The organism is Actinokineospora sp. (assembly GCF_052390155.1).
Taxonomy (GTDB): domain Bacteria; phylum Actinomycetota; class Actinomycetes; order Mycobacteriales; family Pseudonocardiaceae; genus Actinokineospora.
On sequence record NZ_JBQTHF010000060.1, the window covers coordinates 57672 to 112974 of the forward strand.

A 55303-nucleotide genomic window follows, 5' to 3' on the forward strand; every position below is an offset into this window, starting at 1 on the left:
GTTCACGCCGCCGCCACCGATGCCGACAACCTTTATCACGGCGAGGTAGTTGTGCGGGGGCGTCATCGAGCCGCCTTCCTGATCGTGGTCCTGCGTGGTGCTGTCCAGGGCCGGGAAACCCTCAGCTTCAACCAGAGAGTGAGAGTTATGTCAACCCCGGACTATGAAAGGAAGGTAGGCATAGCGCGACCCGCGATCCAGCCGCCACGCCGTGCGCGCTCGCGGATGTTCGTCACGGGAGGTGAGGAGACTCCCGCGGTCACTCGCCAGTCACTCGCCGGTGGTGCCGTCGAGCAGCTCCCGGATGACGTCGAGGTGCCCGGCGTGCCGCCCGGTCTCCTCGATCATGTGGATGAGCACCCACCGCAGGTTCACCCGGCGGTCGCCGCGGAAGTCCACGTCGTCGTCGAGACCCATGCCGCCCGCGATCTCGCGGCTGGTGGCACATTGCGCGGAGTAGTCGGCCAGGAGTTGGTCGAGCTTCAGCTCGGCGGCGATCCGAAACTCGCCGTCGGGGTCCTCCTTGCTGTACGGCGCGCGGTCCGGCCTGCCGTTCAGCACGCTCTCGAACCAGTACGCCTCGACCCAGCGCAGGTGCGACAGCAGCCCGGCGACGGTCATCAGCTCGGAGGGCAGCAGCGCCCGGTGGGCGTCCTCTTCGGACAGACCGGTCGCCTTGAGCTCGATAGTGCCGCGCAGGTAGTCCAGGAATCCAGAGAGCTGGTCGAGTTCGCCGCCCGCCATCGGCGGGTCGACTCGGGTGATCGCATCAGTCATGCGCGGCAGTCTGGCCCACCCCACCGACACTCCGCACCCCGGTTTCGCCGTCCTCTGTGGACAACGTCTGGGGACAACGTCTGGGGACAACTTCCGCGAGACAACGTCAGGAGACGGTGGGGAACTCCGGCGCGGCGACGTCGTAGACCTTGCCGGGGCGGGTCAGCAGCGGCCCGAGCACCAGCGCCTTGCGCTCGGACTGCTCCGCGCCGCCCCACTTGACCAGCCGCCCGTCGGCGAGGGTGAGCCGGACGTTGCCCGGTGTCTCCGCGGACACCGACGCCACCTGGGGCCGCAGCGGCTCCGGCACCGCGGCCAACACCGTCACCGCCGCCCTGGTCGCCGGATCGTCGGCCGCCGCACGCGCCACCACGAGCCGCGGCAGCCCCGGCGGCGCGGCGACCACCCGGAAGTCGACCCCCGTCCCGTCGATCAGGTGTACGCCGTCCCCCGCGGTCACCACGGCCACGGGCGTCCGCTCGGTGACGGTGATCTCCACCGTGCCGGGGAAGGAGCGGCGGACGTCGACCGAGCCGACACTGGGCAGCAGCGCCACCCGCGCGGCGATCTCGTCGGTGTCCAACCGCACCAGCGGGCTGCCGGGCTCGACCGCGGCGGCCTGCCGCACGTCGTCCGCGCTGAGCTTCTCGACCCCGAGCACAGCCACCGCGCGCACCCCGAACACCGAGGTGAACAGCACCAGGTAGACCAGCGCCGGTACCGCGACCACCGAGCCGAGCACCGTCCACCGGCGGACGAGGAACCGGCGCCGGGTGGGGCGCCTGCGGACCTCGCGCTCGGACGACCGCGGCGGCCTGCGCCGCGGCCGGTCCGCCACCCGCTCGGCGGCGGCGCCGGTCATTCCCCGGCCGCCCGGCGGTCGAGTTCGGCGATCAGCTCCGGGCCGAGCATCGTGACGTCGCCCGCGCCCATGGTCAGCACCAGGTCGCCCGGCCGGACGAGGTCGGCGACCAGCGACGGCACCTTGTCGAACGCGGGCTCGTAGTGCACGGCGTCGAGCGGCACGGCGTCGGCGATGAGCGCGCCCGTGACCCCGGGCTCGGGTTCCTCGCGCGCGCCGAACACGTCGAGCACCACGACCTCGTCGGCCAGGCCGAGCGCCGCGGCGAACTCGGCGGCGAAGGTCTTGGTGCGCGAGTACATGTGCGGCTGGAAGATCACCACGACCCGGCCGCCCTCGGCGGCGGGCCGCACCGCGCGAAGCTGCGCGGCCACCTCGGTCGGGTGGTGGGCGTAGTCGTCGTAGACCCGGACCCCGCCCGCGGCGCCCTTGTACTCGAAGCGCCTGCGGACCCCGCCGAACGCCGCGATGCCCTCGCCCAGTTCGGCCAGCGGCGCGCCCAGCTCCAGTCCGGCCAGCAGCGCGGCGAGCGCGTTATCCGCCATGTGCTCGCCCGGCATGGCCACGCCGAGCTGGATCTCCTGGCCGTCGAGGGAGATCCGGGCGACACCGCCGCCGTCCGCGGGCCGGTAGTCGAGCAGGGTGGCGTCGGACGCGGCCGTGGCCGCGCGGCCGTACCGGCGGACCCGGATGCCCCGCGCCTCGGCACGGGCGGCCAACGCCGCCGACCCGGGGTCATCCGCGCACGCGACAAGCACGCCGCCGGGGGTGATCCGGTCGACGAAGGCGTCGAACACGGCTGTGTACGCCTCGACAGTGCCGTGGTGGTCCAGGTGATCGGCCTCGACGTTGGTCACCACGGCGACCGACGGCGCGAACACCAGGAACGACCCGTCGCTCTCGTCGGCCTCCGCGACGAAGACGCCGCCGCTGCCGTGGTGGGCGTTGGCGCCGGAGTCGTTGAGGTCGCCGCCGATGGCGAACGACGGGTCGAGCCGACAGTGCTGCAGCGCCACGGTGAGCATCGAGGTGGTCGAGGTCTTGCCGTGCGTACCCGCGATGCACGCCACCCGGTGGCCCGCCATCAGCTCGGCCAGCGCCTGCGACCGGTGCAGCACCGTGATCCCGCGCCGCCGCGCCTCGACCAGCTCCGGGTTGGACTCCTTGATCGCGGTGGACACCACGACCGCTGTCGGTCCGTCGGGCAGCAGATCGAGGTTCTCCGCCGCCTGCCCGACCGCGATCCGCGCACCCTGGGCCCGCAGAGTCAGGAACGTGCGGGCCTCCTTGGCGTCCGACCCGGACACCGTCTTGCCGCGGGCCAGCAGGATGCGCGCGATGCCGCTCATCCCCGCCCCGCCGATGCCGATCAGGTGCGCCCGCTCCAGTAACCGGTCGGCCGTGGTCATGACCGGCTCTTGTCGACGGTGTCGAGCACCATGCGGGCCAGCACGTCCGCGGCCTCGCGGTGGCCGCTGCCCTGCGCGGCCGCGCTCATCGTCGCCAGCCTGGCCGGGTCGGTGAGCATCGGCACGACCAGGTCGGCGACCTTCCGCGGGGTCAGTTCCTCGTCGGACACCAGCAGCGCACCGCCGCCGTCGACCACGGGCCGGGCGTTGAGCGCCTGCTCGCCATTGCCGATCGGCAGCGGGATGTACACCGCGGGCAGCCCCACCGCGGACACCTCGGCGACGGTCATCGCGCCGCACCGGCACAGCGCGGCGTCCGCGGCGGCGTAGGCCAGGTCCATCCGCTCCAGGTAGGGCACCGAGACGTAGGCGGGCGCGCCCGGAACCTCCTGCACCGCGAGGGTGTTCTTCGGGCCGTGCGCGTGCAGCACGCCGATGCCCGCGTCGGCCAGGGCGCGGGCGGCGCCGGACACCGCGGTGTTGATCGACCGCGCGCCCTGTGAGCCGCCGAACACCAGCAGCGTCGGCGCGTCGGGGTCGAGCCCGAAGAACTCGCGGGCCTGCGCCCGCAGCGCGGCCCGGTCCAGGTTGATGATCGACTCGCGCAGCGGGATACCGATGACCTCGGCGCCCGGCAGCCCGGAGTCCGGCACGGCCACCGCGACGCGGGCGGCGAAACGGGCGCCGACCTTGTTGGCCAGGCCGACCTTGGCGTTGGAGTCGTGCACCACGATCGGCACCCTGCCGCGGGCGGCGAGGTAGGCGGGCAGCGCGACGTAGCCGCCGAAGCCGACCACGACGTCGGCGCCGACCCGGTCGAGCACCTCACGGGTGGCCTTCACCGCCGCGCGCACCTTGAGCGGCAGCTTGAGCAGGTCGACGGTGGGCTTACGCGGCAGCGGGACCGGCGGGATCATCTCCAGCGGATACCCCCGGGCGGGCACGATGGTCTTCTCCAGGCCGCGCTCAGTGCCCAGCGCGACCACGCGGGCGTCCGGGCGCAGCCGCATCACCGCGTCGGCCAGCGCCAGCGCGGGCTCGATGTGCCCCGCCGTGCCGCCCCCCGCGATCACGACGCACGGACCCTTGCGAGCGGCCTGACTCCCACCGGTGGGACCAACGGTCAACGACGTCCTCCTTTAGCGGACCGCGGATTCCCGCGGCTTGCCTTCTGCCGGGCCGCGGACGCACCGCCCCCGGCCCTGCCGTACCCGTGCCGCTCGGGCACCGCACGCCTGCGGTGCTCGCTCTGCGGCACGCCGCGCCGACCCGTGAGCCCCGTCGGCCGGTCCGCGCCGCGCGGCGGTGCCGACGGCCGCGCGGGCTTGCGTTTCTTCGGCGGCTTGTACGGGTCGGGCGCGGGCAGCCGCATGAGCTTGCCGAATCGGCCCGGCCCCTGTGAGCGTAGTGCCGACACGGCCTCGGGCTCGTGCCGCGCGCAGTTCGCGAGGATGCCGAACACCAGCATGGTGACCACGACCGAGGTGCCGCCGGAGGAGATGAGCGGCAGCGTGATGCCGGTGACCGGCAGCAACCCGACCACGTAGCCGATGTTGATGGCCGCCTGCGCGACCAGCCAGACAGTCAGCGTGGCGGCGACCATCCTGATCCACGGGTCGATGTTGCGCGTGGCTATCCGCATGCCGACAACCGCGAGCATCGCGAACAGGCCCAACACCAGCGCACAGCCGAGCAGGCCCAACTCGTCGCCGATGAGCGCGAAGATGAAGTCGTTGTGCACGTTGGGCAGGAAGTTCCACTTCGACGGGCCCTGGCCCAGCCCCCGGCCGAACAGGCCGCCGTCGGCCAGCGCGAGCTGCGCCTGCAGCGCCTGGTAGCTCTTGCCGCTGACGTCGTCCTCGGGGCTGAGGAAGCTGAGCACCCGGTCGAGCCGGTACTGCGTGCCGACCGCGAGCAGCGCGACCCCGGCGAGACCGCCGAGCGCGAGCGCCCCGAACAGCCGCAGCGGCGCCCCCGCGAACCACAGCAGGGCGATCAGCACCACCCCGAGGGTGACCGTGCCGCCGAGGTCGGGCTGCAGCATGACCAGCGCGAACATCAGCAGCGCGGCGGGCAGCACCGGGACCAGCAGGTGGCGGTACCGGTGCAGCACCGCCCGCTTGACCACCAGCACGTGCGCGCCCCACAGCGCGAGCGCGAGCTTGGCCACCTCGACCGGCTGGAAGGAGACCGCGCCGAACCGGAACCAGCTCTGCGTGCCGTTGACCTGGGCGCCGAGCGGAGTCAGCACCACCACGAGCATGACCACGCTGACCACCAGCGCCGCCGGGCTCAGCGCCCGGATGCGGGCAAGCGGGACGCGCAGGCCGAGCCAGAACAGGACCGCGCCGACCAGCACGTAGAGCAACTGCTTCTTGAACACCGTGTAGAGCCCGGAGCCCGGGGTGTTGAACGAGACCACCGACGACGCCGACAGCACCATGACCAGGCCGAGCACAGTGAGCAGGCTGAACACCGCGAGTACGAGGTGGAACGAGGCCAACGGCCTGCCCAGCCACGCGGTGAGGGCGGTGCGGAACGCCACGAGCTTGCCCGTCGCGCGCACCTTGCGCCGGGGCCGCTCGTCGACCTCGGTGGCGGCCATCAGCGCACTCCGGTGTCGCCGCGGTCCTCCTGGCCAAGCACGGCGTCGACGAACGCGTCGCCGCGCTGGGCGTAGTCGCGGTACATGTCGAGGGAGGCCGCCGCGGGCGCGAGCAGCACGACGTCACCCGGACGGGCCATGGCCCCCGCTGCGCGGACCGCTGCGATCATGGCGTCATGATCTCCCGGACCCACCCGCTCGACGGGGACATCCGGCGCGTGTCGCGCGAGGGACGCGGAGATCACCTCGGCGTCGGCGCCCAGCAGCACCACGCCGCGTAACCGGTCCGCCACCTCGACTACCAGGCCATCGACGGAGGCGCCCTTGAGCAGGCCGCCCGCGATCCACACCACCGACTCGAACGCGCGCAGCGACCCGGCCGCGGCGTGCGGGTTGGTGGCCTTGGAGTCGTTGACGTAGCGCACTCCGGCCACCTCGGCTACCGGCACCGCGCGGTGCGCGCCGGGCTCGAACGCGCGTAGGCCTGCGCCGACAGCCTCAGGGCTGACGCCATAGGCCCGGGCCAGCGCGGCGGCGGCGAGCGCGTTGGCCACGTTGTGCGCGCCGACCGGCCGCACATCGGCCAGCGTGGCGAGTTCGACGGCGGTGGTCGCCGGGTCGTCGACGAACGCGCGATCGATCAGCAGGTCCTCGACCACGCCCAGCTCCCCCGGCCGCGGGGTGTCCAGACCGAAGCCGATCCGGGTGCCACCATGCTCGGCCGCGAGACGCGCCGACCAGTCGTCGGCGGTGTTGTGCACGACGACCTTCGCGCCTGCGAAGACAGTGCCCTTGGCGCGGGCGTACTCGGCCATCGAGCCGTGCCAGTCGAGGTGGTCCTCGGCGACGTTGAGCACGGCTGCCGCGCGCACCCGCAGGCTCGACTGCCAGTGGAGCTGGAAGCTCGACAGCTCGACGGCCAGCACCCCGTGTCCCGCCAGCACCGCGTCGAGCACCGGCAGTCCGACGTTTCCGCAGGCCACGGCGTCGGCGCCGTGCGCGCGCAGGATCGACTCCAGCATGCGCACCGTCGTGGTCTTGCCGTTGGTGCCCGTGACGGCGAGCCACACCGGCGGCCGCGCCTGCCGCTCGGAGATCCGCCAGGCCAGCTCGACGTCGCCGATCACCTCGACCTCGGCGGCGACCAGCAGCGGGCTGTCCGGCCGCCAGCCAGGGCTGGTGACCACCAGGTCGGTGCCCGGCGGCGGCTCGACCAGGCCCGCGACCAACTCGGCGCCCGTGTCGGCCAGAGCGGCCAGCCGCTCCGCGCTGGCGTCGGTCACGGTGACCCTGGCGCCCATGGATCTCAGGGCGACCGCGACCGACCGCCCGGTGACGCCCGCCCCGGCGACCAGCACCGAGCGGTCGGCGAACTCGGTCACACGCCGCCGCCGAGACCCAGCCAGTCCGCGTAGAACAGGCCGAGGCCGAACATCGCGCACACGCCCGCGAGCAGCCAGAACCGGATGATGACCGTGGTTTCCGCCCACCCGGCGAGCTCGAAGTGATGATGGAACGGCGCCATCCGAAACAGCCTGCGCCGGGTGGTGCGGAAGATCGCGATCTGCAGCACGACCGACATCATCTCGACCACGAACAGGCCGCCGATCACGATCATCAGCAGCTCCGTGCGGGTGGCCATGGACAGTCCGGCCACCAGCCCGCCCAGCGCGAGCGAGCCGGTGTCGCCCATGAAGATCTTCGCGGGCGCGGCGTTCCACCAGAGGAAGCCGATGCACGCGCCCATCGCCGCGGACGCCACCACCGCCAGGTCCAGCGGGTCGCGCACGTCGAAGCAGGCGGCCTCGCGCACCCGCGAGCAGTCGTGGCTGAACTGCCAGAACGAGATGACCACATAGGTGCCGAGCACCATCGCCGACGACCCGCCCGCGAGCCCGTCCAGGCCGTCGGTGAAGTTCACCGCGTTCGACCACGCCGAGACCGCGAGGTAGCAGAACACGATGAAGCCGATGCCGCCGAAGGACACGATCGCGATGTCGCGCACGAACGACAGGTGGTCCGAGGCGGGCGTCAGGTTGCGCTCGTCTGGGAAGCGCAGCGCCAGGATCGCGAACGCGATGCCCACCACGAGCTGGCCGACCAGCTTCGCGGTCTTGTTCAGCCCGAGGTTGCGCTGCTTGCGGATCTTGATGAAGTCGTCCAGGAAGCCGACCACGCCGAGCCCGGTGCCCAGCATCAGCACCAGCAGACCGGACGCGGTGGGCGACTCGCCCTGCGGAGTCGACATGGCGTTGACGATGTGCGAGGTGCCGTAGCCCGCCCACATCGCCACGATGATCGCGACACCGCCCATGGTCGGGGTGCCGCGCTTGCTCTTGTGCCCCTCGGGGCCTTCCTCGCGGATCTCCTGGCCGAAGCCCTGCCGGGAGAACACCCGGATCAGGTACGGGGTGAGCAGGATGGACACGACCATGGCTACCGCGGCCGCGATGAGGATGCTCTTCACTGGGCGACCTCCGACAGCAGCGCGTCCGCGACCCGCCAGAGGGCGGCCACCTTGGACGCCTTCACCAGGACCACGTCACCGGGTGCCAGTTCGGCGCGCAACAGCGCGACCGCGGCATCGACGTCCGGCACGAGCACCGACTCCTCTCCCCACGAGCCCTCCAGGCTCGCCCCCTGGTGCATGGCGCGGGCCTGCTCGCCCACCACCACCAGGCGGTTGATGTCCAGTCGAACGGCGAGCCTGCCGATCTCGTCATGCGCCTCGGTCGTGTTCTCGCCCAGCTCGCCCATCACCCCGAGGACGGCCCAGGACCGGCGCCGGTTGCCTGTGCGCGCCATGGTCGCCAGCGTTGTGAGCGCGGCGCGCACCGACTCGGGGTTGGCGTTGTAGGAGTCGTTGACCACCGTCACCCCGTCCGGGCGGGTGATCACCTCCATGCGGCGCGCGGAGACGCGCCGAGCCGCCGACAGCCGCTCGGCCACCTCCTGCGGGGTGGCACCCAGTTCCAGGGCCACCGCCGCGGCGGCGAGCGCGTTGCCCACGTGGTGAGCGCCGTGCAGCGCCAGCGTCACCCGGGCCTCGCCCGCGGGGGTGACCAGCCGGAAGCTGGCCCTGGCCTGGTCGTCCAGTTCGACGTCGGTGGCCCGGACCTGCGCGTGCTCGGCCGCACCGACCAGCACGACCCGCGCCGCCGTGCGCTCGGCCATGGCGGCGACCAACGGGTCGTCGGCGTTGAGCACCGCCACCCCGTCGGCTGGCAGCTTCTCGACCAGCTCGCCCTTGGTGCGGGCGATGTCCGCGCGGGAGCCGAATTCGCCCAGGTGGGCCGTGCCGACGTTGACCACGACGCCGATGCGCGGCGGCGCCGTGTCGCACAGCGCCGCGATGTGGCCCGGTCCGCGCGCGGACAGCTCCAGCACGAGGTGCCTGGTGTCGGCGTCGGCGCGCAGCGCGGTCCACGGGTGGCCCAGTTCGTTGTTGAACGAGCCGGGCGGGGCGATCGTCGGACCCATCGGCGCGAGGAGTTGGGCGACGAGGTCCTTGGTGGAGGTCTTGCCGGACGATCCGGTGATGCCGATGACGGTCAGCCCGCCCGGGGTCAGCCGGTCGACAACCGCCCTGGCCAGTGCGGCTAGGCCGGCCAGGACAGCAGCGCCGGAGCCATCCGTGTCGCCGGTGAGGGCGACGGAACCGGTGTGCGCGTCGGTTACCGGCGCCACGATGACCGCCGGGGCGTCGACCTCGCGCGCGGCCAGCACGCCGACCGCGCCCGCCGCGACGGCCCCGGCCGCGAAGTCGTGCCCGTCGACCCGCTCACCCGGCATGGCGACGAACAACCCGCCGGGCACCAGCTCACGGGAGTCGAACTCGACGCCGCCGGTGACGGTCTCGGTGCCGTCGGCACGGTGCAATCTGCCGCCGACGGCGTCGGCGACCTCCCGCAGGGTCAGCGGGATCATCGGGTCACCGGACCCAGTCGCTCGCGGATGGCGGCCTCCAGTTCGTCGCGGTCGGAGAACGGGTGCACCACACCGGCGACGTCCTGGCCGGTCTCGTGTCCTTTGCCCGCGATGACGACGACGTCGCCCGCGGCCGCGCGGGACACCGCGGTCGCGATCGCCTGCCTGCGGTCACCGATGTCGACCACCTCGCCTCGCTCGGCCGCCGGGACGGCCCGCACCCCGGCCAGCATCGCGGCCCGGATCGCGGCCGGGTCCTCGCTGCGGGGATTGTCGTCGGTGACGACGAGCAGATCGCTGCGCCGCGCCGCCGCCGCGCCCATCAACGGGCGCTTGGCCGTGTCGCGGTCGCCGCCGCAGCCGAGCACGACGATCACCCTGCCGTCGGTGCGCGCGCGCATGGCGTCCAGCGCCAGGGCGACCGCCTCCGGCTTGTGCGAGTAGTCGACAACGGCGGTGAAGTCCTGTCCGATGGCCACCCGCTCCATCCGGCCGGGAACCTGCGCGGCGGCCAGTCCGCGCACGATCGCGTCGGTCGCGACCCCGACCACGGTCAGGCACGCGGCCGCGACCAGGGCGTTCGCGACGTTGAACGTGCCAGGCATGGGCAGGGTGGCGGGCAGCCGCGCGCCGTCCGGGGTGTGGATCACGAAGGACTGCTCACCGGACAACGAGGTGCGCAGGTCGGTGGCGGTCCACTGGGCCTCTCCCGTGATGGCGACCGTGACCGTCTGCGGCGTGACCAGGCGCCGACCCCATTCGCCGTCCACGCAGACCACCTCGGCGGCGGAGCGGCCGTCGAACAGCAGCGCCTTGGCCCGGAAGTAGTCGTCCATGTCAGGGTGGAAGTCCAGGTGGTCCTGGGACAGGTTGGTGAACGCGCCGACCGCGAACCGGGTGCCCGCGACCCGACCCAACTCCAGGGCGTGGCTGGAGACCTCCATCGGCACGTGCGTGACGCCGCGCTCGGCCATCACGGCCAGCAGCGCCTGCAGGTCGGGGGCCTCGGGCGTGGTGAACGCGCTGGCCAGCCGCTCGCCCGCGATCCGGGTCTCCACCGTCCCGATGAGACCGGTGGTGTGGCCCGCGGCGGCCAGGCCGGACTCGATCATGTGGCTGGTGGTCGTCTTGCCGGAGGTGCCGGTGACGCCCAGGACGGCGAGCTTGGTCGACGGCTCGCCGTAGATCCACGCGGCCACCGGCCCGAGCGCGGCGCGCGGGTCGGGGTGGACGATCACCGGGAGGTTCGCGGCGCGCACGGCTGGCCGGGCCGCGCCCGCCTCGTCGGTCAGCACCGCGACCGCGCCCGCGGCGACGGCCTGGGCGGCGAAGTCGGCACCGTGCGTGCGGGCGCCGGGCAGCGCGGCGAACAGGTCCCCCTGTCGGACCTGCTGGGCGCGCAGCGTCGCGCCCGTGACGGCCACTTCGGACACGGGGTCACGGACGTCACTGCCCTCGCCCGCGATCAGCCGCGCGTCGGCGCGAGCGACCAGCGTGGCGAGTGGGACAGGGTGGATCCGGGAGGGGCGAGGCGGCGCTGTGACAGCCTTGCCGTCGAGCTTGGCGGGCACGTCGGGGAAGGCTACCTGCGCACGGAGGGCAACCGTGCGGACCCTCACCCTCGACCCCGCAACGGATGAGGTAGGCGTGCCCAGAGTGACGGACCCTCCTCGATCGAGTTAGTCGGTGACACGATCGGGTCGATTCCGTTTTTGCAGCTCACCCCGCCCGTCCGGCCGGTAGTATCGAACACATGAGCGAATCTTTGGCCACCGTCCCCACCCGCCCGCACGTCGTCCGACCGCGATTCGGCCTGGCGTGTCCCGAAGCCGGCCTGTCACCCCGTCACCGACCACGAGGCCGCGCAGATCCACCGACTGTCCAGATTGTCCCGACCATGAGGACAGTCCCCACCGTCTTGTCTGCCGTGACTGTCCCGATTGGACTGGGCGACGAATCGAGCCGGGCGTCAGGGCTTGATGAGCGGGACGATCGGGGTGGGCTCGGCCGACAGCGGAAGGTTGTAGCGCTGGGCGAGGAACGAGGCGATGTCGTGGAAGAACGGCGCCGCCGAGTGACCGTCCGGTGTGGAGTAGACCGGCGTGTCGTAGACCATGCCCACAACGAACCGCGGGTTGTCCGCGGGGAGGATGCCCGCGAACGTGATCCAGTACTTGGAGTCGCTGTAGCGGCCCGCGGTCTGGTCGAACTGCTGCGCCGTCCCGGTCTTGCCCGAGATCTGGTAGCCGGTCAGCGCCGCGGCGGGCGCCGTGCCGCTGTTCTGGTTGGGTGCCTTCTGCGTCACGGCGCGCAGCATGTCGCGCGTGGTGCGGGCCGTCTCCGGCGACACCACCCGCACGCCGTCGGGCCGCGGTTCCTCGACCCGGCCACCGTCCGGCGCCACGGTGGCCTTCACGATCCGCGGCGGCACGCGCACCCCGTCGTTGGCGAGCGTCTGGTACATGCCCGCCATCTGCAGCACGGTCATCGACAGCCCCTGCCCGATCGGCAGGTTGCCGAAGGTGCTGCCCGACCACTGGCTCTGCGGCAGCAGCCTGCCGGGGCTCTCGCCGGGCAGGCCGACCCCGGTGCGCTTGCCGATGCCGAGCTTGGCCAGCATGTCCGCGTACCGCTCAGGCCGGACCTCGTTGGCCAGCATCAGGGTGCCCACGTTCGACGACTTGGCGAACACGCCGGTGGTGGTCATGTTCAGCCTGCCGTGGTCCCACGCGTCGCTGACCACCCGGTCGGCGATCTTGATCGAGCCCGGCACCGACAACACCTCGTCCGGGGTGGTGACGCCGTACTCCAGCGCGGCCATCGCGGTGACGACCTTGTTCACCGAGCCAGGCTCGAACGGCGTGGTCACCGCCGGGTTGACGATGTCCTCGGTGTTCAGTCCGCCGGGGGCGCCGGGGTCGAACGTCCGGTCGTTGGCGAGCGCGTAGACCTCCCCGGTCTTGGCGTCGAGCACGACGACGCTGGCACTCTTCGACCCGCTGCGCCTGGCGTACTCGGCGGTCTTCTGCTGCACGAAGAACTGCAGGTCGGCGTCGATGGTCAACTCGATGTCCGAGCCGTCGACCGCGGGCTCCAGGTCGCGCTCGGTGCCGGGAATGACGACGTTGGTGCCGCCCTCGGTCTCCACCCGCTGGCTGCCCTGCCTGCCCGCGAGTTCGTTGTCGCGCAGCAGTTCCAGGCCGACCCGGCCGTGCAGGTTGTGCTTCTCCTGCACGGGATCGTCCATCCGCCAGGTGGCCACCCCGACGACGTTGGAGGCCAACGTGCCGCCCGGATACTCGCGCAGCGCCCGATACTCGATGTTGAGCTGCGGAAAGGTCTCCTTGAGCGTGCGGGCGGCCGCGGGCTCGACATTGGTCGCCAGGTAGACGAACGACTTGTCCTCCCGGAGCTTGGCCAGCAGGTCCGGTTCGGACACCTGGTCGCCGAGCACCTCACGCATCTTGCGCGCGATCGCCGCGGTCTCCTCGTCGAAGCTCAGCGGGGTGGCCGGGTTGTTCTTCTTGTTGAACTCGTCGATCTGCTTGCGCTGCGCGTTCGGCCGGTAGGCCACCGCCCGCGCTTCCACACTGAACGCGAGCTCGACGCCGTTGCGGTCCAGGATCGAGCCGCGGCGGGCCGGGATCGGGATCTTCTCCAGCCGCTGCCGCTCGGCCCGCGCGGCCAGCGCCTCCGCCTCGAATCCCTGCACCTGCACGAGCTTGAGTCCCGCCGCCACCAGCGAGGCGATCAACAGGAACCGCACGACGACGACCCGCACCCGATGGTCGGTCCCCTGAGCCCGCTTGGTCACCCGCCGCAGGCGCCCCGGCGCGACCGACCGCCGCGGCGCCTGTCGGCCACGCGGCGGTGCGGGACGCCGAACCGGCGCCCGCCGGTACTGATCAGTCATCAGCCGCCACCCCACCGGACTCGGCACACCCATCCGCCGGCCGGGCCTCGGCCCACACCGCCGGATCGACGGACATCTCGGCACCCACACCCACGCGCGCGGGCGGCGAACCCGCGCCACCAGCGCCCTCGACCAGCCGCACCCCCGGACCGACAGCACCCTGGTCGACCCGCCCGCCCACCTCCGCCGCGACCGCCCGCACCACAACGTCACCTACCGACAACCCCGCGCCCGACAACCCCGCACCCACCAGCGGCGGGCCGACAACCCCATCAGCGAACATCCGCACCCCAACGCAGACAGACCAACCAACCACAGCTCGCGAAGTCCCGAACCCACCAACCACCGACAACTCGACAACCAAGCCCGCACCCTCCACCAACGGCCCCGCAACTCCACTACCGGCGAACAACCGCATCCCACCACCTGCGACAGCCCCCTGGGCGGGCCGTCCACGCACGACCCGCGGGTTCCACACGACGCGCGGGTCGGCGACCACGCCTCCCGTGACCGATCTCAGGGCGAGGTCGGCCGCGGGCGGCATCGCCTTCCGGCAGGACATCGCCTTCCGGCAGGACATCAGCCGCCACCCCCGGGCGGCTGCGCCGCACCGGCACCGGGCGGGACCGCCGGGTTCGCGGGCGGCGCGGTGTCGGCAGGCGGCACAGTGCCCGCGGGCGGCGCGGCCTGACCGCCCGCGGCGGGCGGCTGCGCGGAATCGACCGGGGCGGCTGGCTGCTGGTCGACGGGCACAGTCGGGGGTGCGGGCGCCGGAACGGGCTTGGCCTCCCCGACGACTGTCACCGAGCCATCCGGCTGCACGACCAGCCAGGCGGGGTCGCCCGCGGGCACCATGCCCAGCTCTCGGGCGCGCTGCGCCAAGGCGGACGCCGACTCCTGCCTGGTCACCTCGCGCTGGAGTTGGGCGGCCTGCTCGGAGAGTCGGGTGGCGCCGTTCTTCGCGTCCTCCAGCCGGTAGGAGTCCGCGATCGCCTGGGTGGTCAGCCACAGCGTGGCGGCCACCCCGACGACGAGCAGCGCGATGATCAGCACCACGAACGACGCGCGGCCGGAGGTGACCTCCTCGGTGGCGACGGCGGGGCGGGACGCGGTGCCGCGGCCCTCCCGGTGGGCGCGCCGGGCGTACGCCCGCTCGGCGGCAGCCGTGCGGGGGCGGCCCGCGGCGCGCGCGGGGCGGTCGGCGCGGGTGGGCTTCGCGGGTGCCTCGACGCTCGCCTCGCCCGCCGACGTGGTGGACGACTTGCGCGTGGTCTCTGCGGCGCGACCGCGGCGGGTCTGCTCGGCGGTGCGCGCCGAGGCACGGTTCGCCGCGCGGGTGCCCGTGTTGCGTGTCGGCGCGGTCATGATGCCTCCCGGATTCGTTCCGCCGCGCGCAGCCGGACCGACTGGGCGCGCGGGTTGCGTTCGATCTCGTGCTCGTCGGCCTGTTCGGCGCCGCGGGTCAGCAGGCGCACCCGCGGGCCGTGGCCGGGCAGCTCCACCGGCAGCCCCTCCGGGGTGGTCGACTTCGCGAGGTCCGCCAGCGCCCGCTTGACGATCCGGTCTTCGAGCGACTGGTAGGACTCCACGACGATCCGACCACCCACCCGCAGCGCGGCGAGCGCGGCGGGAATGGCCCGGCGCAGGACGTCGAGTTCGGCGTTGACCTCGATGCGCAGGGCCTGGAAGGTGCGTTTGGCGGGGTGGCCGCCGGTGCGCCGGGTGGCCGCGGGGACCGCCTCGTAGAGCAGTTCCACCAGCCGCCCGCTGGTGGTGAAGGGCTCGCGGTCCCGGGCGGCGACGACGGCCTTGACGATCCGGCTCGCGAACCGTTCCTCGCCGTAGTCGCGCAGGACGCGGATCAGGTCGGCGGCCGAGTAGGAGTTGAGTACGTCCGCCGCGGTGGGACCGGTCGTCGGGTCCATCCGCATGTCCAACGGCGAGTCGCGGGAGTAGGCGAATCCGCGCTCGGCCACGTCGAGCTGCATGGAGGAGACACCGAGGTCGAACAGCACACCGTCCACCCTGGACAGTCCCAGCCCGGACAGCGCGTCGGGGATCTCGTCGTAGACCGTGTGCACGAAGTGCGCCCGGTCGCCGTGGCGGGACAGGCGGTCGCGGGAGAGGTCGAGCGCGTGCGGGTCGCGGTCGAGGCCGACCAACGTCAACTCGGGGAACGCCGTGAGCAGGGCGTCGGCGTGGCCGCCGAGGCCGAGAGTGGCGTCGACGAGGACGGCGGGACGGCCGGACACGGCAGGCCCGAACAGGTCGAGAATCCGGTCCAGCAGCACCGGCACATGCCGTGGCTGTTCGGTCGGCTGTTCGGTCATCGTCACACCCCCTTTCCGACCCTTTCCGGCGCTGCGCTCCCCACACCGCCGCGGCTCGTACCACTCGCCGATCACAAGGCCGGGTGCCGCCAGGTCCCCGCCCGCTCGTCGAACCTGGCACCGGGGAAGGTGCGCCAGGGCCGAAAGCGAGCGGACCGAGGCCTCACGGCACCCGCATCCTCGTTGTCCCCCACCGTCAGAACACGCCGGGCAGCACCTCCTCGCGGGCTTGCGAGTAGCTGTCCTCGTGTTCGTCCAGGTAGGTCTGCCACGCCTGGGCGTCCCAGATCTCCAGCCTGGTGATCGCCCCGATGACGACGCAGTCCTTGGACAGCCCGGCGTAGCGCCGAAGCTCCGGCGCGACCGCGATCCGCCCTTGCCCGTCGGGACGCTGCTCGTCGGTGCCTGCGAACAGGTACCTCTGATAGGCGCGGACGGCCTCGTTCGTCAGCGGTGCGGCCGCGACCTTGCGCGCCATGTCCTCGAACTCCGCGCGCGGAAACACGTAGAGACAGTGATCCTGACCCTTCGTGATCATCAGCCCACCCGCGAGCGCTTCCCGGAACTTGGCGGGCAGTGTCAGCCGCCCCTTGTCATCGAGCTTGGGGGTGTGCGTGCCGAGAAACATTCGGACACCCACCTCCCCACCGAACCCCTCGGATCGGCCATGGAGCCCCCGATTGCCCCACTTGGCGCCACAGTACCCCACTTTTCACCACAGTCAACGCGAATCCCGGCTCGTCAAGACTCGTCCGTGCGCTGTTTTCCCAGCTAGGCGCCCGACGGTGGCGGGTGGGGCGTGGTGGGGGGCCAACCGGGCCCAGTCGCACCATCCGCCGGGCAACAACGCCCGAAAACGCCCTCACGCCCGGCACCACAGGGTTCACGGCTCGACGTGGGGCACCGTGGCGGGCCCGGCCAGCGCGGGGTGGGGAGGAGTGGGGAACAGCGGACGACCGCCGAGGCGAGCGGGGCGGATGAGGCGAGCACGCTCCGTGAGCAATCACCGGGAATCGGCTTGATCGACTCAGCTCGGCCGACCGATTCCGGCAGACTCGAAACATTGGGGTACTTCGCCCTGGTTTGACACACTCCATGGCAGGCTGTCGCGGCCACGGGACGTGGCAGGCGACGCCGGGTGCGCCGAGCCTCGCCGCCCCGGGGATCGGGTGGCGACGGTGACCCGGAGTGCCGCCGAGCAAGCATCAGGAGGTCGCGTGACGTCGAGTACCCCGCCCACCGCTCTGCCGGGACACCCCTATGCAGGGCACGGCGCCGGTCACGGGCCCGAGGGGACGATCTCCCCCTACCCGCCGCCGAGCACCGACGGGCACCGGCCGATGGGGCGGCTGGACGACTTGCACGCCACCGCGCAGCGGATCGCGGCGAACGTCGAGCGGGTGCTCGTCGGCAAGCCCGAGGTGGTCCGGCTCGCGCTGGTCACGCTACTGGCCGAGGGGCACCTGCTGGTCGAGGACGTGCCGGGGGTCGGCAAGACGTCGCTGGCCAAGGCGCTGGCCCGGTCGATCGACTGCTCGGTGAGCCGCATCCAGTTCACCCCCGACCTGCTGCCCAGCGACGTCACCGGGGTGTCCATCTTCAACCGGCAGACCAGCGAGTTCGAGTTCCGGTCCGGCCCGGTGTTCGCCAACATCGTCGTCGGCGACGAGATCAACCGCGCCTCCCCCAAGACCCAGTCCGCGCTGCTGGAGTGCATGGAGGAGCACCAGGTCACCGTCGACGGCAAGACCTACGAACTCCAGTCGCCGTTCATGGTGATCGCGACGCAGAACCCGATCGAGATGGAGGGCACCTACGCGCTGCCCGAGGCCCAGCGCGACCGGTTCACCGCGCGCGTGTCGATCGGCTACCCCGACCCGCAGGCCGAGCTGGCCATGGTGGACGAGCACGCGGGCCGCGACGTCTTCAAGACGCTGGCACCGGTGTCCGACGCCGAGCAGGTGCGCGGGCTCATCGAGACGGTCCGGTCCGTGCAGATCGCGCACGAGGTCCGCCGCTACGCCGTCGAGGTGGTATCGGCGACGCGCAGGCTCTCCGAGATCCGCATCGGCGCCTCGCCCCGGTCGACGCTGCACCTGGTGCGGGCGGCGCGGGCGCAGGCGGCGCTGTCCGGGCGCGACTTCGTGGTGCCGGACGACCTGCACGTGGTGGCCATCCCGGTGCTCGCGCACCGGCTGGTGCTCACCCCCGAGGCGCAGGCGGCGCGCCGCTCGCCCGCGGAGCTGATCCGCGGCCTCATCCAGCGCGTCCCGGTGCCGCAGGCGAGCCAGGACCCAGGGGCGCCGTGGGCCAACGCCCGCGGCCGCTAGCCGAAACGGGGAGGAACGACCATGCGCGGCGCGCTGTCCGGGTTGACCACGCGGGGCCGGTGTCTGCTGGCCGCGGGGCTGGCGGCCGCGCTGTGCTCGTTCGTGCTGAACGAGCGCGACCTGCTGCGGGTGTCGGTGTTCGTGGTGGCGCTGCCGCTGCTGGTGTGCCTGATCACCGCGATGGCGCGGGTCGGGCTGCACGCCGAGCGGCACATCGCGCCACCGCGGGTGCCGGTCGGCGGGCGCGCCGAGGTCGCGTTGACCGTGCGCAGCACCGGTCGGCTGCCCACGGGCGGCCTGCTGATCTCCGACGGCGTGCCGTACGCGCTCGGCGGCAAGCCGCGGTTCGTCATCGAGCACCTGCCGCGGCACACGGGCACCCAGTTGCGCTACGCCGTGCAGCCGATGCTGCGCGGCATCCAGCAGCTCGGCCCGCTCAAGGCCACCATCACCGACCCGTTCGGCCTGGCCGAGTTCGAGCGCGAACTGGCCCGCACGTCCCGGCTGGTGGTGGTGCCGCGGGTGGTGCGGCTCAGCGGCGTGCCCGGCGGCTCCGGCCTGGGCTCGGGTGACGACGGCTCGCACCGGCTCAACGCCGGGCAGGGCGAGGACGACGCGATCGTGCGCCCATACCGGCAGGGCGACGACCTGCGCAAGGTCCACTGGCGCTCCACGGCCAAGCGCGACGAGATGATGGTGCGGGTCGAGGAGAGTCCCTGGCGGGGCGGGACGACGGTCCTGCTCGATCATCGGGTCACGGGCCACCGCGGTGCGGGGGCGAGTTCCAGCCTGGAGTGGGCGGTGTCCTTCGCCGCGAGCGTCTGCGTCCACCTGCACCGCTACGGCCAGCAGATCCGCCTGGTCACCGAGACCGGCAGCGTCCTGGTGAGCGACACGGGCGACGGCAGCCACAGCGACAACGCCGTGCTCGACGCGCTCGCCGCGCTGCAGCCGGTGCACCAGCACGACATCGCCTGCCCGGCCGACCCCGGCCACGGTCAGGAGCTGATCGCGATCATCGGCGCGGCGCGCGCGGAGTCGCTGGGCCAGCTCATCCGGTACCGCACCAGGGGCACCCGCAGCCTGGCCGTGCTGCTGGACACCTCGGGCTGGGGATCGGTGGACGGCCAGGACGTCGACCCGCAGGGCGCGGCGGCGCTGCTCACGGGGGCGGGCTGGGGTGTGACCATCGCCCGGCCGGAGATCCCGATGACCCAGGTGTGGGGCAACATCTGCCGGTCGGGGACCAAGCGGGGCGACAACATGATCGCGGGGGTCGGGCTGTGACGGTGACCAGGCAAGCGCGGACCGAGCCGCCGAGGTCCGAGCCGATGAGCGACCAGGCGCAGTGGTCGGTGACCGTCACGCCGGTCGTCGCGGCGATGACGACGCTGTGCGCGTCGACGGCCCTGGCGGGCGTGATCGACGGCATGCGCTGGCTCGGCTATGCCGGTGTGGCCGTCGTGGTGGTGACGGCGACCGGCCTCGGCCTGCGCGCGATTCGGACGCCGACGCTGCTGGTGGGCTTGTCGCAGATGGTCGCGCTGCTGTGCCTGCTGGTGGCGCTGTTCACCAACAGCGGCATCCTCGGCCTGCTGCCCGGACCGGCCGCGATCGGCGAACTCGGCGACGTGCTGCGCAACTCGGTGGAGGCGGTGCGGCTCGGGGTGCCCCCGGTGAGCCCGACGCCGCCCGTGCTGTGTCTGGTCGTGATCGCGATCGGGCTCGTCGCGGTGCTGGTCGACACCCTCGCCGTGGCCGCGGGCACGCCCGCCGCGTGCGGCCTGGTGCTGCTCTGCGTCTACGCCGTGCCCGCGTCGCTGGCCGACGAACTGCTGCCCTGGTGGTCGTTCGTGCTGGGCGCGGGGTCGTTCGCGGTGCTGCTGGCCGTTGACGGGGCGCACCGGCACCAGCAGTGGCGCAACCGGCCCGACATGCCGGGCACCAGCGGCCAGTTCGGCTCGCCGGTGGCGATGGTCGGGTCGGCGCTGGTCCTGGGCCTGGTGGCGGGTGTGGTGGTGACCGGCGTCGGCACGGTCGGCAGTCTGCCGGGCGGCGGCGGGGGCGGCGGCGGGGGCGGCGGGCTCGCGCTCAAGCCGTTCACCGCGCTGCGCGGCATGCTCGACCAGGGCAGCAACGTGGAGCTGTTCCGGGTGCGCGGCCTGGGCAACGAGAGCCGCTACCTGCGCGCGATGACGCTGCCCCGCTACGACCGCAACGGCGGCTGGATCGCCGCGGACGCGCTGCCCGACGACGTGCCCGCGGACAGCGACCTGCCGCCCGCACCCGGCGACGACGGCGGCGGGACGGTCACCCGCATCGAGATCGAACCGATCAACTCCCAGGACCTGTGGGCGCCGATCTACGGCATCCCGCGCAAGCTGCGCGACATCCCCAAGGGCATGTTCTACGACCAGAGCGGCGGGATGGTCTACTCCCGCAACTCGCGCAAGCTGCCGACCTATGTCGAGGAAGCCGACATGAGCCAGCCCTCGGCCGACGACCTGCGGCTCACCGGCACCGACTTCGGCGAGATCGACCCGGTGTACCTGGCCGCCGACGGCATCGACGCCGACGTGGCCGCCCTGGCCGCGCAGCTCACCGAGAACCAGCCGACGATGTTCGACAAGGCGCTGGCGCTGCAGAAGTACTTCGACCCGGCCAACGGCTTCTCGTATCAGACCCAGACCGGCACCTCCAGCGACGAGGACGCGCTCAAGGAGTTCCTCTTCGGCGCCAAGGTGGGCTACTGCGAGCAGTTCGCCTCGGCGATGGGCATCCTGGCCCGCGCCGCGGGCATCCCGTCGCGGGTGGCGATCGGCTACACGGCGGGCTATCAGTCCGGCGACTACCGGTCCATCACCACCCAGGACGCGCACGCCTGGGTCGAGGTGTTCTTCCCCCGGCAGGGCTGGGTCGCGTTCGACCCGACGCCGCTGTCCGACGGCCGCGGCTACGAGCCGCCCTACATCGGCGACCAGTCGAGCACCGGCCCGTCGACCGGGGTGACCGAGGAGGAGCTGCCCAGCGGCTCCGCGTCGAACTCGCAGGCCCCGAACGCGGACAAGCTCGACAACGAGGACCCCGCCGCGAACGCGCCGATCCCGGGCCAGGCCGACGGTTCGTGGTCGTGGCCGGTGTGGGCGGGGCTCGGACTGGCTGTGCTCGCCGCCCTGCTGGCGCTCGCGGCGGCGCGGACGCGGACCCGCTGGTCCCGGCTCGCGGTGCCCGCCGCGGCGGGTGTGGGCGCGCTGGCGCTGTTCTTCCTGTTGTCGGCGATGTCGTGGTGGCTCTCGGCGCTGCTCGCCATCGCGCTGGCCGCCACGGCGCCCGTGCTGGTGCGGGTCTGGCGGCGGCGGGCCCATCGGCACGCCGTGGCCACACCGTCCGCCGACGCGGCGAGCGCGGCGTGGGCGGAACTCATGGCCGAGTCGTGGGACCGGGGTGCCGAACTCACGGAGTCCGACACCGTCCGCACGGCGGCCCGGCGGCTCGCCCGCGAACACAGCCTCGACGACGACGGCAAGCAAGCGCTGCGGACAGTGGTGAACTCGGTCGAGCGTTCCTGGTACGGCGGCCAGTCCGAGCACGACCCGGCCCTGGCAGCCGCCTTCGACGACGTCGTGCGCGGCCTCCGGCGAACCGCGCCCCTGCCGTGGAAAGCCCGCCTACTGCCCCGCTCCGTCCTCAACCCCCGCCGCACCCGCCGCCCCGACTGAGAGCGGTCCGGCTACGAGTTCGGCCGACCGGTTCGCGCACTCGCGCAACCCGGTCGGCCAAGTCGGTCGACTAACGCTCGTCGTCGAAACGCTTGCGGAAGCGCTCTTCCATCCGTTGGGAGAACGAGCTTCGGCGGTCGCGGGCGGCCGCGCCGCTCGCGGGGGCCTCGCCGGACTCCGCGGTGGCATCGCCGCCTTGGCGCAGGGCGGTCAGCGTCAGCAGCGCACCGACGAACATCACCAGGAAGCCGAGCAGGCTCACCACGGGGATACCGGCGGGCTTGAACGGCAGCATCACACCGAACACGAGAAGTGCCACGCCCAGCACGAACAGGGCGATGCCCTGCAGCCTGCGCCGTCGGGACGGCTTGCGGAGTCGGGCACCTCGGACGGTGGAGGCGAACTTGGGGTCTTCGGCATAGAGCGCGCGCTCGATCTGGTCGAGCAGTCGCTGCTCGTGCTCGGAGAGTGGCATGCGTTCCTCCTCCGGCACAGCGGTCGCGGGCGCCGGGCGATCACGGTTGCCGCCGGACCCGGCGGGCACCCCGCACTGGGGGCGTCGAACTCCAGGATACGGGGCGTTCTCCCCGGCGACTACCCGATCCTCGATCACGGTGCGACAGGTTTGCCGGAGTCCTCCTTTCGGGGCGGTGCGGCGGCCGGGTGGGCCGGTGCCGCGATCTGTCGATCATGCTCCGCGCCCAGTGCGATCGGGGCACCGACCAGTGCGTTCGGGATGGCGAACGCGTCGACCAAGGTGGCCGCGTGCGGGCGCAGATGCCCGCACAGGTCGTTGACCGCGCCGGTGACCGCCTTGGCCCGCGCGGTGGTGAGCCTGCCGTGGCCGAGGAACCAGTCGAGATCGGCTTCGACGTTCGCCAGCACGTACAGATCGCAGACCCGACCCAGCACCGCGGCGGCGCCCTCGTCGGGACACCGGTCCACGGCGGCGACGAACGCCTCCAGGACGATCCGGTCGACGTGCACCCTGGCGGCGCGCAGGACGTGGTCCTGGGCGTCGTTGAACACCGTGAACGGGTCGGCGTCGGGCTCGCCCGCGCGACGCAACCGTCGGGCCAGCGTGTCGAGGACGTGTCGCTCGCGGTCCTCGAACAGCCGCAGGTGCCAGCCGCGGTCGAGGAGGTCGGTCTCCTCGTCCTGCGGGGTGACGGCGTTCACCAGCCGCTCGATGAGCGAGCGGGCGGCGGTGCGTTCGATCACGGTCTCGACGAGCTGGTCGGCGATGAACCGGGCCATGCCGAGGCTGCCCAGCTCGTGCAGGTGCTGCTGGTAGCCGGTGAGCAGGCCCTTCGCGACAAGCTGCAGCAGCACCGTGTTGTCGCCCTCGAAGGTGGTGAACACGTCGAGGTCGGCCCTGATCTGCGGCAGCCGGTTCTCAGCCAGGTAGCCCGCGCCGCCGCACGCCTCGCGGCAGGTCTGCGCGGTGCGGACGGCGTGCCAGGTGCCGAGCGCCTTGAGGCCCGCGGCGCGGGACTCCAGCTCGCGCCTGCTCCGGTCGTCGGACTCCGCGCCCTGGCCGTCGTGCAGGGCGGTGACCAGTTCCTCCTGGGCGAAGTGCAGCGCGTAGGTGGTGGCCAGGGCGGGCAGCAGCTTGCGCTGGTGGGCGAGGTAGTCCAGCAGGACGACCTCGGCGCCGGTGTCGGGATGGTCGAACTGCCGTCGGACGGTGCCGTAGCGGACCGCGATCGTCAGCGCGTTCTTGGTGGCACTGCCCGCCGCGCCCGCGATGCTGATCCGGCCGCGGACGAGGGTGCCGAGCATGGTGAAGAACCGCTTCGCGTCGCCGTCGACCGCGCTGGTGTAGGTGCCGTCGGGCGCCACGTCGCCGAACTGGTTCAGCAGCGCTTCACGGGGGACGCGGACCTGGTCGAACCAGAGCCTGCCGTTGTCGACGCCGTTGAGACCTGCCTTGCGGCCGCAGTCCTCGATCCGCACGCCCCGCGCGGGGGCGCCTGCCTCGTCCCGGATCGGCACCAGCAGCGCGTGCACGCCGTGCCCCCGACCGCCCGCGACGAGTTGGGCGAACACGACCGCGAGCCTGCCGTCGCGGGCGGCGTTGCCGATGTAGTCCTTGCGCGCGCCCTCGTGCGGCGTGTGCACGACGAACTGCGCGGCGGTCGGGTCGTAGGTCGCCGTGGTCCCCAGGTGCTGCACGTCGGAGCCGTGCCCGGTCTCGGTCATCGCGAAGCAGCCGGGCACGTCGACGTCCATGATCGCGCGCAGGTACCGCTCGTGGTGGCGCTCGGTGCCCAGCAGCTCGACGGCGCCGCCGAACAGGCCCCACTGCACGCCCGCCTTGACCATGAGCGACAGGTCGCCGAAGCCGAGCATCTCGAAGGAGGTGATCGAGCCGCCGAGGTCGCCCTCGCCGCCGTACCGCTTGGGGAAGCCCAGCCCCGGGTAGCCCGCGGCGGCCAGCGCGCGCAGCTCGGCGAGGACGTGGGCGCGGTGCTCCTCGGTGGTCAGGTCGTGGGTGGCGGTCGAGGCCACCCTGGCGCGGGCCGCGCGCCGGACGTGGCTCCACCGGCCGTCGAGCAGATCGGTCAGCGCCGCCGCCGCGACGGGTGGGGTGGCCGGGATGTCCATCGGTCCTCCTGGTGATCGGCTCCGACGCTAGCGGTGGCGGCGGTGGGCCGCCCGCTGTGGCACCGGCAGTCGACTTGCGGTTACCTGGTGACCATGGACCCTGTCGCGGCGCTCAAGCAGATCGCGCTGTTCCTGGAGCGGGCGGGCGAGCCGACGCACAAGGTGGCGGCGTTCCGCCGGGCGGCGGCGGTGATCGCCGAGCTGCCCGCGGGCGAGCTGGACGCGCGGCTGCGGGCGGGCACGCTGACCAAGCTGCCCGGCATCGGCAAGTCCACGGCGGCGGCCATCACCGAGGCGGCGGCGGGCGGCGAGCCCGAGTACCTGACCAGGCTGCTCAGCGGTGCCGCGGAACCGGTCGCGGGCGGGTCCGCGCTGCGGGCCGCCCTGCGCGGCGACTGCCACACCCACTCCGACTGGTCCGACGGCGGCAGCCCGATCCGGGAGATGGCCGAGGCGGCGATCGCGCTGGGCCACGAGTGGATGGCGCTGACCGACCACTCCCCCCGGCTGCAGGTGGCGAACGGGCTCAGCGCGGACCGGCTGCGCAGGCAGTTGGAGGTGGTGGCCGAGCTGAACGTCACGCTGGCGCCGTTCCTGATCCTCACCGGCATCGAGTGCGACATCCTGCTCGACGGCGCGCTCGACCAGGAAGAAGACCTGCTGGCCAGGGTGGACATCGTGGTGGCGAGCGTGCATTCGAAGCTGCGGATGCCCAAGGCGGAGATGACCGAGCGGATGCTGACGGCGGTCGCCAACCCGCATGTCGACGTGCTCGGCCACTGCACCGGCAGGCTCGTCACCGGCCGCGGCAGGCCGGAGTCGGCGTTCGACGCGGAGGCTGTGTTCGCCACCTGCGCCGAGTACGGGGTCGCCGTGGAGATCAACTCCCGACCCGAGCGCCGCGACCCGCCGCGCAGACTGATGAGCCTGGCCGCCGAACTCGGCTGCGACTTCGCCATCGACAGCGACGCCCACGCCCCCGGCCAGCTCGACTGGCTGCCGTACGGCTGCGAACGCGCGGAGGTATGTGGGATCGGCCCGGAACGGGTGATCAACACCCGCACCGCCGACCAACTCCTGGCCGGGATCGCCGAGCGCGACTAGCCGGTCAGGCCCGTGTGCTCCTGGACGTCCGGCTCGGCGGCCGCGGCGAACTCGCGCAAGCCGCGCAGCAGGGCCGACCGGCCCTGGGGCGTCATCGCGCCCAGCACCTCGGCCAGGTCGGCCCGGCGGGCCGCGCGGAGCCGTTCGACCAGCCTGCGGCCGTCGCCGGTGAGGACGAGTTCCACTTCGCGACGGTCGGTGGTGGCGGCGCGCCGGTCGAGCAGGCCCGCGGCCTGCAGCCGGTCGCACAGTCTGCTGGCCGACGACGGGATGGTGCCCAGTTCCTCGGTGAGCCGGGTGAGGTTGACGGGCTCGTGCGCCTCGATGAAGTTCAGGGCACGCAACTGGGTGGCGGGTACCTTCGGGTAGACGGCGGCGCTGGAGCGGGTCAGTGCCAGCCCGAGGGCCCGCGCGGCGACCTCGGTCTCCGCCGCCTCGTCCGGCCCGAGGGACCCGGGCCCCAACCCCGCAGCCATACTCCAACTCTCGCATATCGGCGCCCGACCGGCCGGGCGTCTGCCGATTCCGCCCGTCGAAGGGAGCCATCGTGACCATCGCTGAGCGGCTCCGCGCGCTGGAGTCCGCGCTGAGATCCCAGCCCCTGCACTCGTTCGCCGAGTGTCTGCCCGCGCTGCTGGCCGAGCACGCGGACCTGGTGGACGCGTGCGTGCGGCTGGTGGACTACCCGGCCGCGAACCTGGTGGCGCTGGGCGACGACACCGACGTGGTCGCGATCACCGGCACGCTGCCCGGCGCCGCCTACCGGGAGCAGCAGCCGGTGGTCGAGGACGACGGCACCGTGCACCTGCCGCTGTGCTGCCGGGGCAACTGCCACGGTGTGCTCACCGGCCTGGTCGACGGCGACCCGGACGACGCGCGGCTGGGCGCGCTGGCCGAGGTGGCCGCCGCGGTCGCGGACGCGCTGCAGGTCGCCGACGTCGGCACCGACCAGCTCGTGCGGGCCCGGCGCAGCCGGCGGATGACGGTGGCCGCCGAGATGCAGTGGGAGCTGCTGCCCGGCCGCGGCCTGGCCTGCCCGGAGTTCACCCTCGCGGGCCAGCTCGAACCCGCCTACGCCGTGCGCGGCGACAACTTCGACTGGAGCCTCGACCCCGGCAGGCTCACCCTGGGGATCACCAACGGCATGGGCGAGGGCATGAACGCGGCCCTGCTGACCGCCATCGCGATCAGCGCCATGCGCAACGCGCGCCGGTCGGGCCACGGGATCTCGGAGGCCGCGGCGCTCGCCGACCAGGCGGTGTGGGGCCAGTACGGCGGCGAGCAGCATGTGGCCGCGCTGCTGGTCAGCCTCGACCTGGCGACCGGCGCGGTGCAGTTCGTCGACGCGGGCTCACCGCAGGTCTGGCTGCTGCGCGACGAGCGGGTCGAGCTGATCGAACTGGAGGCGCAGGTGCCGCTCGGGTCGCTGGAGGAGACCCAGTACCGGGTCCAGCACGAGAGCCTGCGCGCGGGCGACCGCCTGGTGATGGTCAGCGACGGCGTGTACGCCGCCACCCACGGCGAGCGCCGCTACTGCGACGTCGCCCTCCCCCGCGTCGCCCGCACGACGCGCGGGCTGCCGCCCACCCAGGTGGTCCGCGCGGTGCTGTCCGAGCTGGCCGTGTTCCGCGAGCACAGCGACCTGGACGACGACGCCGTCGTGGTCTGCCTGGACTGGCACGGCAAGACAGGTTAGGGCAGGCCCCAGCCCAGCGGCGTGGAGTCCGCCGTGCCCAGGGGGCGGTCGAGCGCCGACAGCGGGAACTCGGCCCAGACCCACTTGCCGTCGGCGGTGGGCTGGTGGCCCCAGGCACTGCTCAGCGTGTCGACGATGCCGAGGCCGCGGCTGTTGGTGGACATCGGGGTCGGCTGCCCGCGCACGGGCTCGTCGGCCGTGTCGTCGTGCACACGGAGCAGGACCAGCCCGCGCGCGACGCTCAGGTCGACCTCGACGTCGCCCGAGCCGTGCTCGACGGCATTGGTCACCAACTCGGACGCGGCGAGCACGACGTCGAAGACCAACTGCTCCGGCACCGCCCACGAGCGCAGCGCCGAGCAGACGAAGTCGCGGGCCGCGCCCGCCGACGTGATGTCGGGCGGCAGTCGGGTGGCCGTCCGGCGCACCCGCGCGGCATTGCCTGTCTCGTCCACCTCGACCGTCACCGCCCCTCGCGCATCCGGTGCGCGAGTCCCGGTTCGCCTGCCCTTCACGGACGCATGACGCCGGTTCCCGCTGCGATCGCCCCGGCCCACGTGCGCACCGTGACCGACCGCCGTTGCCTGTGCATGGGAGGTGGGTACCCCATTCGGGGGATGGTGAATCAATTCGGCTCGGTACCGGCCCCGGCCAGGCCGAACACCTCGGACAGGCCGGTGATCTCGATGATCCGGCGCACCCGGTCGTGCGGCTCGTACAGGGTCAGCGTCCGGCCGGTGTCCTCGGCCTGCCGCAGCGCGGCCACCAGGACGCGCAGCCCGGCGGAGTCCATGAACTCGACCCGGGACAGGTCGAGGGTGACACCGGTCGCCCCCGGCGTGGCCAGCGCCTCGCCGAGCGCCTGCTCCAACCGGGGCGCGGTGGCCAGGTCCACCTCGCCCGCGATCGACATGACGACGGGGTCGGTGCCCTCGCTGTTGATCTCCACTGTCGTCCTTCCTGAGCGGGTGGATCTTCGGCACGCCGGCATCGCGGTCACAGTAGTGGCCGCCGACCGGTGATTCGCGAGCGAGAGGTCTGTTTCGCCCCGGCGAACCGGGGGTAAGTCCCGGGCGAGCCCACGTAGGTCCACGAGGAGGGAACCATCATGGCCGAGATCACTCGTCTGCCGAAGCCTGTCGCCGAGGAGTGGTCCTGGCAGCTCAGCGGCTCGTGCCGGGGTGCGGACTGCATGATGTTCTTCCACCCCGACGCCGAGCGCGGTCCGGCCAGGCACGCCCGCGAGGAGCGCGCCAAGGCGATCTGCCGGGCCTGCCCCGTGTTGGAGCAGTGCCGCGAGCACGCGCTGGCCGTGCAGGAGCCATACGGCATCTGGGGAGCCATGGGCGAGGGCGAGCGGCGCACGCTGATCGCCCGGCGCAGGCGCGAGCTGCGGGTGTCGTAGCCCATCTCACCCGGCCAGGGTGTCCTCGCCCAGCGCCGCGCGCAGCCGCTCCAGGGTCTTGGCCAGCAGCCGGGACACCTGCATCTGCGATACCCCGACTCGGCGGGCGATGTCCGCCTGGCTCATCCCGCGGAAGAACCGCAGCACGATGATCCGCTGCTCCCGCTCCGGCAGCTCCGCCAGCAGCGGACCCAGCGCTCGGCGGTTGTCCACCTCCGTCAGCCGCTCGTCCTCGTAGCCGAACCGGTCGCCCGATGGCTCGGCGAGCCGCGCGTCGAGCGACGTGCCCTGCTTGCCCGCGCTGGCCACCAGCGCCTCGTACACCTGCTCCCTGGTCAGCCCCAGGTGCGTGGCCAGTTCGCTGGGCTTGGGCGCGCGGCCGAGCCGCTGGCTCAGCTCGTTGCGCCCCGCCGCGACGGTGACGTGCAGCTCCTTGAGCTGGCGCGGCACCCGGACCGCCCAGCCGGTGTCGCGGAAGTGCCTGCGCAGCTCGCCCATGATCGTGGGGATGGCGAACGCGTAGAAGTTGCCCCGCTCCGCGTCGAACCGGTCGACCGCCTTGATCAGGCCGATGGTGGCGACCTGGATCAGGTCCTCCAACTGGTCGCCGCGCCGGTCGAACTTGCGGGCCAGGTTGCGCGCGAGATCCTGGTGGCCCTGGACCAGTTCGGCCCGCACGGCCACCCGTCGCGGGTCGTCATCGGCGAGCTCCGCGAGCAGTCGGAATCGGGCGGCGTCGCGGTCCGCGCGCTCGGCCGCGTCGGTCATCGGGACGCCGCTTCGGTCGGACGCGTCACCAGCTCGATGGACACCAGGTGGCCGCCGTCCACGGGTTCGATGTGCTCGGTCACCGACTCGGCGAGGGTGGTGAGGATCTGCCAGCCCATCGGGTCCAACGACGGCGGCATCGGATCGGCCGCGGCCACCCGCACGCGCACCCTCAGGAGCTGCTCGTCCGGCTCGAAGCTGCAGTGCAGCGAGCTGTCCGGCGCGGCCGCGCGGACCAGCAGCGAGCACGCCTCGTCCACCGCCATCCGCAGATCCTCGATGGCGTCGAGGTCGAAGTCGAGCCGCATCGCGATGTCCGCGGCGAACGACCGCACCAGCGGCACCTGCTCGGCGTCGGCGCTGACCCGCACATCCACCGCGCGGACCCCGTGCGCGCGGGCGACCGCGCTCGTCTCGACCTCAGCCACGCTGTGTTCCTCCTGCCGTCCCCATCTGGTGAGGGACCGTACCGCGAGGAGCGGAAAGTGGAGCGGGGTGGGATCCGCACTCTCGTGCCTTCGCCACCCCGCCCCACGGGTGAAAGTTCGCGGGGTGGACCCCGACTACGGAGCTACCCGGACCCCGCGGGGCCCAAACCGGCTACCGATAGGAATTTCGGGTGTAGGCGAGGCTGAACGCGCCCTCGCCCGCGAAGTACTGCGCGACCAGGTACGCGGGGTCGGTGGCGAGCATGCCGCGGGTGATGTCGCCGCCGTCGTTGCCGTCGTCCCAGCCCCACGGAGCGTTCGCCGAGTTGTCCTTGCCGTTGTCGCCGCGGAAGGTGCCGTAGCTCGCGAACGTCTGCGCGTTGTTGCGGCGCGCCCAGAGCCCGTTCGCGGCGAAGGTGTCGACCAGCGCGTAGCCGACCGAGCGGTCGTTTCCGCTGGAGGGCACCTCGGCCGTGCCGCTCGGGTAGTAGACGACGCCGTCGCCGCCGGGGAAGTTCGCGCCGTTCCACCCGTAGAGGCCGTGGCCCTTGGCCTCCTGGCGCGTGGTCGGGTGCGCGGCGCCGTTGTAGGTCTGGGTGCGCAGCGTCCCGTCGACGTTCTCCCGGCCGCTGGTGAAGGTGCTGCCCGCGGGGACGTAGGAGTAGAAGTCGCTGTGCGCGACGGTGACCATCGCCTCCAGCTTGCCGTAGGTCGAACCGTCCCGGCGGACGGTGAGCACGACGCCCTCCATGTCGTTCTCGTGGGTGAGGATGCTGAACGGGTCGGGCACGTCCTCCCAGTCGCGCGGGTGGTAGAAGGAGTAGCCGAGGAACCAGTGCGTCGAGGTCTCGACCACCGAGTAGTAGGCGGTCCCGGTCATCCGGGACAGCAGGTCGTCCTGGTGCTCCCAGTTGTTGAGGGTGTCCCACTCCGCGTCGAAGTCGATCTTCGAGAGGTAGTCGGCGTCGTAGTCGGACGAATCGGTGTCCTGGTAGTGGATCGGTGCCCATCTGGTCGCCAGTTCAAAGTCGCTCGGCGCGGCGGCGGCGACCGGTGCGGCCACCACGAGCAGGGTGCTCGTGGTGGCGAGTCCGGCGAACAGGGCGGCCAATCGGCGTAACGGTGTCATCGGGGGGCTACCTCCGTGGTCTCGACGTAGCGAGTTGATTACCGGAGAAGCGGGTCCGAGTGGTGAATTTTCCCCCAACCGGCGCAGTGCGGCGGATGACCAGCATCGCGGGCGAAGATCGAACACCTGTGCTATTTTGCTGTTGTGACCGAGGTATTGCTGCTGGTGGACGTGCAACGGAACATGCTGCTGCCGCCCGAACCGGTGCCCGACGCGGCCCCCGTCACGCGCGCCGTGTCCGACCTGCTCGCCCGGGCCCGCACGGCGGGCGCGGCAGTGGTGCACGTGCGCAACAACGGCGGCGCGGGCGAGCCGGACGAAACCGGCACCGCGGGCTGGGAACTGGTCCACGACGTCCTCGCGGACGAACCGGTGATCGACAAACACGAGGCGGACGCGTTCACGGGCACGCCGCTGGTGGACGTGCTGCCCGCCGGCACACCTGTCGTGGTGGCGGGCATGCAGAGCGAGTACTGCGTCCGCGCGACGGTCCTGGCGGCGCTGCGCCGCGGCCACCCCGTCACCCTCGCCCAGGGCGCCCACGCCACCTACGACTCGGGCTCCTCCCTCGCGGCCACCATCGCCACCGCGGTCGAACGGGAATTGGCCGAAGCGGGCGCGGCCGTGCGCGGGCACGCGAACATCACCTTCGGTCGGGCATCATCGGGCAGGTGAGTACGGAGCGGGCACGGTCGCTGATCGCGGCGGCCGAGCGGATCGTGGTGCTGTCCGGGGCGGGCATCTCCACCGATTCCGGCATCCCCGACTTCCGCGGTCCCAACGGCCTGTGGACCCGCGACCCCGGTGCCGAGCGGATGTCCGACCTGCGGGCCTACCTGCGCGACCCCGAACTGCGCGAGCGTTCCTGGCAGGCACGGCTCGCGCACCCGGCGTGGAACGCGCGTCCGAACGCCGCACACGAGGCACTGGTCGACCTGGAGCGCACCGGCAGGCTGCTCGCGATCCTCACCCAGAACATCGATCGCCTGCACCAGCGCGCGGGCTCCGCACCGGACCGGGTCGTCGAACTGCACGGTGCCATGTTCGACACCGTCTGCCTCACCTGCGCCGACCGACGCCCCATGCGCGAGGCCCTCGACCGCGTCGCCGCAGGCGAGCCGGACCCGCCGTGTCTGGTGTGCGGCGGCATCCTCAAGTCGGCGACGATCTCGTTCGGCCAGGCCCTCGACCCCGAAGTGATCACCCGAGCCCGCGCGGCGGCCCGGTCGGCCGACCTGATGCTGGCGGTGGGCAGCTCGCTGACGGTGCAGCCCGCCGCCGGGCTGGTGGGCGTGGCGGCGCGGGCGGGCGCCCAGGTGGTGGTGTGCAACGCCGCCGAGACCCCGTACGACGACCTGGCCACCGTGGTCCTGCGCGAGCCCCTGGGAACCCTGCTGCCGACCCTCACCGGATAGTCCACCCTGACCCGGAACCGGAACGGATCAGGGGGACTTGCGGTCCGGTTTGGGCTCGGTGGCGCCCGCGCGTTCCGGTCGGTTGCCCAACAGGGCCGCGGGCCGCACGGCGGCGCTGCCGAACTTGGAACGGGCCCTGTCCGCCGCCTGGTCGGCCTCCCGCCAGCCCTGCTCTGGTGCGTCGAGGGCCAACTGCTCCGAGCCGGACGCGCCCAGCTGTTCCAGCCGGACGCCGATCAGCCGGATGGCGCCCGGGGGTGTCTGGTCGTCGAGGAGTTGGCAGGCGGTGCGGTAGATCTCCTGGGTGACGTCGGTGGCCACCGGCAGGGTGCGGGACCGGGAGATCGTGGTGAAGTCCGCGTACCGCACCTTGATCGACACTGTCCGGCCGCGCAGACCGCGCGACCGCAACGTGGCCGCCGTGCGCTCGGAGAGGCGCAGCAGTTCGCGTTTGAGCAGGTCGCGGTCGAAGTGGTCGACTTCGAAGGTCTCCTCGGCGCCGATGGACTTCTCGGCGCTCTCGGGCACCACGGAACGGTCGTCGTGGCCGCTGGCGAGGGCGTGCAGGTGCTCGGCCATGGCCACGCCGAGCACGCGGCGCAGGCGGGGCAAGGGGGAGGCCGCGACGTCGGCGACCGTGTCCAGGCCGACGTTCGCGAGACGCTCGGCGGTGCGCTTTCCCACGCCCCACAGCGCGGACACCGGCAGCGGGTGCAGGAACGCGGTGATCTGGTCCCGCGGCACCACGAGCATGCCGTCGGGCTTCGCCAGACCGGAGGCGAGTTTCGCGACGAACTTCGTCGGCCCGACGCCGACCGAGCAGACGATGCCGTGCTCGGCGCGCACCCGCGCGCGGATCTGGGCGCCCACGGCCGCGGGCGTGCTGCGCAACCTGCGCAGCGCGCCGGAGACGTCGAGGAACGCCTCGTCCAGGCTCAGCGGCTCGACCAGCGGGGTGATGTCGCGGAAGATCGCCAGCACCCCGGTGGAGACCTCCTGGTAGAGCGCGAACGTCGGCGGCAGGAACACCGCGTGCGGACAGAGCCTGCGCGCCTGCCCGGTGGGCATGGCCGAGCGGACGCCGAACTCGCGGGCGATGTAGTTCGCCGAGGACACCACGCCGCGGGTGCCGACGCCGCCGACGACCACCGGCCGGTCCGCCAGCTCGGGCCGCTGGCGGATCTCGACCGACGCGTAGAAGGCGTCCATGTCGACGTGCAGCATCGGACAACCGGTGTCGTCCGGCCACTCGCCGTCGCGGGCCTTGAACTTGTCGACCAGGCCCGTCGGCAGATCACCGCTGCGCCCCATGGCGCGAGCCAACCACAGCCCACCGACAAAACCTCAGCGGCGGGCGATCGCGTGCAGCCTCGTCGCGATGTCGCGCAGCGGGGGTGTGACGGCCGCCACCAGCTCCAGCTCGGCGAGCGCGTCCGGCGCGCCCGGGTTGCTCTCCAGCACCGACCCTGGCACCAGGTCGGCCACGACGCCCTGTCCCTGCACCAGTTCGACGGTCAGGCAGGCGTCGGTGAGCAGCGCGCGCAGGCCCTCGGTGTCGAAGCGGCGCCGCAGCACCTCCCCCGGTCCCGCGAGCTGACCTGCCGAGTCGTCGAGCAGCCTGCGGGCGTCGACGAGCCGCCCGGAGATCGCGCGGTGCAGCACCGCGGCGAACCGGTTCGCGACCAGCACGGACAGCAGCCCGCCCGGCGCGAGCGCGCCCGCCATCGCGGCCACGGTCAGCTTCGGATCGTCCACGACCTCCAGCAGGCCGTGGGCGAGCACCAGATCGGCGCCTGCGGCGGGAACGAGCTGGTCGAGGGCATCGCTGTCGCCCTGGACGGCGGTGATCAGGTCCGCCACCCCGGCCTCCTGGGCACGGCGGTGCAGGGTGGCCAGCGCGTTCGGACTGGGGTCCACGACAGTGACGGCGCAACCCGCGACGGCCAGGGGCACCGCGAGCACTCCGCTGCCGCCGCCGACGTCGAGAACGCGCGGCGCCGCGCCGCCGCGGCGCACGCGGGCGGCGGTCAGCTCGGCGTCGAGCACACGGCGAACAGCATCCGGTCGCATGACCACGAACTGTAGAGAGTCCCACACAACGCCCTAAGGTCTAGGTCGTGCAAACGGTGGCAGTGCTCAGCCTCAAGGGTGGCGTCGGGAAGACCACGGTGGTGCTCGGCCTCGCGTCGGCGGCGCTGCGCCGAGGCGCCCGCACGCTGGTGGTCGACCTGGACCCGCAATGCAACGCCACCACCACACTCGACCCGGCCGACACCGCGGCGACGCTGGCCGACGTACTGGAGACCCCGCGCGCGGCGGTGCTGCGCGCGGCGATCGCACCCAGCGCGTGGAGCGACGAGGTCGACGTGATGGTCGGCTCGGAGGACCTGGAGTCGCTCAACGACCCCGACCCCGGTATGCGCAGGCTGGAGAAGTTGGGCCGCGCGCTGGCCGAGCTGCAATCGCTGCTGGCCGAGGGCGAGTTGCCCTACCAGCTCGTGCTGCTGGACTGCCCGCCGTCGCTGGGCAGGCTCACGCGGTCGGCGCTGGTCGCGGCGCAGGGGGCGCTGTTGGTGACCGAGCCGACGCTCTACGCGGTGTCCGGCGCGCAGCGCGCGTTCGAGGCGGTGGAGCAGACCCGGCGCGACCAGAACCCGAACCTGGTGCCGCTGGGCGTGGTGGTCAACAAGGTCCGCACGCACTCCTATGAGCACCAGTTCCGCATCGCGGAGCTGCGGGAGAGCTTCGGGTCGCTGGTGATGCCGGTGGCGCTGCCCGACCGGCTGGCCGTGCAGCAGGCGCAGGGCGCGTGCATGCCGATCCACCAGTGGCAGACGCCGGGGGCGCGGGAGGTGGCGCTGGCGTTCAACCTGCTGCTGGCGCGCGTGCTGCGCACGGGCGGGCGCGGCAGGCACCAGGCCATCGCCTGGCCGGACGACGACAACGACGACAACGACGCCGATGACACCGCCACCGACATGGACACCGCCGAGGACAACGACGGCGAGGCGTCCGACCAGCGGGAAGCGGCGGGCGAGTGACGAGGCCCGCCAGGTTCGGCGGGCGCTGATGCCCGAGGGCGACACCGTCTACCGCACCGCGGCCATCCTCGCCGAGGCACTGACCGGCCATGTCCTCACCCAGGGCGAACTTCGCCACCCGAGACTGTCCACCGTGGACCTCAAGGGCCGCGCCGTGCTGGGCCTGCGGACCGTGGGCAAGCACCTGTTCCTCCGGTTCGACCGCGACCTCAGCCTGCGCAGCCACCTCGGCCTCGACGGCACCTGGCACGTGTATGCCCGCGGCGCCCGCTGGCGCCGCCCCGGACACCAGGCGCGGGCGATCCTCGCCACCCCGGACCGGCAGGCGATCGGGTTCGCCCTGCACGAACTCGCCCTGGTGCCGACCGCCGAAGAGGACCGGCTCGTCAGCCACCTCGGCCCCGACCTGCTCGATCCACAGTGGAGCGACGAGCACGTCGCCGAGGCGGTCGCCCGGTTCACCGCCCAACCGGACCGGGAACTCGGCCTCGCGCTGCTCGATCAGCGGGTGGTCGCGGGCGTTGGCAACGTGTTCAAGGCTGAGATCTGCTTCCTGCTCGGCGTGTCGCCGTGGACCGCGGTGTCCGAAGTGGACGCCGAGCGGGCCGTGCGGCTGAGCCGGGATCTGGTGGACCGCAACAAGATGCGCGTCGACCGCTGCACCACGGGAGACTTCCGGCGCGATCGGCGGCTCTGGGTCTACGGCCGCACTCGGCCCGGCTGTCTGCGCTGCGGCGGACGCGTGGTGGCGGGCGCGCAGGGCGCGGACGTGCGCGAGCGGGTCGCCTACTACTGCCCTGCCTGCCAACCGGGACCGAGCGGGTCGATCACGGGCAGATGAACAGGAAACACGGCCTCGTCGTCGTGGTCGGTGGTGGCGGCGGCCGGGTGGTCGTGGTGGGCCGCGGCGTCGTGGTCGTCGGCCGGGGAGTGGTGGTCGTGGTGACGGGCGTCGTCGTCGTGGCCGACGTGGTCGACGTGTCCTCGGTGGTGGTGACCACGGTCGTCGTGACCGGCGTCGAACTGGGCGTGAGGGTCTCGGTGAGCACGACGGTCGTCGCGGGGACGACCTTGCCCAGCGGCGGGGCGGCGGGAATCGGCTCCGGCCCGGACTGCGCCGCGGCCTCCACGGCGGGCACGTCGCGGGCGCCGAGGTCCCAGGCGACACCTTCGTAGAACAGGGCCGCGCTGGCCGCGCCAATCACCGCGCCGACGGCCATCCGTCCAGGTCGGGCCAACACGTTCCGCACGTTTTCGGTCCCTTTCGTGCTGGCGACCGTGCTCCGGTAGGGCGTGTGAGTGAGTTTCACACACTCTGCGTGGCTATCCGGTGACCTTACCATCCCCCGAACGAGTGAGGGCCAGAAACCCGTTGTCCCGCGCGCGTGGGCCGAATAACGTGCCGGGTACACGAGAGAGGAGGTGGTCCAACGGTGAATTCCCATAGGACGCGTGAGGTGGCTGTCCGCTAGGACCACCCATCTATATCCGATGGTTGCCGGCTCCGCACACGGCTGACACCGGACCTCCGGTGCCGTAGGCGCGGGCGTGTGGTCGGTGAATACCAGGCAGTCACCCAGCCCTCGGGCCCCCGGGAACCAGTCCGCCCCGGGCCCATCCGCCGCCTTGTCGGATGGGAGCAGGCCCGGGGGCTGTGCCCTGTCTCAGGGCTCCGCCGGGCCCTCCACCTGCTGCAACTTCCGCCATGCCAGTCCAGCGGCCCGTTCCGCCTCCTTCGCGGCCCGCCGCGCGGTCTGCAGACCGCGGCGGGCTTCCAGTTCCGCCACCTCCGCCTTGTCCAGTTCGGTGTTCAGCTCGCGCACCCGCCGTTCGGCGACGGCGATCGCGGTCTCGGCCTGCTGACACGCGCGATCGGCCTCGGTGCGCTCGGACGCCGCGGCCTTCACCGCCGCCTTCGCCTCCGCCAGCGCCCTGCGCTCGGCGTCGCGGCGGGAGCGGGCGTCGACGGGTTTGCGCGGCGCGGGTTCCCGGGTGCGCGGCGCGGCGGGCGACACCGGCAGGCCCGGCCACCCGGACGCCGTCAGGTCACGCACAGTCGCCACCCGACCGGCCCGCAGGATCTCCCCCGCCGACTCGTCGGTGATCGCGGCGGTGAACATCTCCTCCAGCTCCCGCGTGACGGCCTCGCTCAGCGGCTCGCCCTGGCCGGCGCGGCGCACCAGGTCACGGAGCACTTCGGTGCGCCGCTGGGTGAGTTCGCGCAGCCGCGGCCCGGCACCGGCGCCGTGCGCCTCCCGCAGGTCGTCGCCCAGGGCGGTCAGGTCGTCGACGGCGTCGGGCTGGTCGCGGGCGAGCCGGTTGACCAGCCAGGCCGCCGTGGTCGGCTTGGCCAGCTTCTCGATGGCGGCCGCCGCGTCCTTGTCGCCCGCGGCCCGCGCCTGTCGGGCCAGCTCGCGCCGCGCGGGGATGAAGTCCTCCCGGGGCAGCGCGTACAGGTCGTCTGGGCTCACGCCGTCCATCATGGTCGAACGACCCGGATGGCACGATGTCGGCGTGGTCTACCAGCAGCTCGTCCGGCGCGCCCTGTTCTCCCTCGGCGGCGGCGACCCCGAGATCGCCCACGAGCGCACCATGGCCGCGCTGACCCGGCTCGGCCGGGTCCGGCCCGCGGTGTCGCTGCTGCGCCGCTACTTCGGCACCACCGACGAGCACACCGTCTTCGGCGTCCGCTTCCCCGGCGTCGTGGGCCTCGCCGCGGGCATGGACAAGGACGGGAGCGCGCTGCGGGCGTGGCCCGCGCTCGGCTTCGGGTTCGTGGAGGTCGGCACGGTGACCCGGCACGCCCAGCCGGGCAACCCGGCGCCCCGGCTGTTCCGGCTGCGCGACAGCGAGGCCATCGTCAACCGGATGGGCTTCAACAACGCGGGCGCCGACGCCCTGGCCGCGCGGCTGCGGGCGCTCGGGCCGATCGGGGTGCCGCTGGGCATCAGCATCGGCAAGTCCAAGGCGACCCCGGTCGAGGTCGCCGTCGAGGACTACCGGCACTCGCTGCGCGCGCTGCACCCCTACGGCGACTACTTCGCGGTCAACGTCAGCTCCCCCAACACCCCGGGGCTGCGCGGCCTACAGGACCGCGGCGCGCTCGACACCCTGGTCGGCGAGCTGCGCCGGGAGTCCGACGCGCTCGGGCGTCGCCCACTGCTGGTGAAGATCGCCCCTGACCTCACCGACCACGCCATAGCCGAGGTGCTGCAGGTGTGCGCCGACCACGACGTCGACGGGCTCATCGCCACCAACACAACGCTTGCCCGCGATGGTCTCGCCGCCGCCGATGTGCCCACGGGCGCGGAGGCGGGCGGGCTGAGCGGGCGGCCGCTGGCCGAGCGGGCGCGCGAGGTGGTGGCGTTCGTCGGCAGGCAGACGAGCGGGGCGCTGCCGGTGATCGGCGTCGGCGGGATCTTCGACGCCGAGGGCGCGCTGCGGATGCTCGACGCTGGCGCGAGCCTGGTGCAGCTCTACACCGGGTTCGTCTTCGGTGGGCCGCCGCTGGTGCGCCGGATCAACCGCGCGGTCGCCGGGCGCTGAGCTCCTCTTTCTCGCCGCGGTGGCGCAGCCAGCGCAGCAGCGGGTACGCGACGACGACGAACATCGAGCCCCAGGCGATGCCGCCGACCGTGGTGCCGCCGATGGTCAGTTCGAGGTTGCCGATGCCCGCGACGATCGCGGCGCCGACGACGAGCAGGTTGACCGGGTCGGCGAAGTCGACCTTGTTGGTCATCCAGATCCGCACGCCGAGCAGGCCGATCATGCCGTAGAGCACGAGCGTGGCGCCGCCGAGAACACCGTCGGGAACGGTGTTGACCAGCGCGCCGAACTTCGGGCTCAGCGACAGCAGCACGGCGGCGAGCGCGGCGACGGCGTAGGTGGCGGTGGAGTAGACCCGGGTCGCGGCCATGACGCCGATGTTCTCCGCGTAGGTCGTGGTGCCCGAGCCGCCGCCCGCGCCCGCGAGGGTGGTGGCGAGACCGTCGGCGATCAGGGCGTCGCCGACGCTGCCGTCGAGGTTGCGACCGGTGACCGCGGCGACCGCCTTGACGTGCCCGACGTTCTCCGCGACGAGCACGATCACCACCGGGATGACCAGCAGGATCACCGAGGGCCGCAGCAGCGGACCCTGGAACTCGGGCAGACCGAACCACCCCGCCGCACCGAGCGCGTCGACCCTTTCGGAGGCGAGTCCGCCGGTCAGGGCGGCGGCCACCCACCCGGCGAGTACGCCGGCGAGGATCGAGATCCGGGACAGCAGCCCGCGCGAGACCACCGCGCACACCAGGATGACGCCGAGGGTGAGCGCCCCGATCAGGGGCTGCTTGGCGAAGGACCCGGTGGCCACGGGCGCGAGGTTGAGTCCGATGAGCACGACGACCGCGCCGGTCACCACGGGCGGCATGACGGAGTCGAGCAGCCGCACGCCGAGCGCCTTGACCGCGACGCCGACGCCCATCAGGAGCAGTCCGGCGGTGAGCACGCCGCCGAGTTGGGCGGCCATGCCCTCCTCGCGCGCGGCCATCAGCGGGCCGATGAACGCGAACGACGAGCCGAGGTAGCTGGGCACCCGGTTGCGGGTGATCAGCAGGAAGAGCAGGGTGCCCACCCCGGAGAACAGCAGGGTGGTGGTCGCCGGGAAGCCGGTGAGCGTGGGCACGAGCACCGTCGCGCCGAACATCGCGGCGACGTGCTGCAGGCCCAGGCCCACGGTGAGCGGCCAGTTCAGCCGTTCGTTCGGGGCGACGACCTCGCCGTCACGGACACGGCGACCGTCTCCGTGCACGGACCACATCGTCAACGCCGCCCTCCACCTCGCCAGGTCCCGACTGCTCGGGCTGCATCGTGCCACAGCAGGTAGTCAACGGGTCGATACGACACCGTGACATTCACACTGATGCCCTAATGCACGCCCTATTCTCGCGCGGGGCGGCCGAATCCGGTTACTCCAGGTGACGCAATACCGGTTCGGCCGCGGACGTCAGCGCGGCAGCCAGGACAGCGCGAGCGCGTACGGGTCGACCACGTCCGCGCGGCCCGCCCCGATCCACGACACGGCCACGTCGAGCAGCCGCCGGGCCCATGCGCGGTCGACGCCCGTCCCGGCCGCGATCGCCCAGTAGCGGTCCTCGTACGCGGGCAGGTCGGCCAGGCGATCGGCGACGGACCGACGCAGGTGGGGAGCTGAGATGACGGCGTGCATGCCGGGTCCTCTCCGGGGAATCGGATGGTCGCCGGGGGGACGCGGGCTCGACACAACCGTGATGCTACTGGGCGGGAAGTGGCGCACGTGACAACCGACACACGCTGTCAACGGAGATCGTCGGGCGAGGGCGCCACGACAAGGTGGCGGTAGTCAGTTTCTCGGGAACAGCCAACAAGTGAGCGTTGCCGGCCTGACGTACCCAGGGCCACGGCGGTCAGGTTGGTCCCGCGTATCGCTGTTGGTGCCTGATCGGATCGATGTGCCACCCAGCCGCGATGTCGGACAGGTGCATGCCGAGGATCGACCCGATGCGGCCTTCGTCAGCGATAGGCGTGCTCGGCGATTCGGCCGCTCGATAGGCATACCCGTCGGCGGACACCATCGCGTACAGCGCCTTCTTCTGGCGCACACCCAGCGGCGCCAGCCGCGGCCGGACCGTCGCCGCGGCCTGGAGTAGTTCCGCTACCAACTCCCATTCGGCGACGGGCAGTTCGTGCTCCTGACGTGTCCGGTAGCCCGCTCCGCTGGGGGAGAATTCCAGCACATTCCAGGTATCCACGCAGCGAAACGCCTGGATGTGGGTGCGGATACCAGAAAGCTCCTGCACGTTCCTCCGGCTCGCGACGGAGTGCACGGTGACCGGCAGGCCGCGATAGTCCGCAACCCGCGATCAGGGCTGGGGTGAGCGTCTGGCTGTTTGTCTGAATCTCACAGATCAAGCCGAGTTCGACGGCCCGCCTGCAAAGATGTTCGAGGTCGCGGCGCAGGCTGGGATCGCCACCAGCAAAGATCAGCCGAGCGGCACCGGCATAAGCGACTGCCCCTATCAGGTCGATTGCGGCAGGCGTGTTCACCGGGTTGCGTAACGACCGATAGCAGAAGTTGCACCGCAGGTTGCATGCCGACCAGCACTCCCATCCAGCGCGATATCCACGCAGCGCGATGTTGATTTCAGCGCGAACCAGCGCCCGGAAAGCGCGCCGTACTTCGAGTACTCATAGCCGTTGACCTTGTCCACGGCATGTAGGACGCCCGCATGGGTGACGACCAGGATCGGACTCATTTCCCTGGCGCAGACGGTGTGGATAACTTCACACGCCTGCCGGAACCGGTTAGCCACGGTCAAGTCGGTTTCGCCGCCGGGCGGCCCGGCAATCGCCCCGCTAGTCCAGGCCGCGACCAGTCCGGGATGAGAAAGGTCGATCTCCGCGATGGACCGTCCCTCCCAGTCACCCAGTTCCCGCTCGCCGAGTTGCGGAACGATCTTTGGTGGGTCAAGCCGAAGCTCGGCACAGATGGTGGCAGCCGTGGCCAGAGATCGGGACAGCGCGGAACAGAACACTCGATGCCCACGCCAGCCCATCGTGACCAGCCGACCTGCTGCCGCCAGCGCCTGGCCGAAACCCTCGTCCGCGAGCGGGATGTCAGTCGCTCCCTGCCACCGCTGTTGCGCATTCCACGACGTCACGCCGTGCCGGACAGCCAGGAGTTTCACCGATCGTCCTCCCCGATCCTGCTGGCCAATGACCTCAGCCCAGCCGCGACATTGTGCCGGTATCGGATGATCGCCGTTGCGACGAGGCTGGAGCTGACGCCGAACATGTACGTCTGCGCTCCTGGGGCAGACCCGAGCAGCAGCGCGACCGTCAGGGTGACCGCACCGGAGACCGCAGGCCAGTGAAACCTAGCGCGCTTGAGCAAACGCTTCCCGTAGCCGAGCGGCAACGCGCTCGCCCATGCCTGTTCCAGGCCGTCGGTCACGAGTGAGACCAGATTCAGATCGAGTCCCGGCGGCGACACGGTCTCGATCATGACACCTTCGAGACTTCGCTGGTGTCGAGGGTCGTAGATGTCGATCCGGCATTTTACGCCGTCCACCAACAGCCAAGACGAGTAGCGCATGGTCGACGGTCGGTGGTATAGCCGAATCCCCACATTGTCGAAAGCGTCGAGTTGGCGTGCCCACTCCCGGATTCGCTCGTCAGCGAGTTGGGCCATATGCGCACCACGCACTGTCTCTACGAGCCCCGGCGCGGCCAGCAAGATCCGTATTCGGACTCCCGCCTTCGCTCGGTCGATGAGCGCGTCGATCACGTCGGCATAGGGCGGGGTGGCCAGCATTGGCAGGAATATCGTTGCCTGGGCGGCTCGCAGAATCCCGATGAACGACTGGTACACGTACGCGTCGTTCATTGGCCCAACCACCTCGACAAGCGGTTCTGTGTGAGATCGGATGCTGCGCAGTGTGTCGGCGACAGTCGGATCGCCGAGCAATTGTGCTATCAGCCCCCGGAGTTCAGGGTCTTGGTGCACCAGCGGGTCCGCGCCGTCCTACGCGGTGGAGAGCAGCCATCCCCGGTCCAACAGCCGATGCAGGGCGACCTGCAGGACCGAATCCGAGTCGAGGACCGGGAACTGGGCCAGGATCTGCAGCAGGTCACCTTTTGGGCGGGCGTAGCCACGGGTTGTCATGATCACTGCGAGGGTGGCCTCCGACTCCATCAGACCCGCCGCGGCCAGCCGGGCAATGAGCTGCTTCTCTCCGCGGTTGAGCGCCTGGATGGTCAATGCGTCTCTCCGGTGTCGGCTGGGTCAGCGAAGGTCGCGCAGGGCCAGTGCCAGGCCGGCGAGGTGGTCCGTCGCGTCCACCAGGTCGTGGCGGGGGCCCGCGGGCGAACTCGCCGCGAGCACGCGGCCAGCGGCCGCCACCAGCCCGCAATAGCCCTCGACGCCCTCATCGAGTTGGCCGCGTAATCGGCGCACTCCGTCGGCGAGGTGGCCGCGGTCGGCGGCGGGCGCGTGGTCGCGGGCCCGTTCCACCGCACCGAGCTGCGCGGCGACCTCGCGCAGGGCGCCCGCCGCGTCGGCGCCGGTTCGGCGGGAATGCTCGATCGAGTCGGACGGCACCAGGGCACCGCGGCCGAGCTGGGCGAGCAGTTCGCGCAGGGTGTCCTCGGCCTGAGCGAGCCGGGCCATCGGCTCACGGGCCGCCGACCCGCGCGCGGGCAGCGCGGCGGGGACGTGCGCGGCAGCGGGCAGCGGGACGCGGTGCAGGCGCCAGGCGCGCACCCCGGTGACTACGGTCATGACGCCCGCGACGCCTGCCGCGACGACGAGCCCCGTGACACCCGCGCCGAAGTCGGTCGAGGCCGTCTCCAGCACTACGGCACCGCCGCCGGTGGTGACACCGGCGGCGGTCCACAGCCTGGTCCTGCGCACCGCTCTGCGCCGCTGCCGCAGGGCCTTGGCCCGCGGGTCGCACCACTCGGCGAGCTTGCCGCGGACCTGGTCGGCGTAGGGGCCGCGCAGGTGCTGTCCGACCAGCTCACCGAGCCTGAGCAGCTCGTTTCTCCGCGGCCCCATCGGGTGCGCCGGTCAGGACCCGGGCTGCGGGTTGGCCTTCTGCTCCTGCGCCACCCGCTGCTGGATCTCGGCCTGGATGTTGCCGGGGGCGGGCGCCGGGGTCGCCGCGCCGCTGGTGACCTGGCCCGCGACCGAGCCGCCCGCCATGGACGCGCGGATCTGCTCCAGCCGCGACTGGCCCGCCATGTCGGTGGTGGACGCCTGGACTTCCAGCATCCGGCCCTGCACGGAGTTCTGCGCGAGTTCGGCGGACCCGAGGGCGGTGGAGTACCGCTTCTCGATCTTGTCCCTGACCTCTTCGAGCGAGGGCGTGTTGCCGGGCGCGGCCAGCTCGCTCATCTGGTTGAGCGACTTGGAGACCTGCTCCTGCATCTTGGCCTGCTCAAGCTGGCTGAGCAGCTTGGTGCGCTCGGCGAGCTTGTTCTGCAGGTTCATCGCGTTGCGCTCGACGGCCTGCTTGGCCGAACCCGCGGCCTGCAGCGCCTGGTCGTGCAGCGTCTTGAGGTCCTCGATGCCCTGCTCGGCGGTGACGAGCTGGGTGGAGAAGGACACCGCGGCGTTCTCGAACTGGACGGCCTTCTGTTCGTCACCCTTGCTGCGCGCCTCATCGGACAGCACGAGCGCCTGACGCGCGGAGGACTGCAGCTTCTCGACCTCGCCGAGCTGGCGGTTGAGCTTCATCTCCAACTGGCGCTGGTTGCCGATCACAGCCGCGGCCTGCTGCGAGAGGGCCTGGTGCTGGCGCTGCGCCTCCTCGATGGCCTGCTGGATCTGCACCTTGGGGTCGGCGTGCTCGTCGATCTTCGACGAGAACGACGCCATCAGGTACTTCCAGAACTTCACGAACGGGTTGGCCATCTCCTCCGCCTGCCTTCTTCGTACTGCCGGTTCACTCGGACTCTCCGCTGCCACGCACACCGACGAAACGGCAACGCCCCGGCACCGTTGTGGGTTCCATCGTGTCAGGTGCGCCCAGTCCATTCCACCGGACCCACGAGAATTCAGGGATCACCGGGAGGCCGACCCTGAGAAACCGGACCGGTCTCCGGGTTGATCCCGGACCGGAACCCCGGTCCGGGAGTCGGCGCCGCTCATCGGGCGGCGCGGGCGACCGCGCCGAAACGCCGCCCGACTCGGTGAAGTCGTGCGGTGGGACGCCGGAGTCCGTGCGTTCAGGCGGCCACCACGGCACCGGCCCGGGCGCCGCCAAGGGCGGTGTCGATCCGGTGGGAGAGCGCGGGCTGGATGCGCAGGTCGGCCAGGTTCTCGCCGATCACGGCGGGCACCAGCCTGCCGCCCTCGACGGACGCGCGGGGGCTGGGCGACGAGTCGACGGCGTCCGCCCGATCGCCCGGCGGCACCCGCTCGGGCAGGCCGTGCTCGACCGAGGTCAGCGCGCCGATGTCGCTGGCGACGTGGTGCAGCAACTCGGACAGCGGCAGCGCAAGCGCGTCGCAGATCGCCGCCAGCAGCTCGCTGGACGCCTCCTTGCGGCCGCGTTCGACCTCCGAGAGGTAGCCGAGGCTGACCCGCGCGGAGCGGGAGACCTCCCGCAGCGTGCGCTGCTGGTTGGTGCGGGCATGTCGGAGTCGGTCACCGATCGCCTCGCGCAACAGCACGGTCATCGCGCACCTCCCTTCCTACGACGGACACAGTCCGAGCGCGGCTCCTTGACCCGCGCACTGACAACGTTACCGAGAGACACTGACATGGCGCACCGACTTGGCCGGTAGTCCGCCAAGAGCGAACGACTGACCGGCGGGGAATGTTCCCAGCTAGACAGCCCGCACCCCGCGCCGACCGTGATCCGATCAGGTACGGAGGGTGACACCAACATCACTCGATGAGTGTAGCGAGATCGGCCGCGAGCAGCTCCATAGCGGCTCGGACAGCCGCCGCGCGCACGTCCGCACGGGTCCCGCGCACGGCCAACGGACACTCGCGGGTGCCCCGGCCGCTGTCGAGCGCGACGTGCACGGTGCCCGCGGGCACGCCGTCCTGCGGATCGGGGCCCGCGACGCCGGTGAGCCCGATACCGATCGTGGCGCCGCACCGCGTCCGCGCGCCCCTGGCCAACTCCACGGCCACCCGGGGGTGCACGGCGCCGTGCTCGGCGAGCAGAGCGGGATCGACGCCCGCCAAAGTCGTCTTGAGGTCCGTGCCGTAGACCACCACCCCGCCGCGCACGACGGCGCTGGAGCCCGGCACGCTGGTGAGCACCGCGGTGAGCAGGCCCGCGGTCAGCGACTCGGCCGTGGCGACCGTCTCGCCGCGCTCGCGCAGGGCGCTGACCAGCGCGGCTACCGGTTCAGCCGCGATGCCGGGGGCCAGCAGCAGCTGGGTCACTGGATCGCCCGCTTGCCGCGGGCACGCAGCCGCACGGCGCGGATCACGTAGTCGATCCCGGTGACCACGGTCAGCGCGATGGCCACCCCCATCGCCAGCCAGGCCAGCGACAACAGGATGGGCGGCAGCGGGAGCAGGAACAGCCCGATCGCGAACACCTGCGCCAGCGTCTTGAGCTTGCCGCCGCGGCTGGCCGGGATGACGCCGTGCCGGATCACCCAGAACCGCAGCAGCGTCACGCCGACCTCGCGCACGGCGATGACGATGGTCACCCACCACGGCAGCGTGCCGAGCACGCTCAGGCCGACCAGGGCCGAGCCGGTGAGCGCCTTGTCCGCGATCGGGTCGGCGATCTTGCCGAAGTCGGTGATCAGGCCGTGCTTGCGGGCCAGCCTGCCGTCGATGTGGTCGGTGATCGAGGCCACGGCGAAGACCACGAACGCGATGAGCCGCCAGGTGCGGTCGAATCCGCCCTCGGCGAACAAGGCAAGCAGGAAGACGGGCACCAGGGCCAGCCGGGACATCGTGAGCAGATTCGCCACGTTGAGCACCGGCACCTGGGTCGGCTCGGGCAGCACGGGCGACTCGGCGGCGGGCTTGGCGAATCCGTCGCCGCCGACGGAACCGCCGGTCGCCGCCGTGCTCACGGCGACCCCGGTACCACGCGCGGCACGACCTCGATCGGCGTCACGATCAGGTCGACGCCCTCGGAGTCGATCACGCGGGCCCGCACCAGGTCGCCGACCTCGAACTTGTCCCCAGCGAGCACCACACACTCGCCGTCGACCTCGGGCGCCTGGTGGGCGGCGCGCCCCGCGCAGTCCTCCTCGTCGGACTCGACGCGCTCGATCAGCACGACGACCTCGCTGCCGATCCGGTCCTCGGCGCGCTGCGCTGTCAGCTCCTCGACAAGCGCGGAGATCTGGGCGACGCGGGCCGCGATGGTGTCCTCGTCGAGCTTGTCGGCGAGGCCCTCGGCCTCGGTGCCGTCCTCGTCGGAGTAGCCGAACACGCCGACCGCGTCGAGCCGGGCGCCGGTGAGGAACTTGGCCAACTCGGCCACGTCGTCCTCGGTCTCGCCGGGGAAGCCGACGATGACGTTGCTGCGGATGCCCGCCTCGGGCGCCAGCGCGCGGATCTGCTCGACCAGGCCCAGGAAGGACTCGGTGTTGCCGAAGCGGCGCATCCGGCGCAGCACGGTCTCGCTGGCGTGCTGGAAGGACATGTCGAAGTACGGCGCGACACCCGGGGTGGTGGCGATGGCGCGCACCAGGTTGGGGCGGGTCTCGGCGGGCTGCAGGTAGGACACGCGCACCCGGTCGATGCCGGGGACGACCGCCAGCCGGGTCAGCACGGCCTCCAGGGCGCCCTGGCCCGCGTGCGCGCGGCCGAGATCCTTGCCGTAGGAGGTGGAGTTCTCGCTGACCAGCACCAACTCGCGCGCGCCCTGCTCGGCGAGCCACGCGGCCTCGGCGACGATCTCGTCGGGCAGCCGGGAGACGAAGGAGCCACGGAAGGACGGGATGGCGCAGAACGAGCAGCGCCGGTCGCAGCCGGAGGCGATCTTGAGCGCGGCCACGGGGCCGTCTTCGAGCCGCTTGCGCAGCACGCGCGGACCCCACGCGTGCCCGGGCACCGCGACGTCGTGCGCGGCGTCCTGGCGCTCGACCGGGGTGATCGGCAGCAGCGTGCGCCGGTCGACCGGCACGTGGGCGGCGATGGCGTGGCCCGCGACGACCTCGCCGAGCCGCTCGGCGAGGTCCGGGTAGTGGTCGAAGCCGAGCACGGCGCTCGCCTCGGGCAGGTTGTCGGCCAGTTCGGCGCCGTAGCGCTCGGCCATGCAGCCGACCGCGACCACCTTCGCGCCGGTGTCGGCGGCGGCGATCAGCGTGTCGACCGAGTCCTTCTTGGCCGACTCGACGAAGCCGCAGGTGTTGACCACGATCACGTCGGGGGTCTGCTCGTCCAGATCGACCAGTTCCCAGCCACCGCCGGACAGCCTGCCCGCCAGTTCCTCGGAGTCGACTTCGTTGCGGGCGCAGCCGAGGGTGAGCATGGCGACACGGCGTGACGTGGACGGAGGGGGCACGAGTCACAGCGTAACCGCCGGGCGGCGCCGCCCGTGACCGGACGGCGGCCGGGACGCTGGGGTTGGTCAGTGCCACGGCCGCCGAGGGACATGGTGCCACCTCGGCCCGGTGGGACGATGATGGGTGCCGTGATGGATGAGGACAGTGTTGGTGAAGACGGTGTTGATGAAGACGACGTGCGCCGGGTCGCGCTCTCTTTGCCCGCGACAACCGAGAAGCCCTCCTACGGCACGCCGAGCTTCCGGGTGCGCGCCAAGTGGTTCGCGCGGATGCACGAGGACGGCGAGAGCGTCGTGGTGCACTGCGCGGCGGAGGCGGAGAAGGTCGCGCTGATCGAGGCCGAGCCGGGGCTGTACTTCACCACCCCGCACTACGACGGGTACCCGCTCGTGCAGGTGCGGATGGCCGCGCTCGACGCCGACCGCCTCGTCGACGTGCTGACCGAGTCGTGGCGGCTGTGCGCGCCGCGCACCCTGCTCGCGGAGTTCGACTCGGGTCAGGGCGGCGTTCCCGCGTAGGCGGGCGCACCTACCCGTGCGCCTGGCGGGTCCGCTCGCGCAGGGCGCGCAGGGCGGCCAGTTCGGCGTCGGTGGGCGGGTCGGTCTCGGTCAGGTCGTCGGCGACGCGCAGGTCCCACCCGGTGGCCGCCCGCGCCCGCTCGGCGGTGACGCCGGGGTGCGCGGCGACCAGGACGAACTCGCGGGTCACCGGGTCGGGCCGGAGCACGCCGAGGTCGGTGATGATCACGCTCGGCCCGGCCCCGGGGTAGCCGAGCGACGCGCGCGAGTCGCCGCCCCGGTGGTGGCCGACCGAGGTGACGAACGACAGCTTCTCGACGAAGGCGCGCGGCGACTGGCGCAGCACGACGACCACCTCGCGCGCCGACGCCGCGATCTCGGGCGCTCCCCCGGCGCCGGGCAGCCGGACCTTGGGCGCCGCGTAGTCGCCGACGACCGTGGTGTTGATGTTGCCGTAGCGGTCGATCTGCGCCGCGCCGAGGAAACCGACGTCGATCCGACCCGCCTGCAGCCAGTAATTGAACACCTCCGGCACGGACACCAGCGCGTCGGCGGTCTCGGCCAGTTCACCGTCCCCGATGGACAGTGGGAGCACGTCGGGTCGGGTGCCGATGGTGCCGGATTCGTAGACCAGCACACAGTTCGGCGCGTGCGTGGCGCGGGCGAGGTTGGCCGCCGCGCTGGGCAGGCCGATGCCGACGAAGCAGACCGCCCCGTCGCGGAGCCTGCGCGCGGCGGTCACCGTCATGATCTCGTCGGCGCTCATCGGATGTGCTCGGCGATCCACGCGGTGAACGTCTCCCGGTCGCGGCTGATCGTGTCCCACTCGCGGTAGAAAGCGTTGTCCCGCCCGTAATAGCCGTGCGCGTAGGACGGATGCGCGCCGTTCGGGGCGACCGCGACGGCGCTGACGGCCGCGGCGGGGATGACCACCTGGCCGTGGTGCGGCTCGAAGGTGTCCACGATCTCCTCGACGGTCACGATGGCGCGGCGCGCGGCGAGCACGGCCTCCTTCTGGATGCCCACGATCCCCCACAGCGCGACGTTGCCCGCCCGGTCGGCCTGTTGCGCGTGGATGATCGTGACGTCGGGGCGTAGCGCGGGGACGGCCGCCAGTTCCTCGCCGGTGAACGGACAGCGCACCGTTGCGATGGTCGCCGTCACCTCGGGCAGGTCGGTGCCGACGTAGCCGCGCAGCACCGCGAACGGCAGGTTCGACGCCCCCGCGACGTAGCGGTTGGCCATGCCAGCGTGGCTGTGCTCCTCGATCTCCAGCGGACGCGGCCAGGCGTGCTCGACCGCGTCGCGGAAGCGGTGCAGCGAGCCGACGCCGGGGTTGCCGCCCCAGGAGAAGACGAGCTTGGCCGCGCAGCCCGCGCCGATGAGCTGGTCGTAGACCAGGTCCGGGGTCATCCGAATCAGCGTGAGGTCGCGGCGGCCCTGCCGGATCACCTCGTGCGCGGCGGCGAACGGGATCAGGTGGGTGAACCCCTCCATGGCGACGGCGTCCCCGTCGCGGACGTGCGCGGCGACGGCGGCACTGAGAGTCGTGAGCTTGCTGGTCACCGTGCCAGCCTCACCCGGGACGCCGTCGGATGTCCACTACGCGGCTGTGGCTCAGACCCGCTCGAACACCGCCGCCATGCCCTGGCCGCCGCCGATGCACATCGTCTCCAGCCCGTAGCGGGACCCGCGCCGGTCCATCTCCCGCAGCAGGGTCGACAGGATGCGCACGCCGGTCGCGCCGACCGGGTGGCCCAGCGAGATGCCCGAGCCGTTGACGTTCGTGCGGTCCCAGTCTGCGTCGGTGAACTTCCACTCGCGGGTGCACGCCAGCACCTGCGCGGCGAACGCCTCGTTCAGCTCGATCAAGTCCATATCGGACAGTGTGAGACCCGCGCGGGACAAGGCTTTCGCGGTCGCCGGGATCGGGCCGATGCCCATGGTGCGCGGCGGCACCCCGGCACTCGCCCACGTCACCAGCCGGGCGAGCGGGCGCAGGCCGAGGTCGGCGGCCAACTCCGGCGTGGTCACCAGGCACCCGGCGGCGCCGTCGTTCTGGCCGCTGGCGTTGCCCGCGGTGACGGTGGCGTCCGGGTCCTGCCTGCCCATGATCGGCCGCAGGCCTGCCAGCGTCTCCAGGGTCGCGTCGGGTCGGGGGTGTTCGTCGCGGTCGACCACGGTGTCGCCGCGCTTGCCGGGGACGGGGACGGGCACGATCTCGTCGGCGAAGCGGCCCGCCTCGATCGCGGCCACCGCGCGCTGGTGCGACCGGACGGACAGCTCGTCCTGCTCCGCGCGCGGGATGGCGTATTCCCGGCGCAGGTTTTCCGCGGTCTCCAGCATGCCGCCCTCGACCGGGTGGTTGACCCCGCCCGCGGTGACCCTGGCGCGGGCCAGCCGGTCGTGCAACTCGACGCCGGAACCCTTGACGCCCCAGCGCATCGCGGCCGAGTAGAACTCGACCTGGCTCATGCTCTCCGCGCCGCCCGCGAGAACCAGGTCGTTGACGCCGGTCTGCACGCGCATGGCGGCGTCGACCACGGCCTGCAGGCCGGAACCGCACCGCCGGTCGATCTGCGTGCCGGGCACCTCGACGGGCAGCCCGGCGTCGAGCGCGGCGACCCGGCCGATCGCGGGGGCCTCGCCGCTGGCGTAGCACTGGCCGAACAGCACGTCCTCAATGGACGCGGGCTCGATCCCGGTGCGGCGGAGCAGTTCCCGGATCACCGTCGCCGCCAGCTCGGTCGCCGGGACGTCCTTGAAGACGCCGCCGAACCGGCCGACCGGGGTGCGAATCGGCTCGCAGATCACTGCCTCACGCATGGTTCTCCTCGTCTGGCCGCCATGGAACGCGGGGCCGCGGTGCGGATCTTGGTGCCGGTTTCCACCGTCGTCGGAACTCGGCAGGCGGGACGATTCTGCCCGGCGCCGTCGAGCGCTACGCCGCGACCTGGCGCACGACCGGCCGGGTCAGCCCGGCACGTGCGCACGGTGCAGTGTGGCGCCGAAGCCGACGGCGATGCCGCCATGGGCGTGCATGTGCTCGGCACCGACGAGGAACCGGTCGCGGAACTCGGCGGCGCGGTCGCCAGGCAGCGCGCTGAGGATGTCCGGCAGGCCCTGCATGGCCAGCCAGTTCCAGAGCGCGTCCGGGTCGGCCATCGGCACCGAGATGTCGATCGAGGTCCGGGTGACGTCGGCGAATCCGGCCGCGGCCAGCAGGCCGTCGAGCCGCTGGGCGGTCAGCGGTCCCGCGCCATCGGCCTGCTCGGGCGGGGTGCCGAAGAACTCGGCGTTCAGGTCGTGCAGCCACCCCATCCGCCCGACGAACGGCCGCTCCAGGGACAGCGCGACCACCCCGGCGGGCGCCAGGACGCGGCGACACTCGGCGATCGCCAGCCCCGGGTCGTCCAGCACCTGGACCACGAAACCCGCGGTGACCAGTTCGAACGAGGCGTCGGCGAAGCCGAGGCTGCCCGCGTCCATCTGGCGGGCGGTGATCTCGGGGAAGTCCGCGCCCAACCGCTCGACCATGCCCGCCGACGCGTCGGTGGCGGTGACCACACACCCCCGCGCGTGCGCGACCCGGGCGACCGCCCCGCGGCCCGCGCCGATGTCGAGCGTCCTGGCCCCCGGCCGGGGATCGGCGTAGTCCACCAACTGCCGCCCGACGTCGGCGACGTAGCGGAAGATGTCCTCGTACCGGTCGGCGATCCGGTCGTACTTCTTTCTTCCCTGCTCGGTACTGGTCACGATCGAGCAGCGTAAGTCCGCGGCCGCGGCCCGCGATACCGCCGATCTGGCACCGTCACCAGCGGGTCACGACGCGGTCGTGCAGGGCGGTGAACAGGCGGCCCGCGTGCGGCAGTGTGTCCTGGATCGAGGTGTCCCGCGCCTGCCCGGCGACGACGCCGAGGCGGTGGGTGAAGCGCTGCCGGGCCGTGGTCGGACCCCAACTCCAGTCCTCGACCAGGAGGCGGGCGAACTGGTCGCGGGCGCGGCGTTCGATGCGCTGGACCAACGCGTCGCCCCGCAGGAGCCAGGACACCCAGTGGTCGGTGAGAGATCCCGGGCTGCCTGGCGCGGCCCGGTGGTAGGCCGCCTCGGCTTCGGTGATCACGGGGTCGGGCAGCACGGTGGCCAGCCCGCAGGTGGGGAATCCCATCCGCAGGTAGGCCAGTTCGGCGAGCCCGTCGCCCGACCCGGCCTGCTCGAAGTCGAGGAACCAGACCCGGCCCGCGACCGACAGGACGTTGCCGGGACACGGGTCGCCGTGCAGCAGCGAGCGCCGCGAACCGGTGGACAGCCGGGCAACCAGGTCGAGCAGTTCCGCCTCGGCCTTCGCCGACGAGGGCAGCCCCACCCCGGCGCACAGCCGCAGAAACGCCGCCACATCCGCCGCCGAAGCCGACCGCGCGGCAGGTAGGTCGGCGGACACGGCGTGCAGCCGAGCCAGCCTTTCGGCGTACGCGACCGGGTCCGGGAAACCGGCGGCGCCCGCGAGGTGTTCGAGCACCACGACCCTCGACTCGGCGTCGGAACCCAAGACCTGTGGCACCAGCGCGGGCCGGACGTCGGCGGCCAGGGTCAGCGCCGTCACCTCGCGGTGGAAGCGGGCGTCGGCGTCGGCGCCCAGGAGGTGTTTGACGACTGCCGCGGTGCCGCCCAGGTCGACCCGCCACACCGCGGAGCCGGGGCTGCTGGGCAACCGTTCGACGCGGTCCGGCGGGCCGAGCGCGGCCCGCAACCGTTCCGGCAGCGGCACGTCAGCTCCGGTGGCCCGCGCCGAGGCGGTCGCTGATCTCGCGCGCCGCCGTGACCACGACCGGCAGGTAGTCGGCGTGGATGGTCTCCAGCGACACCGCCCGCGCGGGCACGGACATCGACAGGGCCGCGACCACTCGGCCCTCGGACTCGTGGATCGGCGCGGAGAGCGACCGCACTCCCTCCTCGAACTCCTGGTCCTCGAACGCCCAACCCTGATCCCGCACCAGTGTCAACACCGCGCGCAGCCGCTCGGGGTCGGTGATGGTGTGCGCGGTCAGCGGCGGCATCGACGCGGTGGCGAGGAAGCCGTCGATCTCGGCGTCGCGCAGGTCGGCCAGCAGGACCCGGCCCGTCGACGTCGCGTAGGCGGGCAGCCTGGTGCCGGTGGTCGGCGTCATCCGCAGGACCGGCCGGTCGGGCACCCGGGCGATGAGCACCGCGTCCGCGCCTGCCAGCGTGGCCAGCGAACAGGTCTGCCCGGTGGCCCGGGTGACCTCCTCCAGGTACGGCCGCGCCACCTCGGTCAGGTTCAGCGACGAGAGGTAAGCGTGCCCCAGCGCCAGGACGTGCGGCGTGAGCGCGAACTGCCGCCCGTCGACCCGCAGGTAGCCGAGGCGTTCCAGGGTGAGCACGATGCGCCGCACGGTCGGCCTGCTCAGCCCGGTCAGCTCGGCGACCTGGCCGAGCGTCAGCTTCGGGTGGTGGTCGGAGAACGCGAGGATCACCGACAGCCCGCGCTCCAGCGACTGGATGTAGTCCTTGTCCTCCACCGGCTTGACCACCGCGAACGCACCTCCACCGTTGACCGGATAGCGTACCGAGTCACCTCCGGGGCGAACCGCGCGCACGCGGGCGGATAGGTTCGACGGCGTGAAGCCGAGACCGGTGGTGCGCCGAGCCAGGACCTCCGACGTGCGCGCCATGAAGGCGGTGATCGACACCTACGTCGGCAAGGTGTTGCTGGCCAAGGAGATGGTCACTCTCTACGAGGACGTCCAGGAGTTCTGGGTGGCCGAGTTGGACGGCGTCCTGGTCGGCTGCGGCGCGCTGCACGTGCTGTGGGAGGACATCGCCGAGATCCGCACCATCGCGGTGCTGCCCAGCGCGGTCGGCGCGGGGGTCGGGCACGCGCTGGCCGACCGGCTGATCGACGTGGCGCGCGAGCTGGGTCTGGCGCGGATCTTCGTGCTCACCTTCGAGACGGAGTTCTTCGCGCGGCACGGCTTCGTCGAGATCGACGGCACGCCGGTCAGCCCGGAGGTCTACGAGGAGATGCGCCGCTCGATGGACGAGGGCGTCGCGGAGTTCCTGGACCTGCCCTACGCCAAGCCCAACACCCTCGGCAACACCCGGATGCTACTCAAACTCTGACTATTCGAGTAATCACTCGAATAGTCTTGACTCGTCTAGTCCGCGTGCGACAGGATGCGGGGGTGGGACGAGATGCCGCGCTGACCGTCGAACAGCTCGCCGCCGAGGCCGGGCTACCGACCAGCACCATCCGCATGTACCAGACCAAGGGGTTGCTGCACCCGCCGC

59 protein-coding genes and 1 pseudogene (2 of these 60 only partly in view) are annotated in these 55303 nt (G+C 72.2%); 14 read left to right on the forward strand and 46 right to left on the reverse strand.

The window, feature by feature from the left end; all coding sequences use genetic code 11:
* The 15 genes from ftsZ to mraZ form a co-directional block, all read right to left on the reverse strand.
* Nucleotides 1–66, reverse strand: the beginning of a protein-coding gene (gene ftsZ, locus ACT4N7_RS21070; protein WP_444830521.1) for a cell division protein FtsZ. It extends 1209 nt beyond the left edge of the window; the window shows 66 of its 1275 coding nt (coding positions 1–66); its start codon is at nt 64–66; its stop codon lies beyond the left edge, outside the window.
* A gap of 204 nt (nt 67–270) precedes the next feature.
* The gene (locus tag ACT4N7_RS21075; RefSeq protein ID WP_444830522.1) at nt 271–777 is read right to left on the reverse strand and encodes a DinB family protein; all 507 of its coding nucleotides are present in this window, start codon (nt 775–777) and stop codon (nt 271–273) included.
* A 106-nt stretch (nt 778–883) separates the two neighbouring features.
* Entirely contained in the window at nt 884–1639 is a 756-nt protein-coding gene (locus tag ACT4N7_RS21080) for a cell division protein FtsQ/DivIB (RefSeq protein WP_444830523.1), read from the reverse strand.
* Nucleotides 1636–3048, reverse strand: coding sequence for a UDP-N-acetylmuramate--L-alanine ligase (gene murC / locus ACT4N7_RS21085; protein WP_444830524.1), 1413 nt, complete (start codon nt 3046–3048; stop codon nt 1636–1638). The genes ACT4N7_RS21080 and murC overlap by 4 nt, the downstream gene beginning before the upstream one ends.
* On the reverse strand, nt 3045–4175 hold the full coding sequence (gene murG / locus ACT4N7_RS21090; protein WP_444830525.1) for an undecaprenyldiphospho-muramoylpentapeptide beta-N-acetylglucosaminyltransferase: 1131 nt from the start codon (nt 4173–4175) through the stop codon (nt 3045–3047). Before murG ends, murC begins: the two co-directional genes overlap by 4 nt.
* The gene (ftsW, locus tag ACT4N7_RS21095) at nt 4172–5653 is read right to left on the reverse strand and encodes a putative lipid II flippase FtsW (RefSeq protein ID WP_444830526.1); all 1482 of its coding nucleotides are present in this window, start codon (nt 5651–5653) and stop codon (nt 4172–4174) included. Before ftsW ends, murG begins: the two co-directional genes overlap by 4 nt.
* Nucleotides 5653–7035, reverse strand: a complete 1383-nt coding sequence (murD, locus tag ACT4N7_RS21100; RefSeq protein WP_444830527.1) for a UDP-N-acetylmuramoyl-L-alanine--D-glutamate ligase — start codon at nt 7033–7035, stop codon at nt 5653–5655. The genes ftsW and murD overlap by 1 nt, the downstream gene beginning before the upstream one ends.
* The gene (gene mraY, locus ACT4N7_RS21105; RefSeq protein WP_444830528.1) at nt 7032–8120 is read right to left on the reverse strand and encodes a phospho-N-acetylmuramoyl-pentapeptide-transferase; all 1089 of its coding nucleotides are present in this window, start codon (nt 8118–8120) and stop codon (nt 7032–7034) included. The genes murD and mraY overlap by 4 nt, the downstream gene beginning before the upstream one ends.
* Nucleotides 8117–9580 carry a UDP-N-acetylmuramoyl-tripeptide--D-alanyl-D-alanine ligase gene (locus ACT4N7_RS21110; protein WP_444830529.1) on the reverse strand — a complete coding sequence of 488 codons (1464 nt, stop codon included), beginning with the start codon at nt 9578–9580 and terminating at the stop codon, nt 8117–8119. Before ACT4N7_RS21110 ends, mraY begins: the two co-directional genes overlap by 4 nt.
* Nucleotides 9577–11151 (reverse strand): UDP-N-acetylmuramoyl-L-alanyl-D-glutamate--2,6-diaminopimelate ligase, encoded by a 1575-nt coding sequence (locus tag ACT4N7_RS21115; RefSeq protein WP_444830530.1) that lies wholly within the window; start codon nt 11149–11151, stop codon nt 9577–9579. Before ACT4N7_RS21115 ends, ACT4N7_RS21110 begins: the two co-directional genes overlap by 4 nt.
* 398 nt (nt 11152–11549) lie before the next feature.
* Nucleotides 11550–13493 carry a peptidoglycan D,D-transpeptidase FtsI family protein gene (locus ACT4N7_RS21120; protein WP_444830531.1) on the reverse strand — a complete coding sequence of 648 codons (1944 nt, stop codon included), beginning with the start codon at nt 13491–13493 and terminating at the stop codon, nt 11550–11552.
* The gene (locus ACT4N7_RS21125; protein WP_444830532.1) at nt 13486–13776 is read right to left on the reverse strand and encodes a hypothetical protein; all 291 of its coding nucleotides are present in this window, start codon (nt 13774–13776) and stop codon (nt 13486–13488) included. The genes ACT4N7_RS21120 and ACT4N7_RS21125 overlap by 8 nt, the downstream gene beginning before the upstream one ends.
* Before the next feature lie 296 nt (nt 13777–14072).
* A complete protein-coding gene (locus tag ACT4N7_RS21130) occupies nt 14073–14858 on the reverse strand; it encodes a hypothetical protein (RefSeq protein ID WP_444830533.1) in 786 nt (261 codons plus the stop codon).
* Nucleotides 14855–15823, reverse strand: a complete 969-nt coding sequence (gene rsmH / locus ACT4N7_RS21135; protein ID WP_444830534.1) for a 16S rRNA (cytosine(1402)-N(4))-methyltransferase RsmH — start codon at nt 15821–15823, stop codon at nt 14855–14857. Before rsmH ends, ACT4N7_RS21130 begins: the two co-directional genes overlap by 4 nt.
* Nucleotides 15824–16019: 196 nt before the next feature.
* The gene (gene mraZ, locus ACT4N7_RS21140) at nt 16020–16451 is read right to left on the reverse strand and encodes a division/cell wall cluster transcriptional repressor MraZ (RefSeq protein ID WP_444830535.1); all 432 of its coding nucleotides are present in this window, start codon (nt 16449–16451) and stop codon (nt 16020–16022) included.
* A gap of 712 nt (nt 16452–17163) precedes the next feature.
* On the opposite strand from mraZ, the gene ACT4N7_RS21145 reads away from it, so the two are divergent.
* Genes ACT4N7_RS21145 through ACT4N7_RS21155 form a run of 3 tightly spaced genes read left to right on the forward strand, consistent with a single transcriptional unit; the run spans nt 17164 to nt 21872 of the window.
* Nucleotides 17164–18153: an AAA family ATPase gene (locus ACT4N7_RS21145; protein WP_444830637.1), complete on the forward strand. Its 990-nt coding sequence runs from the start codon at nt 17164–17166 to the stop codon at nt 18151–18153.
* A gap of 21 nt (nt 18154–18174) precedes the next feature.
* Nucleotides 18175–19440: a DUF58 domain-containing protein gene (locus tag ACT4N7_RS21150; RefSeq protein WP_444830536.1), complete on the forward strand. Its 1266-nt coding sequence runs from the start codon at nt 18175–18177 to the stop codon at nt 19438–19440.
* Between the two features lie 44 nt (nt 19441–19484).
* Nucleotides 19485–21872, forward strand: coding sequence for a transglutaminase family protein (locus tag ACT4N7_RS21155; protein WP_444830537.1), 2388 nt, complete (start codon nt 19485–19487; stop codon nt 21870–21872).
* Between the two features lie 70 nt (nt 21873–21942).
* Here ACT4N7_RS21155 and ACT4N7_RS21160 read toward each other — a convergent pair whose 3' ends face one another.
* Nucleotides 21943–22347, reverse strand: a complete 405-nt coding sequence (locus ACT4N7_RS21160; protein WP_444830538.1) for a DUF3040 domain-containing protein — start codon at nt 22345–22347, stop codon at nt 21943–21945.
* A gap of 134 nt (nt 22348–22481) precedes the next feature.
* A complete protein-coding gene (locus tag ACT4N7_RS21165) occupies nt 22482–24479 on the reverse strand; it encodes an acyl-CoA dehydrogenase family protein (protein ID WP_444830539.1) in 1998 nt (665 codons plus the stop codon).
* Between the two features lie 93 nt (nt 24480–24572).
* On the opposite strand from ACT4N7_RS21165, the gene ACT4N7_RS21170 reads away from it, so the two are divergent.
* Entirely contained in the window at nt 24573–25583 is a 1011-nt protein-coding gene (locus ACT4N7_RS21170; protein WP_444830638.1) for a PHP domain-containing protein, read from the forward strand.
* Here ACT4N7_RS21170 and ACT4N7_RS21175 read toward each other — a convergent pair.
* Nucleotides 25580–26059: a MarR family winged helix-turn-helix transcriptional regulator gene (locus ACT4N7_RS21175; protein WP_444830540.1), complete on the reverse strand. Its 480-nt coding sequence runs from the start codon at nt 26057–26059 to the stop codon at nt 25580–25582. The two genes, ACT4N7_RS21170 and ACT4N7_RS21175, sit on opposite strands and share 4 nt — an antisense overlap.
* A gap of 71 nt (nt 26060–26130) precedes the next feature.
* Between ACT4N7_RS21175 and ACT4N7_RS21180 the strand changes: the two genes are divergently transcribed.
* Nucleotides 26131–27279, forward strand: a complete 1149-nt coding sequence (locus tag ACT4N7_RS21180; RefSeq protein ID WP_444830541.1) for a PP2C family protein-serine/threonine phosphatase — start codon at nt 26131–26133, stop codon at nt 27277–27279.
* On the opposite strand, the gene ACT4N7_RS21185 is transcribed toward ACT4N7_RS21180, so the two are convergent.
* The gene (locus ACT4N7_RS21185) at nt 27276–27746 is read right to left on the reverse strand and encodes an ATP-binding protein (protein WP_444830542.1); all 471 of its coding nucleotides are present in this window, start codon (nt 27744–27746) and stop codon (nt 27276–27278) included. The two genes, ACT4N7_RS21180 and ACT4N7_RS21185, sit on opposite strands and share 4 nt — an antisense overlap.
* Nucleotides 27747–27904: 158 nt before the next feature.
* Complete coding sequence (locus ACT4N7_RS21190) at nt 27905–28228, reverse strand: STAS domain-containing protein (protein WP_444830544.1); 324 nt, start codon at nt 28226–28228, stop codon at nt 27905–27907.
* 159 nt (nt 28229–28387) lie between these two features.
* Here ACT4N7_RS21190 and ACT4N7_RS21195 point away from each other — a divergent pair, with 159 nt between their 5' ends.
* Nucleotides 28388–28684, forward strand: coding sequence for a WhiB family transcriptional regulator (locus ACT4N7_RS21195; protein ID WP_444830545.1), 297 nt, complete (start codon nt 28388–28390; stop codon nt 28682–28684).
* Between the two features lie 6 nt (nt 28685–28690).
* On the opposite strand, the gene ACT4N7_RS21200 is transcribed toward ACT4N7_RS21195, so the two are convergent.
* The 3 genes from ACT4N7_RS21200 to ACT4N7_RS21210 form a co-directional block, all read right to left on the reverse strand.
* Nucleotides 28691–29452 carry a SigB/SigF/SigG family RNA polymerase sigma factor gene (locus ACT4N7_RS21200; protein WP_444830546.1) on the reverse strand — a complete coding sequence of 254 codons (762 nt, stop codon included), beginning with the start codon at nt 29450–29452 and terminating at the stop codon, nt 28691–28693.
* Nucleotides 29449–29880: an ATP-binding protein gene (locus ACT4N7_RS21205; protein ID WP_444830547.1), complete on the reverse strand. Its 432-nt coding sequence runs from the start codon at nt 29878–29880 to the stop codon at nt 29449–29451. The genes ACT4N7_RS21200 and ACT4N7_RS21205 overlap by 4 nt, the downstream gene beginning before the upstream one ends.
* 172 nt (nt 29881–30052) lie before the next feature.
* A complete protein-coding gene (locus tag ACT4N7_RS21210; protein WP_444830548.1) occupies nt 30053–31009 on the reverse strand; it encodes a hypothetical protein in 957 nt (318 codons plus the stop codon).
* Between the two features lie 144 nt (nt 31010–31153).
* Between ACT4N7_RS21210 and ACT4N7_RS21215 the strand changes: the two genes are divergently transcribed.
* Both ACT4N7_RS21215 and ACT4N7_RS21220 read left to right on the forward strand, forming a co-directional pair.
* Complete coding sequence (locus tag ACT4N7_RS21215; RefSeq protein WP_444830549.1) at nt 31154–31684, forward strand: isochorismatase family protein; 531 nt, start codon at nt 31154–31156, stop codon at nt 31682–31684.
* The gene (locus tag ACT4N7_RS21220) at nt 31681–32424 is read left to right on the forward strand and encodes an SIR2 family NAD-dependent protein deacylase (RefSeq protein WP_444830550.1); all 744 of its coding nucleotides are present in this window, start codon (nt 31681–31683) and stop codon (nt 32422–32424) included. The genes ACT4N7_RS21215 and ACT4N7_RS21220 overlap by 4 nt, the downstream gene beginning before the upstream one ends.
* A gap of 27 nt (nt 32425–32451) precedes the next feature.
* Here ACT4N7_RS21220 and ACT4N7_RS21225 read toward each other — a convergent pair whose 3' ends face one another.
* Together ACT4N7_RS21225 and ACT4N7_RS21230 are read right to left on the reverse strand one after the other, a co-directional pair.
* Complete coding sequence (locus ACT4N7_RS21225; RefSeq protein ID WP_444830551.1) at nt 32452–33735, reverse strand: DNA polymerase IV; 1284 nt, start codon at nt 33733–33735, stop codon at nt 32452–32454.
* Between the two features lie 33 nt (nt 33736–33768).
* A complete protein-coding gene (locus ACT4N7_RS21230) occupies nt 33769–34494 on the reverse strand; it encodes a class I SAM-dependent methyltransferase (protein WP_444830552.1) in 726 nt (241 codons plus the stop codon).
* 47 nt (nt 34495–34541) lie between these two features.
* On the opposite strand from ACT4N7_RS21230, the gene ACT4N7_RS21235 reads away from it, so the two are divergent.
* Both ACT4N7_RS21235 and ACT4N7_RS21240 read left to right on the forward strand, forming a co-directional pair.
* Nucleotides 34542–35465, forward strand: a complete 924-nt coding sequence (locus tag ACT4N7_RS21235; RefSeq protein ID WP_444830553.1) for a ParA family protein — start codon at nt 34542–34544, stop codon at nt 35463–35465.
* A gap of 28 nt (nt 35466–35493) precedes the next feature.
* Complete coding sequence (locus ACT4N7_RS21240) at nt 35494–36306, forward strand: DNA-formamidopyrimidine glycosylase family protein (RefSeq protein ID WP_444830554.1); 813 nt, start codon at nt 35494–35496, stop codon at nt 36304–36306.
* Here ACT4N7_RS21240 and ACT4N7_RS21245 read toward each other — a convergent pair.
* The gene (locus ACT4N7_RS21245; protein ID WP_444830555.1) at nt 36293–36715 is read right to left on the reverse strand and encodes a hypothetical protein; all 423 of its coding nucleotides are present in this window, start codon (nt 36713–36715) and stop codon (nt 36293–36295) included. The genes ACT4N7_RS21240 and ACT4N7_RS21245 overlap by 14 nt on opposite strands.
* Nucleotides 36716–37129: 414 nt before the next feature.
* Nucleotides 37130–37936 carry a hypothetical protein gene (locus ACT4N7_RS21250; RefSeq protein ID WP_444830556.1) on the reverse strand — a complete coding sequence of 269 codons (807 nt, stop codon included), beginning with the start codon at nt 37934–37936 and terminating at the stop codon, nt 37130–37132.
* Between the two features lie 43 nt (nt 37937–37979).
* Here ACT4N7_RS21250 and ACT4N7_RS21255 point away from each other — a divergent pair, with 43 nt between their 5' ends.
* A complete protein-coding gene (locus ACT4N7_RS21255; protein ID WP_444830639.1) occupies nt 37980–39011 on the forward strand; it encodes a quinone-dependent dihydroorotate dehydrogenase in 1032 nt (343 codons plus the stop codon).
* Here ACT4N7_RS21255 and ACT4N7_RS21260 read toward each other — a convergent pair.
* From ACT4N7_RS21260 to rimO, 13 genes and pseudogenes are all read right to left on the reverse strand, one after another.
* Complete coding sequence (locus tag ACT4N7_RS21260) at nt 38986–40272, reverse strand: uracil-xanthine permease family protein (RefSeq protein WP_444830557.1); 1287 nt, start codon at nt 40270–40272, stop codon at nt 38986–38988. The genes ACT4N7_RS21255 and ACT4N7_RS21260 overlap by 26 nt on opposite strands.
* Before the next feature lie 180 nt (nt 40273–40452).
* A complete protein-coding gene (locus ACT4N7_RS21265; protein WP_444830558.1) occupies nt 40453–40674 on the reverse strand; it encodes a hypothetical protein in 222 nt (73 codons plus the stop codon).
* Between the two features lie 217 nt (nt 40675–40891).
* On the reverse strand, nt 40892–41284 hold the full coding sequence (locus tag ACT4N7_RS21270; RefSeq protein ID WP_444830644.1) for a hypothetical protein: 393 nt from the start codon (nt 41282–41284) through the stop codon (nt 40892–40894).
* Nucleotides 41285–41405: 121 nt separating this feature from the next.
* Nucleotides 41406–41531, reverse strand: a pseudogene (locus ACT4N7_RS21275) (hypothetical protein); the annotation flags it as partial.
* Nucleotides 41528–42172 carry a histidine phosphatase family protein gene (locus ACT4N7_RS21280; protein ID WP_444830559.1) on the reverse strand — a complete coding sequence of 215 codons (645 nt, stop codon included), beginning with the start codon at nt 42170–42172 and terminating at the stop codon, nt 41528–41530. The pseudogene ACT4N7_RS21275 and the gene ACT4N7_RS21280, both read right to left, overlap by 4 nt.
* Nucleotides 42169–42870 carry a hypothetical protein gene (locus ACT4N7_RS21285; protein ID WP_444830560.1) on the reverse strand — a complete coding sequence of 234 codons (702 nt, stop codon included), beginning with the start codon at nt 42868–42870 and terminating at the stop codon, nt 42169–42171. Before ACT4N7_RS21285 ends, ACT4N7_RS21280 begins: the two co-directional genes overlap by 4 nt.
* A 138-nt stretch (nt 42871–43008) precedes the next feature.
* The gene (locus tag ACT4N7_RS21290; RefSeq protein ID WP_444830561.1) at nt 43009–43245 is read right to left on the reverse strand and encodes a hypothetical protein; all 237 of its coding nucleotides are present in this window, start codon (nt 43243–43245) and stop codon (nt 43009–43011) included.
* Between the two features lie 24 nt (nt 43246–43269).
* Nucleotides 43270–44040: a phage shock envelope stress response protein PspM gene (gene pspM, locus ACT4N7_RS21295; protein ID WP_444830562.1), complete on the reverse strand. Its 771-nt coding sequence runs from the start codon at nt 44038–44040 to the stop codon at nt 43270–43272.
* A 12-nt stretch (nt 44041–44052) separates the two neighbouring features.
* The gene (locus ACT4N7_RS21300; RefSeq protein ID WP_444830563.1) at nt 44053–44898 is read right to left on the reverse strand and encodes a PspA/IM30 family protein; all 846 of its coding nucleotides are present in this window, start codon (nt 44896–44898) and stop codon (nt 44053–44055) included.
* 314 nt (nt 44899–45212) lie between these two features.
* Entirely contained in the window at nt 45213–45665 is a 453-nt protein-coding gene (locus tag ACT4N7_RS21305) for a helix-turn-helix domain-containing protein (RefSeq protein WP_444830564.1), read from the reverse strand.
* Between the two features lie 211 nt (nt 45666–45876).
* Nucleotides 45877–46386 (reverse strand): CinA family protein, encoded by a 510-nt coding sequence (locus tag ACT4N7_RS21310; RefSeq protein ID WP_444830565.1) that lies wholly within the window; start codon nt 46384–46386, stop codon nt 45877–45879.
* A complete protein-coding gene (pgsA, locus tag ACT4N7_RS21315; protein ID WP_444830640.1) occupies nt 46383–46961 on the reverse strand; it encodes a CDP-diacylglycerol--glycerol-3-phosphate 3-phosphatidyltransferase in 579 nt (192 codons plus the stop codon). The genes ACT4N7_RS21310 and pgsA overlap by 4 nt, the downstream gene beginning before the upstream one ends.
* Nucleotides 46962–47029: 68 nt before the next feature.
* Entirely contained in the window at nt 47030–48442 is a 1413-nt protein-coding gene (gene rimO, locus ACT4N7_RS21320; protein WP_444830641.1) for a 30S ribosomal protein S12 methylthiotransferase RimO, read from the reverse strand.
* A 165-nt stretch (nt 48443–48607) separates the two neighbouring features.
* On the opposite strand from rimO, the gene ACT4N7_RS21325 reads away from it, so the two are divergent.
* Nucleotides 48608–48994, forward strand: a complete 387-nt coding sequence (locus tag ACT4N7_RS21325; protein ID WP_444830566.1) for an MmcQ/YjbR family DNA-binding protein — start codon at nt 48608–48610, stop codon at nt 48992–48994.
* Nucleotides 48995–49004: 10 nt separating this feature from the next.
* Here ACT4N7_RS21325 and ACT4N7_RS21330 read toward each other — a convergent pair whose 3' ends face one another.
* The 6 genes from ACT4N7_RS21330 to ACT4N7_RS21355 form a co-directional block, all read right to left on the reverse strand.
* Nucleotides 49005–49760 carry a CoA-transferase subunit beta gene (locus ACT4N7_RS21330; protein WP_444830567.1) on the reverse strand — a complete coding sequence of 252 codons (756 nt, stop codon included), beginning with the start codon at nt 49758–49760 and terminating at the stop codon, nt 49005–49007.
* Entirely contained in the window at nt 49757–50560 is an 804-nt protein-coding gene (locus tag ACT4N7_RS21335; RefSeq protein ID WP_444830568.1) for a CoA transferase subunit A, read from the reverse strand. Before ACT4N7_RS21335 ends, ACT4N7_RS21330 begins: the two co-directional genes overlap by 4 nt.
* Before the next feature lie 51 nt (nt 50561–50611).
* Entirely contained in the window at nt 50612–51820 is a 1209-nt protein-coding gene (locus ACT4N7_RS21340) for an acetyl-CoA C-acetyltransferase (RefSeq protein WP_444830569.1), read from the reverse strand.
* Nucleotides 51821–51967: 147 nt separating this feature from the next.
* A complete protein-coding gene (locus ACT4N7_RS21345) occupies nt 51968–52750 on the reverse strand; it encodes a class I SAM-dependent methyltransferase (RefSeq protein WP_444830570.1) in 783 nt (260 codons plus the stop codon).
* Nucleotides 52751–52805: 55 nt separating this feature from the next.
* Entirely contained in the window at nt 52806–53762 is a 957-nt protein-coding gene (locus tag ACT4N7_RS21350) for a phosphotransferase (protein WP_444830571.1), read from the reverse strand.
* 1 nt (nt 53763) lies between these two features.
* On the reverse strand, nt 53764–54546 hold the full coding sequence (locus tag ACT4N7_RS21355) for an IclR family transcriptional regulator domain-containing protein (protein WP_444830572.1): 783 nt from the start codon (nt 54544–54546) through the stop codon (nt 53764–53766).
* An 88-nt stretch (nt 54547–54634) separates the two neighbouring features.
* Here ACT4N7_RS21355 and ACT4N7_RS21360 point away from each other — a divergent pair, with 88 nt between their 5' ends.
* Together ACT4N7_RS21360 and ACT4N7_RS21365 are read left to right on the forward strand one after the other, a co-directional pair.
* Complete coding sequence (locus ACT4N7_RS21360; RefSeq protein ID WP_444830573.1) at nt 54635–55135, forward strand: amino-acid N-acetyltransferase; 501 nt, start codon at nt 54635–54637, stop codon at nt 55133–55135.
* Between the two features lie 62 nt (nt 55136–55197).
* Nucleotides 55198–55303, forward strand: the beginning of a protein-coding gene (locus ACT4N7_RS21365) for a MerR family transcriptional regulator (RefSeq protein WP_444830574.1). Its footprint extends 737 nt past the window's final position; 106 of the gene's 843 nt are visible here — the first part of the coding sequence; the start codon lies at nt 55198–55200; its stop codon lies off the right edge, out of view.

Excerpts from the sequence above, each read along its gene's own strand:
- ACT4N7_RS21225 (WP_444830551.1), bottom strand. The coding sequence starts at position 33,735 with ATGGGGCGCAGCGGTGATCTGCCGACGGGCCTGGTCGACAAGTTCAAG.
- mraZ (WP_444830535.1), bottom strand. The coding sequence starts at position 16,451 with ATGTTTCTCGGCACGCACACCCCCAAGCTCGATGACAAGGGGCGGCTG.
- ftsW (WP_444830526.1), bottom strand. The coding sequence starts at position 5,653 with ATGGCCGCCACCGAGGTCGACGAGCGGCCCCGGCGCAAGGTGCGCGCG.
- ACT4N7_RS21110 (WP_444830529.1), bottom strand. The coding sequence starts at position 9,580 with ATGATCCCGCTGACCCTGCGGGAGGTCGCCGACGCCGTCGGCGGCAGA.
- murC (WP_444830524.1), bottom strand. The coding sequence starts at position 3,048 with ATGACCACGGCCGACCGGTTACTGGAGCGGGCGCACCTGATCGGCATC.
- ACT4N7_RS21265 (WP_444830558.1), bottom strand. The coding sequence starts at position 40,674 with ATGCACGCCGTCATCTCAGCTCCCCACCTGCGTCGGTCCGTCGCCGAT.
- ACT4N7_RS21145 (WP_444830637.1), top strand. The coding sequence starts at position 17,164 with ATGGGGCGGCTGGACGACTTGCACGCCACCGCGCAGCGGATCGCGGCG.
- ACT4N7_RS21160 (WP_444830538.1), bottom strand. The coding sequence starts at position 22,347 with ATGCCACTCTCCGAGCACGAGCAGCGACTGCTCGACCAGATCGAGCGC.
- ACT4N7_RS21305 (WP_444830564.1), bottom strand. The coding sequence starts at position 45,665 with ATGACCGTGCTGTTGCGCGAGGCGATCGGTGACCGACTCCGACATGCC.
- ACT4N7_RS21175 (WP_444830540.1), bottom strand. The coding sequence starts at position 26,059 with ATGGCTGCGGGGTTGGGGCCCGGGTCCCTCGGGCCGGACGAGGCGGCG.
- ACT4N7_RS21340 (WP_444830569.1), bottom strand. The coding sequence starts at position 51,820 with ATGCGTGAGGCAGTGATCTGCGAGCCGATTCGCACCCCGGTCGGCCGG.
- ACT4N7_RS21300 (WP_444830563.1), bottom strand. The coding sequence starts at position 44,898 with ATGGCCAACCCGTTCGTGAAGTTCTGGAAGTACCTGATGGCGTCGTTC.
- ACT4N7_RS21125 (WP_444830532.1), bottom strand. The coding sequence starts at position 13,776 with ATGTTCGCTGATGGGGTTGTCGGCCCGCCGCTGGTGGGTGCGGGGTTG.
- ACT4N7_RS21130 (WP_444830533.1), bottom strand. The coding sequence starts at position 14,858 with ATGACCGCGCCGACACGCAACACGGGCACCCGCGCGGCGAACCGTGCC.
- ACT4N7_RS21325 (WP_444830566.1), top strand. The coding sequence starts at position 48,608 with ATGGATGAGGACAGTGTTGGTGAAGACGGTGTTGATGAAGACGACGTG.
- ACT4N7_RS21330 (WP_444830567.1), bottom strand. The coding sequence starts at position 49,760 with ATGAGCGCCGACGAGATCATGACGGTGACCGCCGCGCGCAGGCTCCGC.
- ACT4N7_RS21150 (WP_444830536.1), top strand. The coding sequence starts at position 18,175 with ATGCGCGGCGCGCTGTCCGGGTTGACCACGCGGGGCCGGTGTCTGCTG.
- ACT4N7_RS21230 (WP_444830552.1), bottom strand. The coding sequence starts at position 34,494 with ATGCGACCGGATGCTGTTCGCCGTGTGCTCGACGCCGAGCTGACCGCC.
- ACT4N7_RS21285 (WP_444830560.1), bottom strand. The coding sequence starts at position 42,870 with ATGAACGACGCGTACGTGTACCAGTCGTTCATCGGGATTCTGCGAGCC.
- ACT4N7_RS21155 (WP_444830537.1), top strand. The coding sequence starts at position 19,485 with ATGAGCGACCAGGCGCAGTGGTCGGTGACCGTCACGCCGGTCGTCGCG.
- ACT4N7_RS21240 (WP_444830554.1), top strand. The coding sequence starts at position 35,494 with ATGCCCGAGGGCGACACCGTCTACCGCACCGCGGCCATCCTCGCCGAG.
- rsmH (WP_444830534.1), bottom strand. The coding sequence starts at position 15,823 with ATGACCGAACAGCCGACCGAACAGCCACGGCATGTGCCGGTGCTGCTG.
- ACT4N7_RS21120 (WP_444830531.1), bottom strand. The coding sequence starts at position 13,493 with ATGACTGATCAGTACCGGCGGGCGCCGGTTCGGCGTCCCGCACCGCCG.
- ACT4N7_RS21170 (WP_444830638.1), top strand. The coding sequence starts at position 24,573 with ATGGACCCTGTCGCGGCGCTCAAGCAGATCGCGCTGTTCCTGGAGCGG.
- ACT4N7_RS21200 (WP_444830546.1), bottom strand. The coding sequence starts at position 29,452 with ATGACCGACGCGGCCGAGCGCGCGGACCGCGACGCCGCCCGATTCCGA.
- ACT4N7_RS21195 (WP_444830545.1), top strand. The coding sequence starts at position 28,388 with ATGGCCGAGATCACTCGTCTGCCGAAGCCTGTCGCCGAGGAGTGGTCC.
- ACT4N7_RS21210 (WP_444830548.1), bottom strand. The coding sequence starts at position 31,009 with ATGACACCGTTACGCCGATTGGCCGCCCTGTTCGCCGGACTCGCCACC.
- ACT4N7_RS21165 (WP_444830539.1), bottom strand. The coding sequence starts at position 24,479 with ATGGACATCCCGGCCACCCCACCCGTCGCGGCGGCGGCGCTGACCGAT.
- ACT4N7_RS21075 (WP_444830522.1), bottom strand. The coding sequence starts at position 777 with ATGACTGATGCGATCACCCGAGTCGACCCGCCGATGGCGGGCGGCGAA.
- rimO (WP_444830641.1), bottom strand. The coding sequence starts at position 48,442 with ATGCTCACCCTCGGCTGCGCCCGCAACGAAGTCGACTCCGAGGAACTG.
- ACT4N7_RS21080 (WP_444830523.1), bottom strand. The coding sequence starts at position 1,639 with ATGACCGGCGCCGCCGCCGAGCGGGTGGCGGACCGGCCGCGGCGCAGG.
- pspM (WP_444830562.1), bottom strand. The coding sequence starts at position 44,040 with ATGGGGCCGCGGAGAAACGAGCTGCTCAGGCTCGGTGAGCTGGTCGGA.